The organism is Streptomyces sp. NPDC043853 (assembly GCF_056436025.1).
Genome location: NZ_JBWKDJ010000005.1, coordinates 455874 through 511938 on the forward strand (window position 1 = coordinate 455874; position 56065 = coordinate 511938).

The window sequence follows — 56065 nt, forward strand, 5'->3', positions numbered from 1 at the left end:
GGTACAGGCCGGACTGCTCCATCAGCGCCGCGGTGTCCACCGCCAGCACGATCACCGGGCTGTCCGCCAGCGCCTGCCGGACCTGCCCGCCCACCGGGTCCCCGTCCCGCCGCCGCAGCAGCCCGCCCGCGTAGTCGGTGAACCGCAGGGTGAACCGGGGCTTGCGGCCCTTGCGGCCCACCGCGATCAGATAGCGGTGCAGACCGGCCGCCGCGGTGCCGTCCACACCCTCCCGCACCTGCACCGAACGGGACAGCGACTTCAGCCGGGCCACCGCGTCCGACAGCCGCACCGCGGTGTCCCCGACCGGCGTCAGCTCCAGGTCCGTGGCCCCGATCAGCCCGGCGTACTGCACGTACATCGACGCCAGCAGCGAGGTCTTCCCGGCGCCCGACGGCCCCAGCATGCTCACCTCGACCGTGTACTTCTCCGGAGTGGTCACCTCGTTCACCATGCCTCCACCAGCGAGCCCAGCGCCCGCACCGCCTCGGACCAGCGCCGCAGGTCGGCGGCGTCCTCCGCGAGAGCGGCGAACCGGCCCGGCCAGATCTCCGCCCGCGCGTCCTGGTAGAACACCAGCCATTCGTCGGCGGCCCCCGCCGCCGTCACCACCCGGTCGTAGAACTCCTCGACGATCGCGAACACCGCCGCGCTCGGCTCGGCCAGCGCCTTGTGCAGCTCGGCCCGGCAGGCGTACAGCGATTCGTCGTAGCAGACCTCGAGCATCTCCCGCACCTGCCCGGCCGTGGGCACCGGCCCCTCCGGGAAGCGCATCGCGGGCGTGTCCGCGTGCAGCCCGTCCAGACAGGCCCGCACCCGGTGCTGCAGCATCCCCCGGTACGACAGCTCGAACCCGGCCAGCAGCCCCAGCGCGTACCGGATCTCGCTCTCGCCGCGCTCCCGCACCTTCGGGATCCGCCCGGCCAGCGCCTCCAGGAACTCCGCGCCCTCCGCCTGCGACAGCGGGCCGAGACCGCCCGGCCCCTTCAGGATGTCCGCGATCCGCCGCTGCATCCCCTCCGTCGTGGAATGCAGCGCCACGTCGCACTCCAGGAAACGGCGCGAGAGCCGGGCCCGCGACTCGTTGAGGTACTTCCCGTACGCGACGCTCAGCCCGTCCTCCGCGTCGGAGCGCACCACGATCTGCTCCACCGACGGGTGCCCCGGATCCTGCTGCGCCGCCTCCAGGACCGCGTCCACGGCATCGGCCAGCGCCGTGTCCGCGAACTCGCGTTCCTCCCGCAACTCCCGTACGTACGCGGCCAGCGCCGTCGCCAGACCGGCCGACGCCTCCTTGAACAGGGTGGTGAAGGGGAGGAACCACACCTCGCTCGGCTGCGCCAGATCCGCCAGCCGGGCCGCCTGGCCCACCAGGGCGGCCACCCGCTCGCGGAGTTCGGCGAGCCGTTCGGTGCGGGCCGCCAGGTACTGCCCGTCGAGGTCGTCGATGTGCGCCAGCAGGTGGTCCAGGACCCGGTCCATCACCCCGGCCACCTCCTCGGGCTGCGAGCAGTCCGCGACGTACGCCCCGGCCACCGCGAACCGGGAGGCCGGGAGCCACTGCTCCAGCATCCGCCGCGCATTGGCCGTGTTGTCGCCCTGCGGCCCGGTGCACCGGTTGACGACCAGGAAGGAGCACTGCTCCAGCGCCACGTCCGGCAGCCCCTCCCGGACGTGGTCGTACAGGCCGTGGTCGTACTCGCCGATGCCGTCGCCCAGCGCGTCCGGCCGCCGTACGAACACCACCACGTCGATCTCGTCCTTCAGGGCCGCGACGATGCGCTGCGCGTCCTGGAGGTTGGTGTCGCCGATGCCGGGCAGGTCCACCAGCGCCAGCCCGGTCCAGTCCTGGTGCGTGAAGTGCGTGGTGATCCGTACGTGCCGCACGGCGCGGAAGGCGTGGTAGCGCTCCGAGTCGTCCTCGCTCGCCTGCGCCACGAACCTGCGGATCCCGCCGGCCGGGACGGGATGCGGCGAGGGCGTGCGGAGCAGCTCCCGGTACTCCGGGAGCGCGGAGTGGAACGCGGCCAGGTGCCCGTACCGGCTGCCGTCGGTGGCGCCGGCGCCGGCCGGCTCGGCGGGCAGCGGCCCGGCGAACCGGTCCAGACCGGCGGGCGGTGCGCCCAGCCCGAGTTCCGCGTAGTAGGGCGCGATCACCTCGTGCAGGAAGGAGCGTTCGCTGTGCAGGAACACCTGTGCCTGTGTGCCGACCCCGTCCTCGTGGCGGATCACGCTGGTCACGCCCGTGCAGAACGCGCCGTCCCCGGTCGGGATCACCTCCTCCGGCAGCCCCGTCAGGCTCCTGATCATCCGGCTCTTGCCCTGCCGGGCCCGGCCGATCACCCCGACGTTGAGCGTCGGCCGGCGGAACCGGGCCGCCACCGCCTCGATCTCCGCGAGCTCCGTCGGGAGCTGCTCCAGCAGCGCCCCCAGCTCCACGCCCAGGGCCGCCAGCCGGCCCTGGGCCTCCTCCGGGACCCGGCCGAGGAGGCCGATCCGGAGTCCTTCCAACTGCCGCAGGTCCTCCAGGAGTTCCGACACCCGGCCACGGGCCGTGTCCAGTTCCCGAGCCTGCAGTTCCCGTCGCCTCCGGATCTCCCCGATCCTGGTCACACGCGACATGGCCCCCCTCTCGCTGTTCCTGCGCGCCCTGGCCGGAAACCGTCCGGGGCACGCGGATACACACGATGGCAGCAAAGCCGGGCGGGCGGAGCGGAATCACTCGGTTCGGGACTCCGGGCCGAGGTGCCGCCACAGGAAGGTGTGGGTGAGCGCCTCGTTGAACGCGGCCTGCGCGTGGTCCCCGGCCGCGGCGTGGCCGCCGCCGGTGTGCTCGTGGAAGTAGACCGGGTGTCCGAGGTCCCGCAGCCGTGCGGCCATCTTCCGCGCGTGCCCGGGGTGCACGCGGTCGTCCCGGGTGGAGGTGAGCAGCAGCAGCGGGGGATAGGGCCGGCCCGCCCGCGCCTGGTGGTACGGGGAGAGGGCGGTCAGGTGCGGCCGGTCGGCCGGGTCGTCGGGATCCCCGTACTCGGCCGTCCAGGAGGCCCCGGCGAGGAGGGTGTGGAAGCGCAGCAGGTCCAGTACGGGCACGGTCGCCACGGCCGCGCCGAACAGCTCCGGGTGGCGGACCAGCATCGCGCCGACGAGCAGCCCGCCGTTGCTGCCGCCCTCGATCCCGAGCAGCCCGGGCGTGGTGAGGCCGCGCGCCACCAGGTCCCGGGCGACCGCCGCGAAGTCCTGGAAGGAGCGCGCCCGGCCGGCGCCGCGCGCCGCCCGGTGCCAGGCGGGTCCGTACTCGCCGCCGCCGCGGATGTTGGCGACCACGTGGGTGCCGCCCCGGGCGAGCCAGGCCCGTCCGGTGACCGGCTGGTAGGCGGGGGTCAGCGAGTACTCGAAGCCGCCGTACCCGTAGAGCAGCGCGGGGCCGGGGCCGTCCCGGTGCTCCGGGCCGACCACGGAGTACGGCACCCGGGTGCCGTCCTCGGACTCGGCGAAGTACTGCCGCACCGACAGCCCGGCGGGGTCGAAGTGGGCGGGGGCCCGCTTGACCACCCGCAGCCCGCGGCCGCGCCCTGCCGGCCGCGGTGGCCCGTCGTCCGCTGCGCCGTCGTCCGCTGCGCCGTCGCCGTCGCCGTCGTCGGCGTTGATCTCGCCCGCGTAGAGGGTGGCCGGCTGGAGGGGGCCGGTGACGTCCAGGAAGTACGCGTCGTCGGCGAACGGGTCGGTGCCGGTGAGGGTGGCGGTGGACAGCGGAGGGACCCCGGCCAGCGGGCGCCGGGTCCAGCCGTCCGGGCCGGGCGTGAGCACCTCCAGCCGTGTGGAGACGTCGGCCAGGGTCTCCAGCACCAGGTGGCCGCGGGTCACGCCGTAGCCGGTCAGGAAGGTGCGCTCGTCCGGGGCGAACAGCACCGCGGCCCGGCGTCCGCCGGCGAGGAACTCCTCGAAGCGGAAGGCCAGCAGGGTGCCCGCGGGGTGTCCGAGCCAAGGCTCCCTGGGGGTCACCAGCAGCCACTCCCGGTGCACGTACGTGTCGGCGTGGCCGGGCACGGCCAGCCGCACCGGCGGGCCCGACGCGCCCAGCAGGTAGGACTCGCTGTTCCAGAAGTCGAGATGGCGGGTCACGAAGTCCCGCTCGAAGCCGGGCGTCGGGTCGTGCCGGCCGGCCGTGGACACGTCCCGGGCCGCGCCCTCGAACACCGTGACGGCCTCCTCCAGGGGGGTCCCGCGGCGCCAGCGGCGTACGGTGCGCGGGTACCCGGAGGCCGTGAGGCTGCCCTCGCCGAAGTCGGTGCCGACGAACACGGTGTCCGCGTCGATCCATCCGATGCTCGTGCGGGCCTCCGGCACCCGGAAGCCGTCCGCCACGAAGCACCGGCCGGGCAGGTCGAACTCGCGCACCGTGACCGCGTCCGCGCCGCCCCGGGACAGTTTCACCAGTGCGCGCTCGTACCCGGGGAAGAGCACGTCCGCCCCGGCCCACACCCAGTCCTCGCCCTCCTCGGCGGCCAGCGCGTCGAGGTCGAGCAGCACCTCCCAGTCCGGGGCCTCCTCGTCGTACTGCGCGAGGGAGGTACGGCGCCACAGGCCCCGCACGTGAGCGCGGTCCTGCCAGTACGAGTACACGTGCGCGCCCCGCCGGCGGACGTACGGGATCCGGCCGGGGTCGTCCAGCACCTCCCGCACCTCGGCGGCCAGGCGGGTGAACCCCGGGCCGGCGGGCCCGGAGGTGAACGCCGCCGAGGTCTCGGCGTTGCGCTCCCGGACCCAGGCGAGCGCGGCCTCGCCGGTCACGTCCTCGAGCCAGAGGTAGGGGTCGGTCCACGGGCGGGGATCGGTGTCGGTCACCCCCCGATTGTGCCGTCCCGCCCGCCCGCCCGGCCGGTCCGGCCGGTCCGGCGCGGTCGCGGCGCTGCCGTCACGGGCCCGCTTCCGTACCCTGAGGTTAGGCCCCATGCGTCCGGGTACCCGCGCTGTACCCCCGAACGAGGAGTAACCGCAGCTCACAGGGGAGGCGGTACGCCGATGAGCACGTCCCTGTCCGCGCTGTCCGCCGCGGACGGCCGGCTCCTGATCCCGGCGGAGGAGGTCACCGGCCTGCTCCGGCGGCTCGGCACGGCGTGGATCAGTTCCGCGGAAGAGGGCGAGGGGGACCTCGAGCCCGAGACCGTCCTCGCCCTGGCCGGCGCGCTCTACCAGGTCGCGGACCAGATCGACACGGAGTGCATCGGCTGGCTGCCGGTCCGTGCCGCCGGGGAGTGACGGCGCGGCCCCGGGGTCTGCCCCGGGGGCGGGTCCCGGTCCCGCCTCAGGTCTTGTCGGCCGCCTGCCACACCGTGGTGATGTTGCAGAACTCGCGGATGCCGTGTCCGGACAGTTCCCGCCCGTACCCGGAGCGCTTGACCCCGCCGAAGGGCAGCGCCGGGTGCGAGGCCGTCATCCCGTTGACGAAGATGCCGCCCGCCTGCAGGTCCCGGACGAACCGGGCCACGTCCTCCTCACGCCGCGTCCACACGTTCGAACTCAGGCCGAACGGCGTGTGGTTGGCGCGTTCCACCGCCTCGTCCAGACCGGCCACCCGGTACAGGGTGGCCACCGGCCCGAAGGTCTCCTCCTGGTCCACCCGCATCGCTTCGGTGATGTCGGCGAGCACCGTGGGCTCGTAGAACCAGCCGTGTTCCGGCCGCTCCGGCCGTCGGCCCCCGCACAGCACGGTGGCGCCGTGCTCCACCGCGTCGTCGACCAGCTCCTCCAGGTCGGAACGGCCCTTCTCGGTGGACAGCGGGCCGACCTGGGTGGACTCCTCCATCGGGTCGCCGACCGTGAGCGCCGCCATGCCGGCCGTGAACCGCTCGGCGAACTCGTCGTACACGTCCTCGTGCACGATGAACCGCTTCGCCGCGATGCAGGACTGGCCGTTGTTCTGCACCCGGGCCGTGACCGCCGTCCGGGCCGCGGCGGCCACGTCCGCCGAGGGCATCACGACGTACGGATCGCTGCCGCCCAGCTCCAGCACCGTCTTCTTGACCTCGTCGCCCGCGACGGAGGCCACCGCCCGCCCGGCCGGCTCACTGCCGGTGAGGGTCGCCGCGGCCACCCGGGGGTCCCGGAGCACCGCCTCCACGGCTCCGGACCCGATCAGCAGGGTCTGGAAGCAGCCGCGCGGATAGCCGGCCCGGTGGAAGAGCTCGCCCAGGTACAGGGCCGTCTGCGGGACGTTGGAGGCGTGCTTGAGCAGCCCCACGTTCCCGGCCATCAACGCGGGCGCGGCGAACCGCACGACCTGCCAGAGCGGGAAGTTCCACGGCATGACGGCGAGCACCGGCCCCAGCGGCCGGTAGTGGGCGCGGACCGCCGACGCCCCCGAGTCGCGTACGTCGGATTCGGCGGGCAGCTCGTCGCGCAGCAGCTCCTCGGCGTGGGCGGCGTACCAGCGCATCGCCTTGACGCACTTGGCCGCTTCGGCGCGGGCGGCCCCGATCGGCTTGCCCATCTCCAGGGTCATCGTCCGGGCGATGTCCTCGTTGTCCTCCTCCAGCAGGGCGGCGGCGCGGTCGAGCAGCTCGGCGCGCTCCGCGAAGGAGGTGGTGCGCCACGAGGTGAAGGCGGTCGCGGCGTCGCCGAGGCAGCGCTCGACCACCTCCGGGGCGAAGGGCTCGAAGGTGCGCAGCGTCTGGCCGGTCGCGGGGTTCACGGTGGCGATGGGCATGGCGGGTCCTCCTCCGGGCGGGGCCCTCCCGACCCTCCCCCGGGGACTGCCGCGGCGCAACGCGGGGAGACCGGACGGCCCATCGGGGCTCCATCGGCGATCCCACAGCCGCGGACCCATCAGTAACCTTGCATCTGCAAGGATTTAACCGAAATCTGTTCACCGTGCCGGACGGGGTCACCGCCGTCACCGTCTCCCTCTACGGCGCCGAGGGCGGCAGCGCGGCCGGTTTCGTCACCCCCAACCCGCCGAACGACGGCGCCCCGGGCGGCCTCGGCGGCGAGACCCGCGGCACCCTCACCGTCACCCCCGGCCAGACCCTCCAGCTCACCGTGGGTGCCGCCGGCATACCGGGCTCCTCCCGGCGCGGCGAGTACGCGCGTCCCGGCGGCTACGGCCACGGCTCGGGCGGCGGCGGGGCGCACGGCGGCGGCGGCTCCGGCGGCGGTGCCACCGACCTCCGTTCCGGCGCCTTCGGCCCGTACGACCGGGTGATGGTCGCGGGCGCCGGCGGGGGAGCGGGCAATGGTGGTCCGCTGCTGCGCGGCGGCGACGGCGGCGGCCCGGCCGGCGAGCCGGGCGGCCAGGGCGGCGGGGCCGAGGGCTCCGGCGTCGCGGGCGGCGGCGGTACCCAGACCACGCCCGGCACCGGCAGCCCCAACTCCCGCCTCGGCGGCCCCGGAGGCCCCGGCGGCGACATCGACAACTGGTACGGAACCGTCAACCCCGGCAGCGGGGGCGCGGGCGGCAACGGCGCGCGCGGCGGCAACGGCGGCGGAGGCGGGGGCGGCTGGCATGGCGGCGGTGGCGGTTCCGGCGGCGGCAACCCCGACAACCTGTACGGGGCGGGCGGTGGCGGAGGCAGCGGCCACGCGGAGCCCTCCGTTCGCGGGGCCTCCCTGCGCGCGGGCGTGCACCACGGCGACGGCAAGGCCGTGATCGCCTTCCGCTACGGCAGCACCGTGCGGCTCGCCGCCGACGAGACCGCCCCGCTGTTCGGGCGCCCCGTCACCCTCACGGCCACCGTCGCCCCGGCGAACCCGGCCGCGGGCACCCCGTCCGGCACCGTTGAGTTCCGGGACGGCGAGTGGGTGCTCGGCACCGCGACGCTGGGGAACGGCCGGGCCCGGTTGCGTACCGGAACGCTCCAGCCCGGTGCGCACTCCTTCGGTGCCCGGTTCTCCGGCAGCCCGGCCATCGAGCCCGCCGCCACCGTCGACCCCGCGGGGGTCACGGTCGGCTTCAGCGGTCCGTGCCTGACCGGCCGGCACGAGGGGGCGCTCACCGTGGGCGCGGGGGAGGCGCTGTGCATCGGTCCCGGCGCCACCCGGACCGGAGCGGTCCGGGTCCGGGCGGGCGGGGCCCTGGCGGTCACCGGTGCGACGCTCACCGGCCCCTTCACGGCCGACGGCGCCCTCGCCCTGACGGTGTGCGGGACCTCGGTCACCGGCCCGGTGACCGTCAGGGGCACGACCGGAGCGGTGTTCGCCGGAGCCGGCGCCGACGGAGGCGCGCCCTGCGCCCGGAACACCGTCGCGGGCCCGGTGGCCGTGGAGCGCAACACCGGCGGTGTGGAGTTGTCCGGGCTGGACGTGACCGGCCCGCTGCGCTGCGCCGGGAACGACCCGGCGCCGCGGCTGGACGGGGTCACGGTCAGCGGGCAGCGTTCCGGCCAGTGCCGGGACTGAGCCAGGGCGGGTTCCGGCCGAGGTGGCGACCGTGCCGGGACCGGACCGGGCAGCCGGGCCGGTCCCGGCACCCGGCCCCGGAGGCCGGACCCGAGCCGGTCCCTGGGGCCGGCCGCCCAGGTCGAACCCCGCTCCCGTGCCGGGCCGTTGCCCCGCGCAGGACCCTTCGGGGCTTTTGGATCACGGGTTCACCGGGCGGCAACGAAGAGTTTGCTACCGACCAGTAGACACATGGCTGGATCATGCCCAACCTTGGATGTGTCCATGCCATTCGCATGCTGATCGAGGAGCCCCCCATGCGCCACCCCGGCATCCGCACGCCCCGTACCCCCCGCCCGTCGCGTGCAGCCGCCACCACGGCCGCCGCGACGGCGGCCGCCGCCGTCCTCGCGCTGGTCCCGGCGACCACGGCCGAGGCCGCCCCCGCCCCGCAGCGCGCCGCCGCACCCGCCGCCTCCACGGCCTGGGCCCCCGGCGGCAACGCCGCCATCCTGGGCATCGACTACGGCACCTGGCAGCGCGACGTCGCCACCGTGATCGACGGCGCCCGCCCCTACGTCGAGCAGCGCCTGGCCGCAGCGCCGGCCGGGGAGAAGCCCGCGATCGTCCTCGACATCGACAACTCCTCGCTGGAGACGGACTTCCACTACTTCTGGACCTTCCCCACGCCGGCCATCGCCAAGGTCCGCGACCTGGTCCAGTACGCGCACGCCCACGGCGCGGCGATCTTCTTCGTGACGGCCCGCCCCGGCATCATCCAGTCGCTCACCCAGTACAACCTCAAGGCGGTCGGCTACCCGGTCACCGGTCTCTACGTCCGTGACCTGCCCGACCTGTTCGACGAGGTGAGCGCGTACAAGACGGGCAAGCGCGCCGAGATCGAGGCCCGCGGATACACGATCATCGCCAACATCGGCAACAAGCAGAGCGACCTGGTCGGCGGGCATGCCGAGCGCACCTTCAAGCTCCCGGACTACGACGGCAAGCTCTCGTAACCGGAGCGGAGGCGAGGCCGCGAGGTCCGGCGTCCGGCCGGGTCACAGGTTCACGGCCGTGAGCAGCAGCGCCGTGTCCGTGACCCCGACCACCGAGTGCCGCCCGTCCGGCAGCAGGAACAGGGCGCCCGCCGGCAGCTCGACCACCACGTCCTCGGTGGTCACCTGCGCCGTGCCCCGCAGCACCTGCAGCGATGCCGCCGGCGGGCCGCTGTGCTCCCCCAGCCGGGTGCCGGCGGTCAGTGCGATGACCGCCTGCCGCAGCGGGGCGTCCCGCAGCACCAGCAGGGCGCTGCGGCCGTGCTCGTCGGCCCGGGCCGAAGCGAGGTGCTCCTCGGCCAGCCGGTCGAGATCGACCTTCCGCTCGGTGAGCGGAGTCTCGGCGGCGGCCTCGGCGGGCGCCCCGACGGGCGGCCGCCGGTGGTCGGACCGGTCGTCCGCGGGCGCGCTCAGGGCACCGCCCTGGGGGAAGTCGTTCATGTCGCGCGGGTGCCCGTGATCTCCCGCTCCAAACCTTTCCAAGGCCGGTGGGTCCGGACCGGGCCGGTCGCAGCGTCCGCCCGAATTCGTGCACATGTTCGGGCAGGGGGGGTAGCGTGGACGCATGCACGCGCCGCTCCAGGGATCGCTCTTCGACCAGACCGACGAGATCGGGCTCGCCCCGCTGGACGGGCTGCGCCGGCGTGAACTCGGCAGCGGTGCCTGGGTGGACGTCCTTCCGGGCTGGCTGACCGGCTCCGACGCCCTGTTCGAGGAGCTGGCCGCCACCGTGCCCTGGCACGCCGAGCGCCGCCGGATGTACGAGCAGGACGTCGACGTGCCCCGGCTGCTCTCCTTCTACGGCGACGGGGGACCCGCTGCCCCACCCCGCCCTGGCGGAGGCCCGCGAGGCCCTGTCCCGCCACTACGCCGCCGAGCTGGGGGAGCCCTTCACCACCGCGGGACTGTGCTTCTACCGCGACGGGCGCGACAGCGTGGCCTGGCACGGCGACCGCACCGGACGCTCCTCCCGCGAGGACACCATGGTGGCGATCCTCTCCGTGGGCGACCCTCGCGATCTGGCCCTGCGCCCCCGCGGCGGCGGCGCGGCCGCCCTGCGGCTCCCGCTCGGCCACGGCGACCTCGCGGTGATGGGCGGCTCCTGCCAGCGCACCTGGGAACACGCCGTCCTCAAGTCCGCCCGCGCCGTCGGCCCCCGCATCAGCGTCCAGTTCCGCCCCCGTGGCGTCCGCTGACGGCAGCGGCCCCCGCCGCACACCCGACTCAGTCGGGCGGCTCCTGGGCCGGGGCGTTGCCCGGGCCGGCCGGTTCACCGTGGGCCCCGCCGGCGTCCTTCTTGCTGCCGCCCTCCCGGTCGTCCGCTTCCTCGTCCGGCCCGGGAGGCGCCGGGTCCGGGACCACCGGACCGGTCGAGGGCAGGTCGGGGGTCGCCGCGTCCGGATCCTCCGGCACGGGCGGCGGGTTCTCGAACTCCGACTCACTGGTCATCACGCACGCGTCTCCTCTCGTCCTCGGGGCTTCCCGTCGTCCCGCGTCTGCCCCTCCCCGGCCCGGTCAACGCACCGGGGGCACCAGCGACCGGACCTCCCCGGCCAGCAGACGGGCCGTCGTGTCCGCCGCACCACCCACCAGACGGGTCCTGGTCAGCGCGAAGGACATCCCGCGGGCCCGGTCGGCGAAGGCGATGCTGCCGCCGCTGCCGTGGTGCCCGAAGCAGGACCGGTCGCCGCCCATCACCGGCAGTCCCAGGAACCAGCCCAGCCCCTTGGCGTACCGCCCCAGCAGCATCCGGTCCTTCCCCTCGACCGCCACCGCCACCGCCGACGCCCGCGCCACCCGCTCCGCGGGCAGCAGCCGTACGCCGTCCACCTCGCCCAGCAGCGCCGCGTACAGCCGGGCGGCCGCGCGGGCCGTCGTCGTACCGCAGGCGGGGAGGTCGGCGCGCAGGTAGTCCGGGCGGTTGGCGAGCTCGGCCGTGGTCCACAGCCCGCGGTTCGGCACCACGTACCGGCGGAACGGCGCCGACTCCGGCAGGTCCGCCAGCCAGGCCGCCCAGTTCCCCTCCACCAGGGGCGCGGCGCGCCCCACCGCCTCCTCGGGCAGCCCGAAGAACAGCTCGTCGGCCACCCCGATCGGCCCGGACACGTACTCCCGCAGCGCCGCGCCCGGGGTGAGGCCGGTGGCCCTGCGCACGGTCTCGCCCAGGATCCAGCCGAACGTCCATCCGTGGTAACCGCCGGCCGTGCCCGGCTCCCACAGCGGCTCCAGGTCCGCCACCACCCCGCACATGGTGTCCCAGTCGCACAGCTCGGCCGGGGTCAGCCCGGCCGGCAGCTGCGGTACGCCGAGGGTGTGCGTCAGCGCGTGCCGCACGGTGGCCCGCTCCTTGCCGCGGGCCGCGAACTCCGGCCAGTACCGGGCGACCGGGGCGTCGTACTCGATCAGCCCGCGCTCGGCGAGTACGTGGACCAGCGTCGCGGTGAACCCCTTCCCGGTGGAGAAGCTGTGGATCGGCGTGTCCGGCCCGACGGGGTGCGGCGGAACCCCGTCCACCCGGCCGCCGGTGCCCGCGTGCACGGCCGCGGCGGGCTCGCCGTCCACGTACACGGCCACCTGGAGTCCGGTCTCCGCACCCGATTCCACGAGCCGCCGGACGATGCCCTCGACCCGGTCCTGCACCCGCCCGTCCCACCGTCGTGCCATGCCCGCATCATGACAGTCCGTCATCCGCGGCGGTCCGACGCCGGGCCCGGGGCCGGGCCGGAAATCCGTTGGCCCGGTGCGGCGGCGCCCGCATAGGGTCCTGCGGGCCGCGCACGCGGCGCCACGACACCCGGGAGGACCGTGAGCACCGCACAGACGACCCCGCAGCCGCACGGGACGAGGATGCACGCCGACGAGGTCGACATCGACGCCGCCCTCGTCCGCGGGCTCATCGCCCGGCAGTTCCCGCGCTGGGCGCACCTGCCCGTCACCGGCGTCCGGTCCGCCGGCACCGACAACGCCATGTACCGGCTGGGCGGGGAACTGGTCGTGCGCCTCCCGCGCGTCCCCGGGGCCGTCGGACAGGTCGAGAAGGAGCACCGGCTGCTGCCGCGGCTGGCCGGACGGCTGCCGCTGGCCGTGCCGGTCCCCGTGGAACGGGGAGCCCCCGGCGAGGGCTACCCCTTCCCGTGGTCGGTCTACCGCTGGCTGGAGGGCGAGAACCTCTTCGACGCGCCGGTCGGGGACACGTACGGGACCGCGGTCGCGCTCGGCGGTTTCGTGGCGGCGCTCCGGCAGGCCGACGCCTCCGGCGTCCCCCGCTCCTTCCGCGGCGGGCCGGTGGCCGACCGGGACGGGCAGGTCCGGGAGGCCATCGCCGACCTGGGCGCCGACGGCACCGTGGACGGGGCCGCCGCGACCGCCGTGTGGGAGGAAACCCTGGCCCGGCCCCAGTGGGCGGGCGATCCGGTGTGGGTGCACGCCGACCTCCTGCCGGGCAACCTGCTCGCCCGCCGCGGCCGGCTCAGCGCCGTCATCGACTTCGGCGGGGCCGGTTCCGGTGACCCCGCCTGCGATCTGATGCCGGCCTGGACCCTGCTGTCCGCCGGTACCCGGCAGGCGTTCCGGGAGGCCGCCGGCGCGGACGGGGAGACCTGGCTGCGCGGGCGGGGCTGGGCCCTGTGCTTCGGCCTGACCGCCGTCCACTACTACCGGGGCGGCAGGAACCCGGTGCTTGCCGAGGTCGCCCGGCGCACACTGGCCGAGGTGCTGGGCCCGGCACCGGCATGAACCGGGGTCCGGCCCGACCCCGACCCCGGCCCCGCTCCCGCTCCCGTGAAGGCCGGTCAGCGCACGTCCGGCGCCTCCGGCCGGTCCCGTACGCCGTCGACCAGGGTGGCCAGCACGGCCACGGCGCTGCCGTCGTGGTCACTGCCCGCCGTGCCGCTGCCGCTCTGCAGGTTGGCTGACCGGTCGATCTCCACCACCGAGTCCGCGTGCGAGTTGTCGATCACCGTGATCAGGCTGTCCGCGGCGGCGGCCGCCGGAGGTGCGGCCGCGCCCCCGGCCAGCACGGCCGCGAGTACCCCCGCGGCCGCCCCGGCAGCCCTCACGCGCGCACCCTCTCCCGCACCGGGCGGTGCCGCGCGATGTTCCGCGCCAGCAGCCGGGTGGACTCGCCCACCCCGACGTCGCCCCCGGCACCGGGGGCCGGCAGCCGCCCGTCCGAGCCCTTCAGCTCGCTGAGGGCCGCGTCCATCGCGTGGTGCGCCGCGAACAGGCAGGGCGTGCTGTAGATGGCGACGTCCACACCGAGCCCGGCCAGCTCGCCGAGGGACAGGCGCGGCGACTTTCCGCCCGCGATCTGGTTGAAGAGCAGCGGCTTGGGGCCGACGACCTCCTTGATCCGGCGGATCCACTCCACGCTCCGCACCCCGTCCACCAGCACCACGTCCGCGTCGGTGGCCGCCAGCCGCTCCGCCCGGTGCAGGATGTCCGCCTCGTCGGTGGCGTCGGTCCGGGCCACCACCACCAGGTCCCGTCGGGTGGCGAGCACCATCTCCAGCTTCTCCAGGTACTCGGTGAGCGGCAGGACCTGCTTGCCGTCGGCGTGCCCGCAGCGGCGCGGCCGCTTCTGGTCCTCGAGGATGACCCCGGACGCGCCGATCCGCTCCAGGCCCTCGACCACGTGGCAGGCCACCTCCGGGTCGACGTACCCGTCGTCGATGTCCACGAGCAGGTGGTGCCCGGGGAACGCGCCGCGCAGCCGCTGCACGAAGGCCACCATGTCGGGCCAGGCGATGAAGCCGATGTCCGGCAGCCCGTAGTAGGACGCGGCGAAGCCGAAGCCGGAGACGAACATCCCGTCGTAGTGCTCGGCGGCGATGGACGCCGAGTACATGTCGTACACCCCGATCAGGGGGGTGGTGCCCGGTCCGGCGATCTGCGCCCGCAGTTTGTTCCCGTACGTCAAAGCCTGACTCCTCGAATGGTCGGTCCGGAGGTCGGTTCCGCATGCACACGGGCAGAGGACGGCTGTTCCGACACAGCATTCCTTTACCGAAAACAGATGCTTTCCTGACCCTGGACAGAACTTCTGCATACGCGCCCTTTACTCACCCGGACGGCGTATCGCGTTCACCACAGAAACGTCACTGAACCCCCGGACGGGTCGAGCTGCCGCACCGCGTGCGGGGGTTTAGCCGGGGCGGGCCGGGACAGGTGCCGGGCAGCCGGAGGTGACACCATGCGCACGCTGCTCAACAGGCGGGCGGCCGGAAGGCGGCTGGCCGAGGAGATCAGGAAGACCGGCGGCCCGATGGTGAACCCCATCGTGCTCGCCCTGCCCCGCGGCGGAGTGCCGGTGGGACACGAGGTGGCCCGGGAGACCGGGGCGCCGCTCGACGTGCTCGTCGTACGGAAGATCGGCATGCCCGGCAACCCCGAGGTCGGCATCGGGGCGCTCGTCGGGGACGCCCCGCCGCTCTTCGACGACGGAGTCATGGAGATGCTCGGCCTGACCGAGGACGAACTCGCCGCCGACGTCGCCCGGGAGCGTGCCGAGGCGCACCGCCGCGAGGTGATCTACCGGCGCCACCGGCCGGAGCCACGACTGGCGGGCAGGACGGTGATCATCGTCGACGACGGCCTGGCCACCGGCGTCACCGCCCGGGCCGCCGTCCGTGCGGTCCGTGCCCGCGGGCCGGCCCGGGTGGTGCTGGCCGTCCCGGTGGGGGCCCGGCAGGCCGTGGCCGACCTCGAGCGCGAGGCCGACCTGGTGGTCTGTCCGTACCGGCCCTACCCCTTCCGGGCGGTGGGCCAGTGGTACGACCACTTCGACCAGGTCCCGGACGAGGAAGTGATCGACGTCTTGGACCACCAGTGGGCCGTCCACGAGACGGCGGCGGGCGCGGGCCTCTGACCCCTGACACCCGCCGTGTCCCGCGCCACCCCGGGTCCGGCGTTAAGGCCGGATGTCGTAGAGCGCGTTGAAGGGGTCCTCCTTCGTCGACCGGACGACCTCGCCGAACCCGGTAGCGGTGCACAGCTCGCGCACCGTGGACTCCGGCAGCCCGCAGGTCCCGAGCGCCGCACCGTCGACCGCGAGCGAGGTGGTCATGCAGTAGAAGACGCTGAACCCGTACATCACCGAGGCCACCGGCCCGGTGTTCTCCTCCGGCCGGTCCCGGGAGTTGATCTCCAGCATCAGGTAGTCGCCGTCGTCCCGGAGCGCGCCGCGGACGGCGGAGAGGATCCGCTCCGGCTCCGCCGCGTCGTGGATCACGTCGAAGGTGGTGATCAGGTCGTACCGGCCGGGCAGCCCCAGGCCCGCGTCCGCCGTCTCGAAGGACACCCGGTCCGTCACGCCCGCCCGCTCCGCGTTGGCGCGGGCCCGTTCGATCTGCGCGGGGAAATGGTCGAACCCGGTGAACCGGGAGCGGGGGAACGCCCGCGCGAGCACGATCAGCGCCCGCCCGGCCCCGCAGCCGACGTCCGCGACCTCGATGCCCCGCTCCAGCCGCTCGACCACGTGGGGGAACGTGGCGAGCCACTCGTCGATCATCACCGTCTCGAACCAGCTGCCGGTGAACCGGCTCATGCCGTCCCACAGCGACGGCGGGTACTCCTCCTGCCGGACCCCGCCGCCCGCCCGGAACGCCTCCGCCAGCCGCTCGTACGGTGCCCACAGCCCCGGCAGCATCTGGTAGACGCCGCCCAGGAACAGCGGCCCCGAGTCGTCGGCCAGCACGGGGACGTGCTCGGCCGGCAGGAAGAACCTCCCGCCCTCCACCTCCACCAGGTAGCCGGAAGCGGTCAGGCCGCGCAGCCACTCCCGTACGTAGCGCTCCTCCAGGCCCAGCCGGCCGGCCAGCTCCGCACTGGTGGCCGGGCCGTCGCCGGCCAGGCTGCGGAACAGCCCGAGCCGGTCGCCGAGGGCGCAGAGACCGGCGGCCATGGTCCCGCTGAGGTCTCCGAGGGCCTTCTCCATGAAGGCTTCGACCTTCGCCTCGTCCGGTTTCGGCGGCGTTGCCATCCTGGACCTCCCCATCTGATCTCGAACCGGCTCGGAGCGGCCGTGGAGACCGGGCCGGAGCCCCAACCAACCACCCGGGCACCGCCCCGCCCGCCCGCCACCACGGCAGCCGCGCGAAGTCCACCCCCGGGGGCGACCTCGCGGGACACGCCGCGCGGGACACGCCGCGCGGGGGGACGGGGAGACGCCACGCAACAGCACGGAACTGCACGGAACCGCACGGAACCGCACGGAACCGCACGGAACCGCACGGAACCGCACGGAACCGCACTGGACACCACGGGACACCGGGCGTCGGCTGCCGCCCGCCCGCCGGGGGAACGGGCAAGCTGGGCACATGAAGGCCACCCTCGTTCTGACCGACGGATTCCAGCGCGTCCACGACGTGGTGCACGAGGCCGTGGAGGGCCTCGCCGCGGAACAGCTCCACGCCCGCGTCGGCGCGCGGGCCAACTCCATCGGCTGGCTGGTCTGGCACCTGACCCGGATTCAGGACGACCACGTCTCCGAACTCGCCGGACGCCAGCAGGCATGGCTCGCCGAGGGCTTCGCCACCGGCTTCGACCTGCCGTTCCCTCCGGAGGCCACCGGCTACGGGCACACCGCCCGCCAGGTGGCGGCGGTCAAGGTCTCCGCCGAGCAGTTGCTCGGCTACCTCGACGCGGTGCACGCGCACACGACCGCCTACCTGGGCGGCCTGCCCGCCACCGACCTCGACCGGGTCATCGACACCCGCTGGGACCCGCCGGTCACCGTCGCGGTCCGTCTGGTCAGCGTCCTTTCCGACGACCTCCAGCACGCCGGCCAGGCCGCGTTCGTCCGGGGCCTGCTCGCATCCGCGTGACCCGCACGCGGGCACCGGGGGGAGCGGGGCGGCGGGACGCCGGGGCGGCGGGACGCCGGGGGGCGGGACGACGGGGCGGCGGGACGACGGTCGGCGTATCGGCCACGTGGCCGCGGTATTTCGAGCCAATGCCCGGACTCTCCTTCGGCCGACGCGGTCGGCGCGTCCATCCTGGGACCGGAAATCCGCCGGGCCCAGAAAACCGAAGGAGTCCCGCATGGCACACATCGAGGTGAAACCGGCCGCCGGCCACATCGGCGCCGAGATCTCCGGAGTCGACCTCGCCGCACCCCTGGCCGACGACACCGTCGAGGCGGTCCGGACCGCACTGCACCGCTGGAAGGTGCTCTTCTTCCGGGACCAGTACCTGGACCACGCCGCGCACATCGCCCTGGCCCGCCGGTTCGGCGAACCCATCGCCCCCGGCTCCCGCGGCAGCGCCTCACCGCCCGGATTCCCCGAGGTGGAGACCACCGCCGACCGGCTGGAACTCGGAGGCCGCTTCGGCATGGACCACGCCGAATGGCTGGCCCGCCGCCGCCACACCCTCCGCCGGGGCTGGCACTGCGACCACGGGGCCCGTATCGACCCGCCGGCCGCCACCATCCTGCGCGCCGAGACCGTCCCGCCGTACGGCGGCGACACGACCTGGGCCAACCTGGCCGCCGCCTACGCCGGGCTCTCCGCACCGCTGCGCGCCTTCGTCGACACCCTCCGCGCCGAACACCGCCTGGGCGTCGGCTACCAGCCCCGGCCCGGTGAGGACGCCTACGTACGCCACCTCCTGGCCCACCAGACCGCCACCGTGCACCCGCTGGTCCGGGTGCACCCCGAGACCGGCGAACGGCTGCTGTTCGTCAACGGCTACTACGTGGAGCAGATCCAGGACCTCAGCCGCACCGAGAGCGGCCCGCTCCTGGAGCTGCTGCTCGACCACGCCACCCGCCCCGAGTACACCGTCCGGTTCCGCTGGGAACCGGGCAGCGTGGCCTTCTGGGACAACCGCGCCACCATCCACCTCGCCCCGGGCGACACCGCCCACCTGGACCATCCCCGGATCATGCACCGGGTGATGCTCGCCGGGGAGGTCCCGATCGGCGTGGACGGCAAACCCTCCGAGCCGGTCACCGGCCCGGAGCCACGCCACTGGTAGCCGCCGCAGCCTCCCTCTCCCGTGCCCGAGTCCCGGCGCGTCAGCGGCCGTCCGCGCCCGCGCCTGTGCCACGCTCGGACCGCAGAACCGGATGTACCGGAAGAACAAGGCGCAACCGGTTGTAACCGGGTGTACGGCAAGGGAGACACCATGGCCACCCAGCCCGACGGAGCCCCCGGCGCGGTCGGCGAACCCCGCGCCTCCCTGCGCGTGCTGGTGCTCTCCGCCTCCTCCCGCGGCGGCTCCGTCAACGGCATGCTCGCCGCGCTCGTCGCCGGACTGGTCGAGCGGGCGGGAGCCACTGCGGACCTGGCCACCCTCGGCGAGTTCGCCATGCCCCCCTACGACGGGGACTTCGAGGCGGAGAGCGGACAGCCGCCCGGCGCCGTCGCCCTGCGCGACCGGCTGGAGGCGGCCCAGGCCGTGGTCATCGCCTCACCCGAGTACAACGCCTCCGTCCCCGGCGTCCTGAAGAACGCCGTCGACTGGGTGTCCCGGTTCCGCCCCCAGCCCTTCAAGGACAAGCAAGCCCTGCTCGTCTCGGCGTCCCCGTCCATGGTGGGCGGCAACCGGGGCCTGTGGGCGCTGCGCGTCCCGCTGGAACACCTCGGCGCCCGCGTCTACCCGGACATGTTCAGCCTGGCCATGGCCCACCAGGCGTTCGCCGAGGACGGCACGTTGACCGACGAGGGCCTGGGCGAACGCCTGGCCGCCACCATCGAGTCCTTCCTCGACCTGGTCGAGGCCGACACCCGTTACCTCTGCCTGCGGCACCGCTGGTACGAGTTCCTGGGCGACCGCACGGACGCCCCCGTCACCGCACGCGCCCAGGACTGACGCCGCCCCTCGCCGGTGCACGTCACCCGCCCGGCCGCGCCCACGGGGCACGCCACCCCCGGGCGCGGCTTGCTGGAGGCATGAGCCAGAGCGCACCGGGGACGACCCCCGGAGACGACTTCCTGACCACCCCACGGGCCGCGGGCGTGGCCGGCATCGTCTTCTCCCTGCTGATGGCCGCCGCGATCGTGCTCTCCCGGATCGCCCTGCCGCACGGCGTCACCGGCGAGGTCCCGCTCGACGGGGGCCAACGGCAGACCCTGAGCTGGTCGCTGCAGATCATCCCGTTCGCCGGCATCGCCTTCCTGTGGTTCATCGGTGCCGTCCGCATGCACACGGGCGAGGCCGAGGACCGGTTCGTCGCCACGGTCTTCCTGGGCAGCGGACTGCTGTTCGCCGCCATGCTCTTCGCCTCCGCGGCGGCCGTCGGCACCGTCCTGAACTCCGACGTCAGCTCGGAGTTCGGCCGTGGCTACGCACACGCCCTGCTCAGCACCTACGCCCTGCGGATGGCCGCCGTCTTCGTCCTCTCCGCGTCCGCCACCGGCCGCCGGCTCCGGGTGATGCCGCGCCCGCTCATCGCCCTCGGCTACCTGGTGTCCCTGGTGCTGCTGGTGGCGGGTTCCTCCGTGCCCTGGCTGGAGCTCGTCTTCCCCGGCTGGGCGCTGATCGTCAGCCTGAACATCCTCGGGACCGCCCGGCGGCGGACCGCCTGACCCGCCCATCACGCCGACCCGCCCATCACGCCGACCCGCCCATCACGTCGACCCGCCCATCACGTCGACCCGCACATCACTCCGACGGGCCACCCGCCGCGCCCCGGCCGCCCCGGGGGACCACGCTGGTCGGGGGAAGCCCGGGGCCACGAAAGGACCGAACCTTGCTGAGGCTTGTCGTCGATCTCAACCGCTGCCAGGGCTACGCGCAGTGCGCGTTCCTCGCACCCGACGTCTTCGCGATGCACGGCGACGAGGGACTGCTCTACGACCCCCAGGCCGAGGAAGCACAGCGGGCCCGCGTGAAGCAGGCCGCGGCAGCCTGTCCGGTCCAGGCCATCCTCGTGGACGAACTGGACCTGGCGGCGGACCCGTCCGCCACGGACCGGCCGGCCGCCGAGGAGGCGTCCGATGGCTGACACCGCCCTGGACCAGCTCAAGCGCGACGGCCGGATCGTGATCGTCGGCGCTTCGCTGGCCGGACTGCGCGCCGCGGAGACCCTCCGCGAGAAGGGCTTCAAGGGCACGCTCACCATGATCGGCGACGAGCCCTACGAGCCCTACGACCGCCCGCCGCTGTCCAAGCAGGTCCTGCTCGGCCGCAGTGCCGCCGAGCACACCGCACTGCCCCGCCGCCGCGCCGTCGACGCACGATGGCGGCTCGGCGAAGCTGCCACCCGCCTGGACATGGCGGCCCGTACGGTCCGACTGGCCGGCGGCGACGAAGTCCCGTACGACCGGCTGCTGATCACCACCGGCGTCCACGCCCGGCCCTGGCCGAACCCGGCGGAGGCCGCCCTCGACGGCGTGTTCACCCTGCGCGGCCGCGACGAGGCCGCCGTCCTCGCCCGCAGGTTCGCCGAAGGACCCCGCCGGGTCCTGGTGATCGGAGCCGGGTTCACCGGCTCCGAGATCGCCTCGGCCTGCCGCGAGCGCGGCATCGAGGTCACCGTCGCCGAACGCGCCTCCGCCCCGCTGGTCGGCGCCCTCGGCGGGGTGATCGGCGAGGTCGCGGCCGCCCTCCAGCGGGAGAACGGCGTCGACCTGCGCACCGGGGTGATGGTCACCGGACTGGAGGGCGACAGCACCGGCCGGGTCCGGACCGCCCACCTGTCCGACAACACCACGGTCGAGGCCGACGTGGTCGTCGTCTCGCTCGGCGCCGTCCGGAACACCGCCTGGCTGGACGGCTCCGGCCTCGGCGCGGGCCCCCGCGGCATCGCCTGCGACGCCGGCTGCCGGGCCTTCGACTTCCGCGGCATCGTCACCGACGACATCTACGTCGCCGGCGACGTGGCCCGGTCCCCGCACCCCTTGTTCGGCTACCAGTTCCTCTCCCTGGAACACTGGGGCAACGCCGTCTCCCAGGCGGAGATCGCCGCCCACAACATGCTCAGCGAGAGCGCCGACCGGCGCCCCCACATCTGGGTGCCGGCCTTCTGGTCCACCCAGTTCGGGGTGAACATCAAGTCCGTGGGAGTGCCCCCCATGGGCACCGAGATCATGATCACCCAGGGTTCGCTGGACGAGCGCCGCTTCACCGGCGTCTACGGGTACCAGGGCCGGATCATCGCCGCCGTCACCTTCGACAACGCCCGCTGGCTGCCCTTCTACGAGAAGCAGATCGAGGCCACGGCGCCCTTCCCGCCTCCGTTCGACACCGTGGACCGGCGCGCCGACGGCCGGCACCCGGTGCCCGCCGACTTCCCCGACCCCTCGGTGCCCACGCACGGCCCGACCGTCACCGTCAGCGGGTACTCCCCGGCCGACAAACGCATCCACTTCCGTCCCGGCCGCTGACCTGCCAGGCCTCCGGAGGAGCCGTCCATGACCGAGCAAGACATCCTGCGCCGCATCCTCGATCCGGCGAGCCGCCCCAACCCGTACCCGCTGTACGAGGAACTGCGGAAGACGCCCGTCCACCACATGGACGGCGGGCCGTACGCGATCAGCCACTACCACGACATCATCGGCCTCCTGCACGACCCGCGGATCAGCTCCGACTCCCGCAACCTGGCCGCCCTCGCGGGCGACCCGCTGGCCGGCGAGGAGGAGGAGCCCACCACCCTGCCGCCCAGCTTCCTCAAGCTGGACCCGCCCGAACACGACCGGCTGCGCCGGATGACCAACCGGCCGTTCGGGCCGCCGCACTCCCCCAAGCGCGTCGAGGAGATGCGCGGCGAACTCGACGCGATCTTCAAGGGCTTGGTGGACGGCGTCGAGGACCCGGGCAACTTCGACCTCGTCGAGCAGGTCTCCTATCCTTTCCCGGTATCGGTGATCTGCCGGCTGCTGGGGGTGCCCAAGGAGGACGAACCGCGCTTCCACGTGTGGGCCGACACCCTCGCGGCCAGCCTGGACCCCGACCCGGACGCCACGCCCGAGGAGAGGGCCAAGGTCGGGCAGGACGCCCGGATGGAACTCGGGATGTATCTCGCCGGGCTGATCGAGGAACGCCGCAAGGACCCCGGCCCCGACATGCTCTCGCAACTCGCCGTCGGACACAGCGAGGACGGGAGCATGACCACGATCGAGCTGCTCAGCACCGCCGCCCTGCTGCTCATCGCCGGGCACGAGACCACCGTCAACCTGATCACCAACGGCATGCTCACCCTGCTGCGCCACCCCGAGGTGCTGCGCGACCTGCGGGAGAACCCGGGCCTGGCGGTCAACCTGGTGGAGGAGATGCTGCGGTACGAGCCGCCGGTCCAGCTGCTCCCGCAGCGCACCACCCTGACCGACATCGAGGTCCGGGGGGTGACCATCCCCAAGGGCGCCTCCATGTGGCTGATGCTGGCCGCCGGGAACCGGGACCCGGCCCGCTTCGAGAATCCCGAGCGGTTCGACCCGTACCGGAAGGACATCGAGCACCTCGGCCTGGGCAGCGGCATCCACAGTTGCTTCGGCGCCCCGCTGGCCCGCCTGGAGGCGCAGCTGGCCCTGAGCGAGCTGGCCCGCCGCCTGGAGAAGCCCCGCCTGATGGAGGACCCGCCGCCGTACCGCCAGAACGCGGTGCTGCGCGGGCCGCGCCACCTGCGCATCGCGTGCGACGGGATCCGGCCGTAGCACATCCGGGTCCCCGACGAGCCCATTCGGGTGCCGGGGAGGGGGCGGCGAGGGCCGCCCACGCCCCCGGCACACGGTCGGAGCTACCCTCGTACGGGGGCGGGGAAGGGAAGGCCCGTCATGTGTCGCTGGCTCGCCTACTCGGGATCGCCGATCCTGCTGGACTCGGTCCTGTACCGTCCGGAACACTCGCTGATCAACCAGAGCCATCGTGCCCGCATGGGCGTGGAGACGGTCAACGGCGACGGCTTCGGCATCGGCTGGTACAGCGCCGAGGGCGACGGCACCCCGGCGGTCTTCCGGGACATCGGCCCGGCCTGGAACAACCGCAACCTGGTGGAACTCTCCGCGCACGTCCGCTCCCGGCTGTTCTTCGCGCACGTCCGGGCCTCCACCGGCACCGCCATCCAGCAGAGCAACTGCCATCCGTTCCGGCACGGCCGCTGGATGTGGATGCACAACGGCGCCATCACGGACTTCCACCGGCTGCGCCGGGACCTGTGCATGGCCGTGGACCCGGTGATCTTCCCGGCGATGGAGGGTTCCACGGACTCCGAGGTGATGTTCTACCTGGCGGTCACCTACGGGCTGGACCAGGACGTGCCCGGCGCGGTGGCCCGGATGGCGGGGCTGGTGGAGCGGCTCGGCAAGGAACACGGCGTCCCCCACCCGCTGCAGATGACGGTGGCGGTCTCCGACGGTGCACGCGTGTGGGCGTTCCGCTACTCCAGCATCCGGAAGTCGCGGTCGCTCTTCTACAGCAGCAAGGCCGAAACCGTTCGGCAGCTCCACCCCGAGCTGGAATACCTCCAGGGGGTGTCCGACGAGACCCGCCTGATCGTCTCCGAGCCGCTCGGTGACCTGCCGGGCGTCTGGAACGAGCTGCCGGAGGCCAGCTACGCGGTCATCCCCTCCGGGCCGGAGGACTACCTGCCGTTCGTGCCCGAGCCGGTCTAGCCGGGCCTGGCCGGGTTCTGGCCGGGTCTGACCGGGTCTGGCCCGGCCGGGTCTGACCGGCCGGGCCGAAGGAGTGGGGGGCGGGGCCGGGGGAGGCGGCCCCGCCCGGTCTCGTGGCCGGACCGTGCGGTCAGGCGCTGCGCCGCGAGCGGGTGCGGCGTACGACGGCCCACACGCCGGCGCCGGTCACCGCGAGCGCGGCGGCCGCGGCGGCGGTGACGGGCAGACGGGAGGTTCCCCTGGAGTTCCCGGCGGGTTCGGCGGCGACCGCCGACGGGGCGGCCTGGGACGCCGGGGGCGAGGCGGGCGGCGGAGGCGACGCGGGCGCGGCGGGCGGGGCGGATGCCGCTGCGGTCGGGCCGGCGACGGGGCCCGCGGGATTCACGGTGAGTTCGCGCTCCGCGCGTCCGAGCTCGGGGAAGCCCACCTCCACGGTCACCTTCCAGGTGCCGGAGGGCAGCGCTTCGGCCGTGGTCCAGTTCTTCGGCCCGCTGGGGTCGCGGACCAGCTTCCACGGGCCCGCGGTGTGGCTTCCGTCGGGGCTGACCGCGTTGACCGTGGCGGCGACCTGCTCGTCCACCGGGTCACCGTCGTTCTCCCAGGTCACCTCGGTGACGACATGGCCCTCGCGGTGCCCGGTGAGCACCACGTTGAGGCCATCGCCGTGGGCGGCGGCGGGCAGCGGGGTCCCGAGGACCGTGGCGCCGGCCAGCGCGAGGAGGAGGACGCCCGTGCGGGTGCGTCCGTACGGAACTGCCCTGTGCATGCCAGTGCTCCGATGCATGTGCGGGGGATGTACGGGGGGAGTGGAGGTGTGGGGGAAGTGAAGGGAAGCAAGGGGGAGGTGAGGCGTGTGGGGGGGTGAGGGGAAGCGAGGGGAAGTGCGGGGAAGCAGGGGGAGGTGTACGGGCGGGCCGTCCCGTGGACGGCCCGCCCGCCGGTTCTCACCGTGTGGCCGGGGGAATCAGCCGGCCTTGCGGACCGCCCAGAGCTGGGCGGTGCGTCCGTCGGCACGCTGCAGGTCCAGCAGCCGGGCCCCGTAGTACGGGCGGCCGCTGACGGTCAGCGCCCAGGCGCCGCTGCGGTCGGTGATGCTCATCGAGCCGTCCTTGGCGGTCATCTTCCACTGCTGGGCCGTGGCTCCGTTCGAGCAGGGCTGCTGGGCCACCCACATGCCCGCGCCGGGGGTGCCGCCGGGCTGGAGGCACTTGCCGGAGGCGGCATTGCGGATGCGGACCAGGCCGTTGCCGGCGTTGTCGAAGAACCACTGCTGGGGGGCGTACCCGTCGGCCTGCGAGCCGACCAGGACCGTGCCGTCGGCGCTGCGGCCGCCCCAGACGGCGGCGTTGAGCCCGGTGCTGCCGTTGGCCAGGGTGTACTTGGCGTTCGGAGCGGTGGTGGTGCCCGCGCCCGCGGTCTTGAAGGAGGCCGCCTTGCCCGGACCGCTGTCACGGCCCTGCGCGTCCCGTACCGAGACCGCCACCGTGTACGAGGTGCCCGGTCGCAGGTTGTAGATCCGCAGCGCGGTGCCCTGCAGCCAGGTCAGGTGCTTCCCGTTGAACATCACCTGGTACCAGGAGGCCCCGTTCACCCGCGGCCAGCTGACCACGACCGAGTCCGACTGGATCTGGCTGACGGTCACGTCCGGTCCGCTGCCGGGCTTCGGCGCGGTCGGGGACGGCGTGGGCTTCGGCGTCGGCTTGGGGCTGGGGTTCGGGTTCGGATTCGGGTCGGTGCCGCCCTTGCCCTTCATCAGGAACTGGTTGTTCGCGATGTTCCAGTGGGTGTCGAGGTAGCTGCCCGCTTTGGGATTGGTGTGGAAGTAGTCGTCGTGGTTGCAGTCGAGGATGTTCTCGTTCGCCCGGTCGGTGCAGACGTTCCGCATCTTCGGGTAGTACGGGGTGTCCGAGTAGCACATCACGTCCCACTCGTCCGTGCAGTGCGCGCCCCGGCTGGTGTTGGGCGCGCTGTTGTTGACCGCGCCGAGGTTGTGGCCGAGTTCGTGCGCGGCGGTGTGTCCGCCCCAGCAGCCGGTGTCCGTACGTCCGTAGGAGGGGCCGAAGTTGCTGAGGTTGTTCTGGCCGGGCCGCTCGTCCCCGTTGAAGGTGCCGATGCCGCAGTAGACCTGCGTGTCCGCGAAGATCATGTACTTGCGGTCGCGGCGGTCCAGACCCTTGCCGGCCAGCGCCCGGTTGGTGGCGCTGAACTCGGAGAGCGCCGAGTCCGGGAGCTCGATGTTGAGGACGGTCGGGGTGCAGTCCGCCGCCGTCACGTAGCGGATGTGGCGGACGCCGCCGGTCTGCTGGGCGCTGGCCGAGTAGATCAGGTCGGCGTCGGCGGCCCACTTGCGGAACGATGCGGCGTACTCGGAGTACCGGTCGCGGCCGGGGCCGTGCACGTACACGACCTGCACGCGGTTGCCGGTGCTGCCGTCACCGTCGCACTGGACGGTCTGCCCGGCGGGTCCGGCGGCCGCGCTCTGCCCGGCGGAGGGGGTGCGGGGCGGAGCGGAGGCGTCGCCGGGGGCCTTGGCGTCGGCGGCGGGCGTGTCCTGAGTACGCCCGTCGGCCTGGCCGGCGGCCGGGTCCTTGTCGGCCGGACCGGCCGGGTTGGCCGCCGCGGCCACGGCCTTCACGGCCGGCGCGGTGTCCTTCTTGATGTCGACGCCCTTGGGGGGCTCGTCGGGGCCGTGCGTGCAGTGGCCGACGTCCGTGCGGTAGACGCCCACGCACCTGTCGCCCTTGGGGGCGGTCTTCAGGCCGTCGTAGACCATGCCCTTGGCCGAGTCGTTGGCCGGCTTCTTGTCCAGCGGCTTCGGGTCCTTGTCCCGGGCCGGCGCGGAGGCCGGCTCGGTGGCTATTTCCGCAGAGTGCGCCCCGAGCTGGGCGAGCGTCGTCTCGTCCTTGGAGTTCGCCAGGCCGGCCTGGTAGGCGAAGCCTCCGGCGACCACGGCGGCCACGGCCACGGCGGCCGTGATGCCCTTGAACCTGCCGCGTCGCGGCTGGTCCTGATGCTCCCTCAGTTTTCGATGTCTCGACATGCGCACCTCAATTCTTTGGTCAGAAGACTGGGTGCGCCGCAGCCTGCCAGACCTTTAGGCCGGAGAATTCGGACAAACCGGAGTCCGGTGTCGAGAATCCATTCCGTTACCTACCGAAGCGTTTCTGATGAATCATCAGTTCCCTTTGTTTTCAAGGGAACTACGCGCGTGGAACGTCATTGGTCCAGGCTTTTGAGGTTGCCGTCGTTATCGAATCGAAATCATCCGGAAGTCATTGGTGTGCGGTTGTTGACGCCAATTCAGTACGAGATTCACCCTTGTCTCACCTCATGAATTCTCCCGGTCACCGCTGGTGATTGACGCCGTGTCGTACCACCCCCGGACGGGTCGGGCGGGCGGATAGTGGGGGTGTGAGCGACTGGTCGGGACAGGAAGGCGCACGCGCCTTCGCGGCGGTGGAGGCGGCCACGGACTGGCTGCTGGGGTACCCGTTCGTCTTCCGGGCCCTGTCCCGGCGGATCCGACCGGGCGACGTCCTGATCGACTACGGGTGCGGTCCGGGCAAGGTGGCCGGCCGCGCGGCCGGACAGCTCGGCGTACGCGTCCTGGGCGTGGACACCTCCCCCGAAATGCTGGAGCTGGCCCGTACGTCGGCCCCCGCGGTCGCGGAATACCACCTGGTCGAGCACGGCAGGGTCCCCGGCCTCCCCGACGCCTGCGCGGACGCGGTGATGTGCAACCACGTCCTCGCCTCCCTCCCCACGGAGGAGGCGGTCCTCGCCGTGTTCGCCGAGATCCGGCGGCTGCTGCGGCCCGGTGCGCCGCTGGTCCTGCTGACCACCGACCCCGAATGCACCCGCCGGGAGTACGCCTCCACCCGCATCGGCGAACCGGGCGCGACCTACGGCCCGGGCGACCCGCTGACCGTCCGCCTCCGGCGCACCGACGGCACCTGGCAGGAGGTCGCCAACCACGCCTGGCCGGTCGGCGCCCTCCCGCCCCTCCTGACCCGCGCCGGTTTCCGGGCCGTGGACCAGCACCGCCCCACGGTCGAGGAGGCCCTGGCCCTGGCCGCGGACCCGGCCCTGGCGGTGAGTCCGGACCCGGCCCTGACCGTGACTTCGGACCAGACCCTGCTCCGCGACCACACCTGGCAGGCGGAACGCGCCGATCCGCCGCTGGTGGTCACCATCGCCCTGCGGGGCGACGCCTGAGCGGTCCCGACCGGTCACCGGGCGGGTGGACGCGATCCGGACGCGAACCGGACGCGATGTGGACGTGATCCGGACGGGAAACCGGACACGATGTGGAGGTGGCCCGGACGGGATGTCGACGCGACCCGGGCGCGACCTGGACGAGCCCCGGACGAGCCCTGGACGAGCCCTGGACGAGCCCCGGACGCGATGTGGACGGGACCTCCGTCCGCCTCGTAGGTTGACCGCTTGCCGACGGGGGAGGCGGATGGCCGTGCAGGGTGAGGTCGACATGGCGCGCAGTCGGGTGTTCGGCGAGGTGGCGGAGCTCTACGACGCCGCTCGCCCGGGATATGCGGACGCTCTGGTCGCGGATGTGCTTGCGTACGCGGCCTTGGGCGACCGTGCGGCGGTCGAGGTCGGCGCGGGGACCGGCAAGGCCACGGTGCCGTTCGCGGCCGCGGGCACGCCGCTGGTGTGCATCGAGCCGGACCCGCGCATGGCGGAGGTGCTGCGTCGCAACACCGTGAACCGTCCGGGAGTGCGGGTCCATGCGGGCGCTTTCGAGGACTGGCAGCCGGACGGCCCCGCCTTCGGCCTGGTCTTCGCCGCCACGTCCTGGCACTGGACCGATCCGGAGAGGCGCTGGGATCTGGCGCACGCCGCCCTCGGGCCCGGCGGCGCGGTGGCCTTGTTCTGGAACCCCCACGGCGTACGCGGCGGCGAGCTGCACGCCGCCCTGGCCGGGGTCGACCGCCGCCACGGCATCGCCGGCACACCGCATGGGGAGTTGGCCTCCTCCTACGGCGAGGTGCCCGGCAACTGGGTCGGCCGGCCGGGCTGGCCCGAGGACGAGTGCCGTCGCGACGGCCGCTTCACGGATCTGCGTGCCGTCCGGTACCGACAGGACCGGCACTACGAAACCGACGAGTACACGGGGTATCTGGCCTCGCTCTCGCGCTATCGCGTCCTCCCCGCCGACCGGCGCGAACAGGTGCTAGCCGAGACGCTCAGGTCCTGAACGCCCACGGCGGCGGTATCGACATGGTCCGGTTCAGCGACCTGTTCCTCGCCCGGGTGCGGTAACCGGTATCCGGATCGAGCGCGGGCGGAAGGGCCCCGGCCGGCGAGCCGCCCGGCCATGCCCTCGGACGCTCCCGGGGCGGACTGACTACCAAGATTCACCTCGCGGCCGACGGCAGCTGCCGACCGCTCGCCTTCGTCCTCACGCCAGGCCAGGCCGGTGACGCACCCGCATTCGCACAGGTCATGGCCGCTTGAGGGTGCCCCGGCGGATTGAGCGCCCAAGGGTCACGCCGGATGCGGTGCTGGCCGACAAGGCATACTCGTCCAGGGCGATCCGTCGCCACCTGCGGCGGCGGGGGATCCGGGCAGTTATCCCACAGCCCGCGGACCAGGCCGCCAACCGCAAGCGTCTGGGCAGCCGCGGCGGCTGCCCGCCGAACTGCGACCGCGCAGCCTACAAGCAGCGGAACACCGTTGAGCGGTGCATCAACAAGCTCAAGCAGTGGCGCGACCTGGCCACTCGCTACGACAAGATCGCCACCATCTACCTCGCCGGACTTCACATCGCCGCCATCTAAATCCGGTCAGCGAGTTGATCCGAAGGAAACAGCCTAGGCGCCGGGGTGGCAGCAGCCGTCGCGGAGCATCTGGTCGAGGACCGGGCGCCAGTGTTCCGCCGGGTCCGGATGGTGCCGTGGGGTGCTCCGGGAGGTGGAGTCGGAGGCGGGCTGCGCGGTGGGGTGGGGAGCGAAGGCGGACTGGACGGCGGTGCGCTCGTGGAGCGTGCCGGCGCGCAGGACGGCGCGGGTGCGGATCAGGGCGGCGAAGTCCGAGAAGGGGTCGCCGTCGACGATCGTCAGATCGGCCAGTTTGCCCTGTTCCACCGTGCCGAGGTGGTCCTCGACGCCGAAGATCCGTGCCGGGGTGCGGGTGACGGTGGTCAGGGCCTCCGCCGGGCTCAGGCCGAAGCGGTGGAGGGCGCGCAGGCCCAGGTGGAGGTGGAGGCCGACCGGGACCAGCGGGGCGTCGGTGCCCAGGGCCACCAGTCCGCCCGCGCGCAGGACGCGCCGGTACGTGGCCACCTCCCGTTCCAGCAGTGCCAGCTGCTCCGCGCTCGGCGGCCGCGCCGCGGCCGTCTGGACGGCCGTCACGTCCCAGGGCGGCATCAGGTCCATGACCCGCCGGTCCGCCGCGGCCTCCGGGTCGGCACCCAGCAGGGGCAATGCCGTGAACGGAGTGGCGACCAGGTGGAAACCGCCCCGGGTGTAGAGCTCCACGGTGTCCTGATGGGTGTGGTTCTCCGGGGTGCAGCCGTGCCCGTACTCGGCGCGCTCGGTGGCCACCAGATGGGTGGTCAGGTCCTGCCCGGACTGGATCCCCGCCGCGCACAGGTGCGAGCCCGCCGTGACCCCCAGCCGCTCGTGCGCGAACGCCGCAGCCTCCTCCATCAGCCAGTAGGGGGCCCGTACGTACGTCTTGACCAGGTCCCAGTCCAGCTCCGCGGCCCGGACCAGCGTCCGGGCGAAGCCCTCGCGGGTACGGTGCGCGCGGCCCATCGTGTACGCCACCCGGGACCCGTCGAGCAGCTCCCCGCCCGCCAGCAGCCGCGGAGCCGTGAGCCGCCCGGCCCGGATGTCCTCGCGGAGCCGGGCCTGCTCGTGCGCGGACCCGCCGAACGAGACGGTGTTGGTCACCCCGTAGGCCAGCTGCAGCGCGCCGAGCCGGGCTCCGTAGGTGTACGGGTACGAGTGCACGTGCGCGTCCCACAGGCCCGGGAGCACGGTGGCGCCGGAGGCGTCCACGGTGCGTGCCGCCCGCCGGGTGCGTGATGACTTCCGGTGCGGTTCCACGGCGGTGATCCGGCCGTCCCGGACCAGTACGTCGACGTCGGCGCGCGGCGCCGATCCGGTGCCGTCCCAGAGCAGCCCGGCCCGCACCACCGTGTCCACGGCCGCCGGCCGCCGGTAGCCGAAGGACACCGGTACGGTGCGCGCCGGCCCGGCGGGGGCGGCGTCCGCGGCGAGCGGGAGGAGCCGCAGCCGTGCGCCCGACTGGTAGAGCAGGGTCCGGGAGTCCCCGGACCAGGAGGGGTGGTCGGCCGGTTCGTCGGTCAGCCGGCGGGCCGGCCCGTTCGGGGTGCCGTCCGGGTCCACCGGCAGCAGCCACAGCGCGGACTCGCTGACGCAGGCCAGGTGTCGGCCGTCCGGCGACCAGACCGGCCCGGCGGCGTACCGGTCGGAGAGCGAAGCGTGCGGGGCGAGGGCGTGGAGGCGGTCGGCGCCCGTGCGCGTGTCCACGATCCGGATCAGGTTGTACCCCTCGCGGAAGCGCCGGCTGAGCCGGTTCCGGTCGCACAGCGCGACGTACCGCCCGTCCGGGGACCAGCTGGGCTGCCCGGGCAGGCCCCCGCCGCCGAGCGCGGAGACGAGCGGGGTGTCGGTGCCGGCCGCGAGATCGCGTACGAGGAGCCGCCCGGCCAGGTCGAGAGCGGCCAGCCGGCTGCCGTCCGGCGAGAGCACTCCGTACACCCTGCCGCCGTCGGCCAGGACACGGTCCTGGGTCCCCGTCGTGACGCCGGGGCCTCCGGCGAGGTCGTGGCGGCGTACGGCGTTGAGCCCGTCCCGGTCGTCGGTGTAGACCAGGCCCCGGCCGTCGGGGGTCCATACCGGGCCTTGTACGTATGCGGACTCCGGGCAGCGCAGGATCCGGTGCGGGGGTCCGCCGGAGACGGGGACGGTCCAGAGCGAGTTGAGCGCGGCGAAGGCAACCCGGCGGCCGTCGGGCGAGAGGCGGGGCTGGTGGATGCCGTGGACCGGGAGCGTGCGGTCCGCCTCCAGGACGTAGTCCTTGACCCGGGGGCGGGGGCGGCGGAGCTTCAGGGTGGCGTTGAGGGCGATCTCCGCTTGGGCGGGGGTGGTGGTGATGGTGGTGATGGTGGTGATGGTTCCGTTGGTGTTGGTGTTGGTGTTGGTGTTGGTGTTGGTGTTGGTGCTGGTGCTGGTGCTGGTGCCCGCGCCGGTGCTGGTGCCGGTGCCGGTGCCCTCACGGTGCGGGTGGATCTCCCGGAAACGGCCGTCGAGCGTCACCAGCAGCCGGTCCTCGCCGATCCAGCGCGGGGGAGCGGGGGCGAGTTCACCGTCGAGGGCGACCCGCCGGCCGTCCACCACGAGGGTCGTGGTCTCGGCGCGGCGCGGGCCGGGGAGCGCGCACAGCCAGGCCGTACGGCCGGCCGGAGAGAGGACCGGGGCCATCAGCCGGCCCTCGGGGGAGGTGTGTTCGACGCGTACGGGTGTCGCGGTCGCGGTCGCGGTCGCGGTGGCGGTGGTCGCGGGGGCGGTGGGAGCGTTAGTGGAGGGGGCGGCGACCGAGGCCAGGGTCCGCGCGGTGAGGGTGTCGCCGTCGGCGGTGCCCCGGACGAACAGCACGCGGGAGCCGTCCGCGGACCAGGCCGGGTCGTAGTCCTCCCAGTCGCCGTCCTGCCCGGGACCCTCCTGCCCCGGCAGGCCGGTCAGCCGGCGCAGTCGGCCGTCGCGCACGTCCACGGTCCAGATCCGGTACGGCGCGCCCTCCACGGGGTCGCCGCCGCGCTCCGAACAGAAGGCGAGGGTGCGGCCGTCGGGCGACCAGGCGGGGGCCCGGTCGTCGAAGGGGCCGTCGGTCAGCCTGCGCAGCCCCGATCCGTCCGGCCGCATGAGCCAGATGTGGAAGCCGCCGCCCCGGTAGGCGCTCATCGCCACCCAGCGGCTGTCCGGGGAGAACACCGGGCGACACGGCTCCAGGTCCGGCGGGGTGAGGGCGGTCGCGGCCGTACCGTCCCGGGGGACCGACCAGAGGATGTTCTGCACCTCGGCGATCACCCGGTCGCCGGAGGCCGTGGTGGTGGCCGTGCCGTTCGTCGCGGCGGTGAGGCGGAGCCGGACGGTCCCATCGGCGGCCGGGACGCTCGCCTCGCCCGCCGCCTCCGGGGCGCTTCCGGTGGCCCGGCCGCCGTCGGCCGCCGCCCGGCCGGAGAGGCTCAGCGCCGCCAGTGCGCCGCCCGACGCCGCCTTCAGTACAGTCCTGCGCCCCATCCGCACCACGACCACCCGCTGCCCGTCCCGCACCGTCGTCCGTCAGCCCCTGAACGATCAGGGGGCAGGGCGGGCAACGGGCGGCCGGCCGTCGGTCACCCGAGTGACGCGAATGGGTCGCGTAGGTCGAATGAGTCGAATGAGTCGAATCACTCGAATCGTGTGGTGTCTCCGGCCCCGCGCCGTACGATCTCCGCGCCGCCGCCGGAGAAGTCGATGACGGTGGTCGGCCGGGTGCCGCAGTCGCCGGAGTCGAGGACGGCGTCCACCACGTGGTCGAGCCGCTCCTTGATTTCCCAGCCCTGCGTCATCGGCTCTTCCTCGCCCGGCAGCAGCAGCGTGCTGGACAGCAGCGGCTCCCCGAGCTCCGCCAGCAGCGCCTGGGTCACCACATGGTCCGGGATCCGGACCCCGACCGTCTTCTTCTTCGGGTGCATCAGCCGGCGGGGCACCTCCGAGGTCGCCCGCAGGATGAAGGTGTACGGACCCGGAGTGGAGGCCTTGACGGCGCGGAACACGTCGTTGTCGATGTGCACGAAACGTCCCAGCTGTGCGAAGTTCTCGCACATCAGGGTGAAGTGGTGGCGGTCGTCGAGGTCCCGGATCGACCGGATGCGGTCGATCCCGTCACGGTTGCCCAGCTGGCAGCCCAGCGCGAAACAGGAGTCCGTCGGATACGCGATGAGCGCGCCGTCCCGGAGGCTGTCCGCCACGTTCCCGATGGCGCGTCGCTGGGGGTTGTCCGGGTGCAGGTCGAAGTACTTGGCCATTCGCCGAGCCTACGCCCCGGCCCTTCACCCGGTCAGCTCACAGTGTCGGCGTGCCGGTGGGCCACCCGCCACGCGCCGCCCTCGCGGCGGTACACCTGGGTCGCCCGCAGGGTGTAGCGGCGCGGCCGTCCGTCCACGGAGGCGGAGGTGTGTTCAAAGCCGACGGTGTAGGCCATGTCGCCCACCACGTCGCAGGCCAGCAGCTCGAACGCGTACGACGTGCAGTCGGAGAAGGTCTGCCCGAGGGTGGTGAAGAGCTCGTCGAGCTCCGCCTGGCCGGTGGCGTTGCGCCACGCCCCCAGCACGCTCACGGGCTCGCTGCGGGACCAGAGCTCCCGGCGCGGGGCGGGGTCGCCGTTGTGGAGCGCGACCTCCGCCTCGTACAGCGTGGCCCTGACCCATGCCAGGAATTCGTCCCGATCGGTCATGGCGCCATCCTGCCCGGTGGGAGCGGGCCGCGCGCCGCGGCGCACCCGACGCCTGCCGGGCGGCCGCGTCGCCCGTCCCGTGGCCCGGCCCGTCGTCCCTTGCCTGCACCCGTTGCCTGCCGCCCGCCGTCGGTGGTCAGGCACTGCCGAGCAGGGAGCGGAAGCGTTCCGGCAGGTCCCTCAGCCACCGGGCGCGTTCGACGGCGATCTCCTTGAGGCGGACGTCCCCGCTGCGGGCGACCAGATGGCCCATGTAGCGCTCGTTGAAGAGGGCGTACTCCCGGTGCAGGGTCCGCAGGGCCTGGGCCACCGCCCGCTCGTCGGCCCGGACCAGGCCGGCGAGTGGTGGCACGTACGTCTTCCAGCGGCCCTCGACCGCCTCGTGGAGCAGTGAGACCAGCTCGGCGGCTTGGTCGACGATGTCCAGGAGGTCGTCCACGCGGAGCCCGAGCGCGTCCGCCAGCAGCAGGGTCTGGCGGTCGTTGCCGGGCCACTGGTGTTCGGCCTCGGCGCGGGCGTAGGCGTACGGGTCCATGCCGATGCGCTGCGCGAGCCGCTCGGCGGTGAACTGCCGGGCCAGCCGGTGTTCGCGAAGGGTGCTCGGTACCCGGGCCATGAGTGCTTGGACCGGGCACCACAGCGCGTCCGCGAGGGCGAAGAGTTCGGTCTCGGACGGCGGCACGGTGCCCGACTCCCAGGCGTGGATCGCCTCGGGCGGCCGGTCCATGCCCAGCTGTGCCATGGACGCCACGACCTGATCGGGCGTCATGCCGACGCGAAGGCGGGCGGCCCTGGCCTCGGCGGGGGAGAACGGGGGTCTGGACATGGGCGGATCACCTCGGTGGGGGCTCCGCGGAGCGGTGCGGTGCGCTGCGCGGCAGAGCGGGCGGGGACGGGTCAGCGGGCGGGGGGCGAGCCCTCCCAGCCGCCGTCCCGGCTGTCGCGGCCGCCGCCACGGCCTCCGTAACCGGTGTCGCCTGGGTGTCCGGCTTCACCGTCGTATCCGGCTTCGCCGCCGTATCGGGCTTCATCGCCGTATCGGGCTTCACCGCTGTATCGGGATTCACTGCTGTATCGGGCTTCACCGTGGGGCCCGGCTTCACCGTCGTGTACGGCTTCGCCGCTGTGACCGCCGGCGTCGGCGTACCCGCCGTTGGTGCCTCCTGCGTACCCGCCGAGACGGCCTGCCCATCCGGCCCGTTCCGGGTCGTTCCGGGGGCCGCCGTGGCCCCAGCGCGTGTGGCTGCCGTGGGTGTCCTGGCCGTCCGGTGTGGACCAGGAGTGGCTGCCGGTTTCCCCGGCCCCCTTCGTTCCGCCCGGTTGGGCGGCGCGCGGGGCCCAGGCGTTCCAGCCGTCGGCGTCGTCCTGGTGGCCGCCGCGGGTCGGGGAGGGGGAGTCGGCGTCCGGGTCGGCGAGTCCGGCCCAGTCGATGTCCTCCCGGGTCCGTCGGTCGGCGAACGCGTGGAAGAACAGGTTCAGGAGGATCGCGGTGAGGCTGCCGAGCGTGATGCCGCTGCCCAGTACCGCCCGCACCTCGGTGGGCATCCGCTCGAAGAGCGGTTCCACCGTGGTCGGGAGCATGGCCGCGCCGAGACTGACCGCCAGGATGAGTGCGTTGCGTTCCTCCCGGAGGTCGACCTTGGAGAGGATCTGGATGCCGACCGTCGCGACCATGCCGAACATCGCGATGGCCGCGCCGCCGAGCACGGGGTGGGGGACGGAGGCCACCACGGCACCGGCCTTCGGGATCAGGCCCAGGAGGATCATGAAAACACCCGCAGCGACCACGACGAACCGGCTGGTGATCCGGGATATCCGCACCAGGCCGATGTTCTCTGCGAAGGCCACGTAGGGGAAGGAGTTGAAGACGCCGCCGAGCACGGTGGCGAGGCCGTCCGCGCGTAGGGCCCGGCCGACCGTCTCGCCGTCCACCTCGCGCCCGGTGATCTCACCCATGGCGTACACGTCACCGGTGGTTTCCACCATCGTGATCATCATGACCACGACCATGGCCAGCATGGGGAAGATGGAGAATTCCGGCACGCCGTAGTGGAAGGGGGTACTGATGCCGAGCCAATCCGCCTGCGCGACCGCGCCCAGGCTGGCGTCCCCGAGCAGCCAGGCGACCGCGGTGCCGCCGATCAGGCCGATCAGTACCGCGACGCTGCGCAGGAAGGGTCCGCCGAACCGGGTCACCAGCAGGATCAGGCCCAGGGTGCCGGCCGCGTAAGTCACGTGGGCGGGGTCGCCGTAAGCCGGTTTGCCGACCAGGTCGGGGCCACCGCCCACGTCCTGCAGGCCGACCGGGATCAGGACGATGCCGATGACGGTGAGGAGGGTGCCGGTGACGATCGGGGGGAAGTAGGCGGACAGCCGCCCGACGAACGGGGCGAAGAGGTAGGTGGCGATGCCGCCCGTGATCACCGCGCCGTAGACGACGAGCAGGCCGGCCGTGCCGCCGCCCGCGCCCTGGCCGATGGCGATCATCGGGGAGACGGCGGTGAAGGTGGCGCCCTGGACGAGCGGCAGCCGGGCGCCGATCCGCCAGAACCCCCAGGCCTGGATGATGGTGGCGATGCCGGCGGTGACGAGGTCGGCGTTGATCAGGTAGACGAGCTCCTGGGGGGAGAGCCCGAGACTGTTGCCGAGGATGATCGGTACCAGGACTGCGCCGGCGTAGAACGCCAGGACGTGCTGGAAGCCGTAGAGCGAGAGCCGGGAAAGGGGGAGCACCTCGTCCACGGGGTGCTGGGCGGCCGGAGTTTTCCGGCGCGCGGCCAGTGGTGCCATCTCTGCCTTGCCTTCGAGGTAGGTGAATGAGAGGGGGCGCGCGCGAGGGGGACTGGCTTGAGGGTCGCGCGGCGGGGGAAAGCCTCGAAAGAAGGCGCAAGCGGCCGGCCGCGCGGATCAGGCGGCTCGGCAGGAGGCAGCTCGGCAGGATGACGGCACGGGATTACCGGTACGCGTCCGGGCGTCGAGGCGGAACGCGGCCGATACTGTCGAAGGAACCCGGGGTTCCGCAAGTGCTGAACTGTGATTTGGTTAGCGCAACCCGCCGGTAACTCTGGAATCGATGGCCGGGCGGGCTGTTGGCTGCGGATTTCGTTGCCAATGGGGGTCGCGGCTACGCAGTGCCTCGCACTGCTCACTCTTGTTGCGGGGCAGGATCTTTGAGCCGGGCCGGGCTGGGCTGCGGGAGCTCGGCTGAGGTGGGGTGGGGCGAAGCCCGGATTCGCGTTCGGGCGGAGCCCTGGAGGGGGCGGGGGTGGAGCCCTCCTGAGGTGGAGCCTTCCTGAGGTGGAGCCGCATATCGACGCTGTCGGGAAGGGGTGGGGAGGGGAGATGGGGGATCGCCCCGTGGGACCCCGGGCCGGGCCCAACGCAGCCGGCTTCGGTTGGACGGTATCTGGGAGGTGCCCGGGGGCTGCCCGTCAGTCCCAGTGTCATTACGTGCCGGCCGCCGGCGTCAAGGGCGCTCCTTCGTCGCGTCGGCAAGCCGATGGCCCTTCGGGCCACCCTTGACGCCGACGACCGTCACGCAACGACAAGGACTGTCGGGCGGCCCCCGGGGGATGGCATGGAGGGACGGAGGCCGCCTGGGTTTGGCGTTGGCGGGCATCAGCTGCGGCTCCGCTCGGCCAGCCGCCCTCCGGGCGGGACGCGGGATGGAAGTGGATCAGATGTACGTAATTCGGGTCGGTCCAGGGGCCCCAAATCGCTACGCGCTCCTGCCCGACGGCGGATTCAGGCCGTCGGTGGCCGGACATAGACCGCCAATGATCGCTACGCGCTTCCGACGCAGTGGCGGCTGCCGCGCGGAGATGTGAAGCCGGTCCGCCGTCAGCGCCCGAAGGTGGCGGCCACGCCCACAGCGGCGACGAGCTGCAAGGGGAATTCCGGGTCGGCCTGACCGATCGCCAGCGCGAGCCACCGGTCGGAATTCGGCAGCTGCCACACCTGCATGCTGTCGGCGACGTTGGCCAGGGAGAGGAGCGGCTCGGGAGCCGCGTACTGCGGATCCGGGGCGTCGAAGCCGAGGTACGGCCACAGGTCGACCGTCTCCGGGCGGCCCCATCGGGAGGTCAGGGTTCGCGCCAGCGCGGAGAGATCGGCTTCCAGCTCCCGCTGGGCCGTCTCGATGAGCTGCTCGCTCCGGTCGTCCCAGAAGTCATGGCTCTCCCGGAGTACGGCCAAGTGGTGTTCCGGCCCGCCCCATGTGCCGTCCGGGCCGGGCCGGACCGTTTGTTCCGGGAACGGCCGCGCGATCAGATCGTCGATGGCTGACGCGTGGGCGTGGGTAGTGCCGGAAGGCAGGGAGTCACTGATCACGGCCGGAGCTTACGACTTGGTGTGCGATTGAAGTCGGGCGTGCTGGCCTGGCGGGTGGTGGTTGAACAGTAGGCGGCCGCCCACTGAGCGGGCAGCTCCTCGCCGACGGGCTTTTCCGCGTCCGCACGCCGGTACGGCACCGGGGTGTAGAACGTGTCTATCTAGGGCCTGTCCGGCGGAACATGGGTTGAGCCAGGCCCGGACTGAGGTGAGGGGCCGGCCAGTGCCCTCATCATGTTGACCGCTCCCGGCAGGCAGTGCTGGAGTCGGCATGTGGACAGCATCCCCGCCAACCGGCGGCTCTGGAACCAGATCAGCAGCGCCTATCAGCGCGAGCACGACCCGCAAATCGGCGCAGCACCCCGGCTGTGGGGCATGTACTCCATCCCCGACGCGCACCTGCACGCCCTGGGCGACGTCACCGGCAAGCGCGTCCTCGAACTCGGCTGCGGCGCCGGCCAGTGGTCCAGGGCGCTCGCCGCCGAAGGCGCCACCGTAGTCGGGCTCGACCTGTCCGAAGCCCAACTCGCCGCAGCGGCCCGCGCGATGGGAGCGGCCCGCTACCCGCTGGTGCAAGGCGCCGCCGAACAACTCCCCTTCGCCGCCGAGAGCTTCGACCTGGTGTTCTGCGACTTCGGTGGCCTCAGCTGGGCGCCCCCGCACCTGGCCGTCCCGCAGGCCGCACGCGTCTTGGGCCGAGGTGGGCGCCTGGTGTTCAACGTCGCCAGCCCATGGTTCGAAGCTTGCTACGACGAAGCCGCCGGCCGCGTGACCACGACGCTGCAGCAGGACTACTTCGGGCTGAACACCATTGCCGAGGGCGCCGGCGCGACCAGCTATCAGCTCACCTACGGCGACTGGGTCAGGGTCCTGCGCGGCGCGGGTCTCATCATCGACGACCTTATCGAGCCGCGGCCCGAACTCGGAACACCCAACGGCTACAACGAAACCGACCCACCCGACTGGGCACACCGCTGGCCGGCGGAACTGCTATGGGTAACCCACAAACCATAAGTTCCGCCGTGCCGAGACGTGAAGGCATCCCCTCGCCGGACACGCCTTAAAGGGGCGGCGCATGCGGCGCCCGTTGTGTCAACGATGAGGCGTCAGCTCTCGTCGAAGCCGCGGAAGGTTCCTGATCCATCAGCGGCGTCGGCGAACTCGGCAAAGTCCATGTTGGCGATGCTGAGGTTGGCTGAGATGTCAGGAAACCACCGAGCGGGGACCCTGAACGTCCGACCGGGCTCGTCCGAGAGGTCCACGGCCAGGAGCGGGTGATCCGGGTTCTTCATCGTGTCCGCGTCGGCCAGGAAGATGTGGATGATCCGGTCGTCTTCATCTGCAGCGGCCTCTGCATCCATCAATGTCCGGACCTCCACGTCGGCGAAGCGAAGCTCGCTGACATACGTGGCATGGGGGTACTCGCCGACCGCGTCGAGCGCGGCTCGAACTGCGTCCCAGGCTCCGTCGTCACCGAAGTCGGTACGCAGCACCAGCGAGGTCAGATCATCAGGCTGAGGCAGAGGCATCCTGTGATCCTCTCATCTGACGCTGACATCGGCCGTCACACCCACCGCACCTGCAGAACTCCCGGAAGACTCAGCAGCTCGCGGGGAAGACGGCCCTGGTCACCGGCGGTTCTCGAGGGATCGGAGCGGCGATCGTCCGTCAGCTGGCGGCAGACGGTGCTGCCGTCGCCTTCACCTACAACTCCTCGAAGGAGAAGGCGGAGGAGCTCGCCGGTGAGCTCGGCCCGCGGGGTGTCGCGTTACCGGCCGACAGCTCCGATGCCACCGCCCTGCAAGCGGTCGTGACGGCCACCGTCGAGACCTTCGGCTCTCTCGACATCCTCGTCAACAACGCCGGGGTCGGCCGCTTTGCGCCGCTGTCCGATCTGACCCTCGACGACTTCGACGAGATGTTCTCGGTGAACGTCCGGGCGATCTTCGCCGCCGTCAAGGCCGCCGAGCCCCACTTCACCAGGGGCTCCCGGGTCATCAACATCGGCAGCGTCAACGGTGGTGTATCGCCCTTCCCGGGTCTTTCGCTCTACTCGGCCTCCAAGGCCGCCGTGTCCGGGCTCACCCGCGGCCTGGCCCGGGACCTCGGCCCGCCCGGCATCACCGTTCACAACGTCCTGCCCGGCCCCGTCGATACCGACTTGAACCCCGCCGACGGCGAAGTCGCCGGCCTCATCACCCCTCGAACCGCCCTCGGCTATTACGCGACCCTCGTTCCTGGCCTCGCCGGCCGCCCATTACGTCACCGGCAGCGACTGGACGGTCGACGGGGGCCTGACCGCCTGACCCGTGCCCAGAGATTCACGAACCGCCCTCTCGAGGGATGATCTGACCATTCTCCCCGGCCGGGCGAAGCGCCCGCGGATTCCAGTGGCGCAGAGCTGTCAGGAGTTCGTGTTCGCGGGCCGGGGTCAGGCCGGCGCGGCGGGGGCGGGTGAGGCCTTCCGCGCGTTCCCATTCGAGGAGGTCCGTCAGGAGCTCCTGGCGGGGGCGGTGGCGTAGGCCGGCTTCGGATGCTGCGGTGCCGGGGCGGGCGCTGAAGCCGGACCAGTCCGGGTCGGCCAGCCACATGGCCAGGGATTCCTCGCCCATGTACTCGGGCACGTTCCGGGACAGCAGCCATTGGGGGTCCGCCTTCACCACCGGTCCGGTGTGGCCGCCGATCTGTCGGGACAGGGCCACCCAGTCGTGGAACGGGACGATCGGGCCCACCGCGTCGTAGGTGCCGGTGGTGCCCCGCTCGGCGCAGTCGAGCAGCCACGCGGAGAGGTCCCGTACGTCCACCACCTGGGTCAGGGTGTCCGGGGACTCCGGTACCAGGAGGGGTCCCAGCGGGTCGCGGGCCGCGCGGGCCACCCAGTAGCCGGTGCGGCCGCTGCTGTCGCCCGGTCCGCCGATCAGTCCCGCCCGGGCCACCAGGAGGCGGTCCTTGACGGCCTTCGCCGAGGCTTCCTCGCAGGCCGACTTGGCCTCGCCGTACGCGTCGCGGCCGGGTTCGTCCAAGTCGGTGGCGGGCAGGAGTTCGGCTGATTCGTCCGCGCCCGGCTGGGCCTGTGAGGCGTACGCGCTGATCGAGGAGACGTACGTCCAGTGGGCCGCGCGGTCCGCGAGGGCCGCCAGGGCGCCGCGGACGAAGCGGGGCTGCCACGAGACCTCGAACACGGCGTCCCAGTCCCGGTCGGCCACCCGTTCGTACGCCGATGCCTCACGCCGGTCCGCGGGGAGCAGCACGGCGCCCTCGGCCACCGTGCCGCTCTCGCCGCGGGCCAGGCAGGTCACGCCGTGCCCGCGGGACAGTGCTTGTTGTGAGAGCTCGCGACCCAGCCATGCCGTTCCACCCAGTACCAGGATCTCCATCGGTCCACTCCATCACGGGCGTTCGGCTTGTGCCCGGTCGGTTCGCCGACAGCTGAGCCGAGTGCGGGGCGTTCCCGTCACCGGGCCTCAGACCGTGGCCAGTTGGGGGATCAGGTGGAGGGCGTTGTCGTGGTAGATGCCGCGCAGGTGCTCGGGGGTGAGGGACGGGTCCGAGTCCAGGGCGGGGAGGGCCAGGTCGAGGACCGTGTCGGCCGGGGCGGCCGGGTAGTCGGTGCCGAACAGGATGTGCTCGGCCGGGGCGTGGGTGAGCAGGGTGGCCGCGGGGGCCATCGGGCCGGCCGTGTCGTAGTAGAAGCGGCCCAGGTACTCGCGGACGGCGCCGGGGTCGACCGGCGGCTCGCAGAAGCGGCCGAGGGCCTGGAGCCGGTTCGCGATGTACGGCAGGAAGCCGCCGGCGTGCGGCAGGACGACGGTGATGTTCGGGAAGCGGTCCAGCGTCCGCTTGCTGATCATGTTGATCGCGGCGCGCGTGGTGTCGAGCAGGAAGTCGCACATGAAGTTGGGGATACCGGGCACCGCCGCCGCACCGGGCGGGCAGCCGGGCAGGTTGTGCGGATGGGTGTCCACCACCGCGGAGGCCTCGTCCAGCTCGTGGAACACCCGGTCGTAGGACGGGTCTCCGAGGTAGACGCCGCCGTGGTTGGCCGTCACGTTCACGCCGACCGCGCCGAGCTGTCCCAGCCCGTGGCGCACCGCCCAGGAGGACGCCTCCTGGTCGTCGAGGAAGAGCGGGACGTAGAAGGAGAACCGGCCGGGGTGCGAGGCGGCCGCCTCGATCATCGACTGGAGCGTGATGGTGATCGCCTTGCGCAGCTGCGCCGACGAGTGGTAGCGCGCGGGCAGCATCGGCTTCAGGACCGCGGTGGTGATGCCCGCGCGGTCCATGAAGCGGATCGCGTCCGCCATGTCCAGCTTCGCCCACGGCGGCAGTTGGGCCGCCTGGATGAGTCCCTGGCGCACCGCCCACTCCCGCCACTCCGGGGCGCAGTAGTGGTGGTGCATGTCGATCCGTGCAAGGCCCGAACGCGTCTCGGGCCCGCCCGGGATGGCCTCGTCCTGGGCCGGGGAGGCGAGTTCGGCGGTGCCCACCGCCGAAATCTGCAGCTCGTCCGCCGGCATGCCGAGGAGGGGCAGTCCGGAGGTACTGGGGGTGTCCGCCATGCCGATGCACCGTCCGTCGGGTAGGGGTGGGGGGAGGGGTACGTACCGTCAGTTGCCGGAGGGCACGGAAGCCGGGGGAGGGGGGACCGAGGCGATGACGGAGGCGATCGTGTCCGCCGTGTGCTCCCCGTGCGGGCGTGAGGGGTCCAGGACCAGCCGGAGGCGTTCCAGGCCGCGGAAGGCGGCCATCCGGCCCTTGACCCAGGCTCCCTTGGCGTCTTCGGCGTCCTCCAGGCGCATCTCCGGGAACTCCCGGAGGAGGGAGGAGAGGGCGACCTCGAGCTCCAGTCGTGCCAGGGGTGCGCCGAGGCAGTAGTGCGTGCCGTGGCCGAAGCCGAGGTGGGTGCTCTGCAGGCCCTCCCGGGTGACGTCCAGGACGTCCGGCTCCTCGAACTTCGAGGGGTCGCGATTGGCCGAGGTGATGGCGATCTGGACGAGCGAACCCTTCGGGATCAGCGTGCCCCGGATCTCGGCGTCCTCGGCGGCGTACCGGAAGGTCGAGGTCTCCACCGATCCCTCGTAGCGCACCATCTCCTCCACGGCGGCCGGGATCAGCCGCGGGTCCGCCTTGAGCCGCGCCAGCTGCTCGGGGTGGAGCAGCAGGTCCAGCACGCAGTTCCCGATCTGGTACGCGGTGGTCTTGTGGCCGGCGAAGAAGATCACCCAGAGGGAGGAGAGCAGCTCCGCGTCGTCCAGTCCCTCCTCCGCCCGGACCAGGTCGCCGAGGAAGGAGTCGGTCCGGTGTTGCCGGGTGTGGGCGATGAGCTGGGCCAGCCGGTCCTGCAGCCATTCCTCGGCAGCCTTCAGTTCGTTCCGCAGCCCCGGGTCGAACCGGGCCCGCGTGACGATCGAGAAGTGCTCCAGGATCTCCGGACGGTCGGCCTCCGGGATGCCGATCAGCTCGCACAGGACGGCGATCGGAAGCGGGAAGGCGAGCTGTGACATCAGGTCGACGGCGTTCCGCTTCCGGCATTCCGCGAGGAGGTGCTCGGTGATCTCGGTGACCCGCGGCCGCATCTCCTCGACCCGGCGCGGGCTGAATGCGCTGCGCAGGGAGCGGCGCAGCCGGGTGTGACGCGGCGGGTCGGAGTTGAGCACGTTGTCGTCGAGGTCGTCGAAGAAGCTGCCGTACACGGCGTGGTAGACGTCCGCGCCGGCCCGCAGGTCCTTGCTGAACCTCGGGTCGGACAGGGCGTCCCGGGCGTCCTCGTAACGGGTGATCAGGTACGTGTCGACCCCGTGCGGAGGGGTCAGCCGGCACACCGGTGCCTGCTCGCGGAGGGTCGCGTAGGCGGTGTGGGGGCAGGTCCGGTACTCCGGCGCGCCTCTGGACACGGCCGCCACGAGGTCGTCCAGCGAACCGCCGCACGGGTTGCCGGCCGTCGCGTGCGGTGTGTGCTGGGTCTGCTGCGTGTGCTGCGTGTGCTGCGTGTGCTGCTGGTGTTCCTGCGCCATGGTCCGCGCCCTCCGGGTACTCGGGTTCTCGCGGACACAGCGGTTCCCCGCGCCCCGGGACGGCGAAACGGTCCGTGGGGCGTCCGGGTGACGCCGGGTCCGGCAGGCCCGTTCGGCGGTCCGCCATCCGGGGGCGACCGGGTGGTGACCCCCGCCGGAACGGGGAACAGCTGCCCGTGCTGCCGGCCGTCTCCTCCGCCATCCCCTGCTCGTCGTCCGTTGCCCGTCGCTCGCCGTCCGCTCAGTCCGGCCGGCCGCCCCCAAGGAGTCCGCGCATGGTCCGTCATCTCGCCCTGACCCTCAGCACCGCCGCCGCGATCGCCGTGACGGCCGCGGCCGCTCCCGCCGCGGCGTCCGCCGGCGCAGGCCGCGCCGGCACCGACCAGGTGAACGCCGCCCTGCAGCTCACCGCCGTCTACCGGGCAACCGCCCCGTACCTGCTGCACGCCAACGCGGTGAAGGCCGGGTACGTCCCGGACAAGTACTGCGTCACCGACCGGGTGGCGGGCACCGGCTCGCTCGGCTACCCGCACTTCAACCACTCGCTGGACAACTCCCTCGACCCGGCCAAGCCCGCAGCCCTGTACTACGAGGACGACGGGCGCGGCGGCAAGCGCCTCACCGGGGTTCAGTGGGTGGTCTTCGACCGCGACCAGAACCCTGCGACGGACGACGACCGGCCGTCGATGTTCGGCATTCCCTTCAAGGGTCCGCTGCGCGGGAACTTCCCCGGCCAGCCGGTCCACTACGGGCTGCACCTGTGGCTCTGGAAGAAGAACCCCAAGGGGATCCACGAGACCTTCAACTCGGCGGTCACCTGTCTTCCCGGTACGACGCGGCCGCTCAAGCCGGCGGCCTGACCGCAGGTCCGACCCGCGCGGTCGGTGTCGGAGGTCAGGGGCCCTCCAGCAGAGCCAGGCCCTGCCGGGTCAGTGCGTGCCGCACCGTGTTGCGGTGCCGCACGCTGGAGACCAGGCCGGCCTCGCGCAGCACACCGGTGTGCTGGCTCGCCGAGGACGGCGAGATGGCGAGCCGGCGCGCGAGTTCCGTGGTCGTGCAGCCCCGGTGCCCCAGTACGGCCAGGACTGCGGCCCGGGTGCCGCCCAGCAGTGCCGCCAGTGCCTTGTGCGTACCGGCGGCGGACCGGGGCGGTGACCAGATGGCGCGCAACTCGGCCGGGTTCCGGGGCGGACTGAAGACCAGCAGCGCGGGCCCGTCGTCGGGCGGAGCGAACAACTGCGGCACCGGCCCGCAGAACAGCGAGGGTGCCAGTACGAGCCCGCGGCCGCCCAGCCGGAACTCCTCGTGGGGCAGGCCGCGCCAGGACACGTACCCGGGCACTTCCAGGGCGGGTGGCTCCCAGCGCAGCGCGGGTGCCAGGCTGCGCAGCGCCGCGCTGATCCCGTCGGTGACGATCAGCCGGCCCAGGAGGCCGGTCTGATCGGCCAGGTACTGCTCCGCCCGATCCCAGTACGGGGCCAGGGTCGCCCGGTGATGGTCCGCCAGTGCCCGCGCCAGCCTGGCGACCGAGGCGCCGTCCGCAGCGGCGGCGTCCAGCCAGCGGGGGCGTACCCCGTCCAGTGCGGGGGACGGCGTCAGCTCCGACCGCAGCAGCCGCCGGGGGGCGGCGCGGAGCCGGTCCACGCCGTGCTCGATCGACTCCGCCGGCCCGACCGGCGTGAACAGATCGATGATCCAGCGGCGCGGGTCCGCCAGGAACGGCGCGAGCTCGCGTGCGTCCGCCGGGACCAGGGGTCCCACCCGCCGCCGCCACGCGTCGAACAGGGCGCCTTCGTCCCGCCGCCGCAGGGCCCGCAGGCTGAGCTGGCTCTCGGCCAGCGGGCCGAGCACGGTCACCCGGGTGCGGGCCAGGTCCTCCAGGGTGAACAAGACGCGCAGCATCCAGCCCCCCGTTCCCCGTCCAATGGACCGGCCACCCCTGACCAGGGACATTCAGCTACGCCTGCACGTCGTTGTCGAGGCTGTTCCCGGACAGGGATGCTCGTGCCCGAAGCCGAACGGAGCCGACGAGGAGGAACGGCAATGAACGGATGGAAACCGGCAGGAATACGAGCAGTGATGGCGGCCACCGGCATGGCCGCGGCGATGCTCACCGTCACCGCGGCGCCCGCTGCGTTCGCGGCCCCGGCGCCGCTGGACGACTGCAGCCAGGCGGCCCCGACCCGGGCGGACAACCCCGGGACCAGCACCCACTCGGCGCTGGCCGCAGCGCCGTTGCGGATGGGCCCGTACGGCACCTGCCACAAGCTCCAGACCTATGCCAAGGGCAGCAGCATCACCGTCCGCTGCTACATCACCAACTCCTACGGCAACACCTGGTCCTACGAGCCCGGCGCGGGCTGGATCTGGGACGGGCACCTTTCCGGCGGCGGCTCGCCGTACCCCTGCGTGTTCTGAGCGCGCGGGCGGGACGGGGGAGCGGGGGACACGGGGGAGCGGGGGGAGCGGGGGGAACGGGGGTACGGGGGAACGGGGAACGGGGGATACGGGGGTACGGGGGTACGGGGAAGGCGGACCGGGTCCTTCTCAGGGGGCGAGTGCCTGAGGAGGACCCGGTCGCCGGTAGGGGCTGACCGGCGCGTCCGGGTCGGCTCGGGCCGAAGACGTCGAGGTCCTCGTCCACCCGGGCGAGCAGGGTCAGCGGCGCCGCGCCGCTGATCTTCTCGACGGCGCCGCGGATCCGCCGGGCCCGGGCGGTCGACCGGCGCCGGCGGGAAGCAGCCGGACCTCGTGGCCGTCCGGGAGCTGCGGCGGCTTGCTCCACCAGTGGTCGTACCGGCTGTACACCAGGGGCTCGCGGTCGGCCAGGAAGGCGGTCAGCGCCGCCGCCTCCTCGGCCAGCCCCTCCCAGACACCGTCCGGCAGGCGGTGGAAGGCGGTCGCCTCGATCCCGCCTTCGACCGGCCGCCACACCCCGGCCACGTACCCGTCGACCAGCAGGGCCGGCAGTACGTCCCCGTTGCGGCGGATGACCAGCGGGCGGTAGTCGGCCGGGAGGACCCGGCCGCGGTCCGCGTGCGCCAGGAACACGCTGTCCCACATCGCCATCAGCCGGGGCGGCGCCGGCACTTCTGCGTCGGGCCGCGGCGCGCCCGGGACGTCGAACAGCTCCTCCCCGTCCGGGCCTGCCAGCCGCTCCAGCCCGCCGGACAGCGCGGCCAGGGCCTTCCTGGCCCGGCCCCGGCCGACCAGCGCGAACTGCGCCACGTCCGCAACCGAGGCCGGCCCGAACCCTTCGAGGTAGCGCAGCACCAGCGTCCGCAGTGAGGCGTCGGACACCTCCGCGTCCGCCACCGTCGGCGCCACCGGGGGAGCGACGTAGGCCGGGCGCTCCCCGAAGGACCACGGCGCGCCGGTGGGTGCGTGCAGCAGTGGTGTCAGGTGCCGCAGCCCCCACCAGGCCCCCGGGCCCGGCGGCCGCCCCAGCCGGGGTTCCACGCGCTGGTGCAGCCACTGTTCGTACTCGGCGTTGGTGCGCGGACGGTCGGCGAAGGCGAGCACCTCGGGGACGAGCGCGTCGCCGTCCTGCGCGGTCAGGCCGGAGGCGGTGAAGCGGTCCCCCAGCCGCGCCGCCCGCACGGTCGGCTGTACGGCCTCGCGGAACGCCCGGTAGTCGTCGGCGTGGACGGCGTGCAGCGTGATGCGCATCAGCGTGGACTTGACGACGCTGCGCCCGGCGAAGGCGGCGTCGAGCTCGGCCGGGTCGAATCCGGCGAGGCGGTTCCACAGCGCCACGTAGGGCGAGGCCGGCTGCTGGGCCTGGAGCGCTACCACGCGCCGGACCGCCTCGGCGGCCCCGAGCGGCTCCCGCCGCAGCAGCAACTGCCGTGCGAGTGTGGCGCGGTTGAGCGCGCGACTGGTGACCCTCATGCCTCGGCCCGCTTCGTCTTCGTGTCGGAGTTTCCGCTGACTGGTCCGGTCACCCTAAGGGGCGGGTCTGACAGCGGTGCTCGTGGTCCCGGATCCACCGCGCCGGAGAGAGGCCTCTGTGGGGTGGGTCGGCAGGGCGGCCGGGAAGAGTACCGGCGCGGGCGCAGCACGAGGCAGGGGCGGCGGTGTCAGTGACGCGTCGTACCGTTCCGGTCATGGGGATGTATCTCACGAGCGTGGCCGGGGCGGACTGGACCGATCCCGAGGAGGGCGGCTGGGCGGAGGTGGCCTGCGCGCTGGACGCTGAGCTGGCCCGGCGTGGGCTTCCGCCGTTCCGGGCGGCGCGTGAACCGGTCCGGTTCGAGGAGAAGTTCGTCGGGCGGGCGGACGGGTTCGGCGAGCTCTGCCGTAGGGTCCTGGGCGAGGAGGCGGAGCAGTTCGGGGACTGGACGGTGCTCGTGCCGGTCGCCCTGCCCGGGCGGCTGCGGGTGCCGTTCGAGACCTCGTACGACGACGAGGCCGTGCTCGCCGGCGCACCCGAAGTGCTGCGCTCGGCCGAGCGGTTGGCGGCGGCGATCGGCCTGCCGCCGGAGCTCGCCGACGCGGGGGAGGCGCAGGCGGTTCGCGCGGAAGCCGGTGCCCTCCGGCTGGCCGGGTGGTTCCTGGACGGCGGCGCGGAGCGGCCGGCGGCCGGCGGCCCCGGGCCCTGGAGCGCGGACCTGGACACCGCCTTCCTCGTGGCGCTGTACCTGCGCGCCGCGCGTCACGCCATCCGCCACGGCTGCCCCCTGGCCTACACCTGAGGCACCCTCACCCCGGTCCGCAACGCTGCCGCCGATCTCGAGCTCTGGCGCGAGGAGGACATGGCGGAGTTCCTGCCCGGTCCGGTGGGGGCGAACCCGGGGGAACTGATTCCGGTGGCCTCGGCCACGACGGGCGAGGCGACCTTCCTCCGCATTCCCGACGGCCCCTCGTCGCGCTGGCGGGTGATGGTGCAGGAGTTCGACAGTCCGTCCTGGACCCTCTACGAGATGACGTTCAGTGAGTGGCTGCTGGCTTATCTCAAGGGCAGGAACGTGATGTTGTGCTCTCGCGACCGCGCGCCCGACGGCGCCTTCTACGCGATCCTGCCCTGAGACGACCGCAGCGGTACCTGCTGTCCCGGTGGTGGCAGGAGGTGCCGGTGGGGCTCCCCCTATGCGAGGGCGTGCGGGGTGCCCGCGACGAGGAGCGTCACCAGGTGGTCGAGGGCCTCCTGTGCGCCCTCGGCGTCGACCACCGTCTCCGGCGCGGCCCGGGGGGCGGCCCGGCGCAGTTCGATCCAGCCGAGATAGGCGGCGTACGCTGCCACGGCCCGGCGGCGGGCGTCCGCGCCGGGCAGACCCAGGTCGGCGAACACGCGCGTGAGGTAGTCGAGCCGGGTCCGGGTCACCCGGTCCAGGACCTCGGCGACGGCCGGATGGTCCACCTGCGCCACGATCGCTGGCTCCAGACCGGCGATCTCCTCGTCCCCGAGCGCCACCGCGAACAGCGCCCTGGCCCGCTTCAGCGGGTCCGGTTCCGCGCTGACCTCTTCGATGACCTGGCCGGTCGCCAGCCGCTCCCAGGTCTCCAGGGCGGCCACCAGCAGGGCGTCCCGGTTCTTGAAGTGCCAGTAGAAGCTGCCCCTGGTCACGGCCAGCTCCTTGGCCAGCACGTCCACCGCGACGGCTGCGACCCCGCCCCGGGCCAGCGCCGTGAGCGCCGCCATCGTCCAGTCCTCGCTGGTCACTCTCCCCTTGGCCATGTTCCGTACGCTACTGTATGGAACATCCATACAGCACTGTATGGATTCTGGGGGAAGGGGATCGCCATGCACGTCAGCACATCCGGCACCTCGAAGAGGGCCGACAAGCGGGACGGCAGTGGGAACGCTGGGAGCGGTGGGAGCGGTGACGGTGTCACCCGTGGTGCCGCCGGGGCGGCTGCCGCCGGGATGTTCGCGGCGGGGGTTCTACACGCCGCGTGGGTGTTCACTCCGTGGCCGCTCGGCACCCACGCCGAACTCGCCGAGGTCGTCGTGGGAGTGACGGAGGATCAGCTCCCGTCTGTCCCGCTGACCCTCGGCGTCGCCGGGCTGCTGGCCGCGGCCGGATACCTGGTCCTGAGCGGCGGCCGGGCGGCCCCCGTGGTCGGGCCCGAGAAGCTGAACCGGATCGGTCTGTGGACGGTGACCGGAGTGCTCGCCGCGCGCGGGGCCGGGGGGCTCTTCCAATCCGGCCTGGGGCTGGGGCAGGCCCCGGACTCGTACCGGTTCTGGGACCTCGCGCTGTACTCACCCCTCTGCCTGGGCCTGGCGGGTCTGACCGGCTTCGTTGCCCGCCGCACCCGTACGCGCACCAGGGCCCGCGCGCGTACGGCGGGCTGACCGGCGGACAGGGTGGACTGGGTGGACTGGGTGGACTGGGTGGACTGGGTGGACTGGGTGGACTGGGTGGACAGGGTGGACTGGGTGGACTGGGTGGACAGGCCCGTTCCGTTCCTGTTCCGTTCCCGTCCCGTCTGATCGGGCCGGAGAGGGACGGGCTGTGCCATGGCCCGCGGCGCGCCGACCGGTGGTTGACGCGGAGCCTGCGCTGCACGGGCCGGTTCAGGGGCCGCCGGCCGGCGCGGGGCGGCCGTCGCCGCCGGTGCCGGCCGTGATCCGGTCCAGGTCGGCCTGCAGTTCGACCAGCCAGGACACCGCCGCGTAGTAGCGGCGCGGAGCGTTGGCGGGTTCCGGCGTGCCGTCCGCGTCGGTCGTGCCGTCCGCTTCCTGTCGGATCCGCTTGCCCGGCGGCAGGAGTGCGTCCAGTTCGTCAGGGGTGTCGGGGGCGTCCCCGAGGGGGTCCAGTACCGCCGACATCAGCAGCATGCGCCCGGCGACCCGGTCGCCGAGGGCCGTCAGGGCGGCAGCCACCTCCGGTTCCAGCGGCGGTGTCGGAGGCGGTGTCGCGGGCGGTGTCGGAGGTGGTGCGGGCGGGTCTCCGGGGCCGCCCGGTGCGGCGGTCCCGACCCGGCCGGCCGCCCCGAGGGTGTCGGCGGTCCCGGTCGGGCCGGGCGCCTCGGGCATGTCGGAGGTCCCGACCGGGCCGGCCGCCCCGAGCGTGTCGGCGGTCGCCCCCACCGGTGCGGTCGCCGGGACGCCGCTCGGTGGGACCTCGTCCGGCGGGGGCGGCAACAGCAGCCGGTTCGCACCCCACAGCGCGTGGTGCCCGGTCATCAGCGCGGCCTGCCAGTCCAGCCGGCGCAGCCCACCGTCCGGCCCCGACGCGCCCGGCCAGGGATGGACCAGCCTCGGTTCGCTCTGGAACTGCGCGAACGCCGAGTCGGCCAGGACCACCAGGTGCCGCAGCGCCCGCAGACCGGGCGGATCCCGCCGCTGCTTCATCGACCCGGTGACGATCGCCGCCGTAGTGATCACCACCACGGCAGCGGCGCACCGCATCAGCTCCGCGTTCGACCGCCCCACCTCGTCCTGAGCGCCCCGCGGCCAGGCCAGCAGTGCGAACACCGACCCGATCGCGCTGCCGATCAGGACGTCCAGCAGCCGGAACTCGGCCAGCTGCCAGGTCACCGGCGACAGCTGCGCGAAGACCATGGAGATCAGCACGGTGAACAGGCCCTGCGCCCAGCCGACCCCCTTCACCGGCCCCACCGTGAACGCGCCCATCATCAGCACCGGCAGCGCGACGGCGTACACGTCGACGTGCGACCCGAACAGGGTGAGCAGCCCCGCCGCGACGACCGCTCCGGCGAAGGTCCCGACCAGCGCCTGCCGGACGGTGGTGCGCGTCGCGCCCACGGTGGTACGGGTCAGGGTCAGCGTGGCGAGCATCGCCCAGAAGCCGTGCGGCAGCGTGTCCACGCCCGCCACCACCCGGGCTGCCGCCAGGGCCAGGCTGATCCGTACCGCGTTCTGGAAGAAGACCGACCTGCGTCCGGCATGCCCGGCCACCCGCCGCCACCACAGCTGGGGAGCCCGCATGCCCGCGTACCAGAACCGGCCGACGGACGGGTCGGGCGCCGCGGCCCGTCCCCCTACGCCGATGAGGGCCGCGGTCGACAGCACCAGCGCGGAGTCCGCCACTTCCAGCAGGGCCGCGTGCCGGCGCAGTGTGGCGGGGGCGCCCGGCCCGGCCGTGTCCGCCGCCAGCACCGCGCGCACCCGTACGAGCTCCGCCCGCGCCGACCGGGACGCGGATCCGCGCCGCAGAACGCCGGCGGTCTCCGCGGCCGACGCCTCGACGGCGCGCAGGACCTGTAGGTCGATCCCGGGATGTGCCACGACCGCTGTCGTGCCCCCTGCTACGACCGCCGCCGTGCCCGCTGCCGCGCTCGCTCCCGGCCCGATGGCCGTGGCCGCCCCGTCGGAGGGTCGGGCGGAGGGTCGGCCGGAGGGTCCGTCGGAGGGTCCGTCGGAGACTGCGCGCGACCGGGGAGGCAGCCGCATCAGCCTGTGCAGCAGGGTCCGGGCCGCCAGCCCGGTGTGGGACAGGCCCCTGGCGCGTACCCCCGGGCCGGCCGGGCGATCGGCTTCCGGCACGTGCGAGGGGCGCAGTGCCTCGCCGGCTGCCGTCGCGGCCGCCGCCGTACCGCCCGTCAGGGCGTACGGCATCCCGGCCAGGTCGGCGGCGCAGCGGGCGGCAGTGTCCGCCGCGCGGGCCGCCAGTTCCCGGTACGGGACGGTCGGCGGATCGGGGAACAGGAAGGCTTCGGCAGCGATCAGCAGGACGAGGCCCACGGTCGTGCCGGCCAGCCGGTCCCCGAGGGTGTCCGGGGCGTACGGAGGGAAGGACGGCAGGATGTAGAGCAGTTGCAGGCCCGGTGCCGCTCCGGCGGGGCGGGGGCCGCCGACGGCTACGAAGGCCAGGACGAAGCCGATGACCAGCATGCCGGCCACGGCGGTCCAGGTGCGGACGGCGAGGAAGGTGCCCGCGGTCACCAGCAGCAACGACGCCGGCAGCAGCTGGGCCACCACCACCGCGCGTTGCCGCCCGCTCCCGGGGATGCGGGACAGGCCGGCGAGGGCCACCGAGCCGAACAGCGCGTACGTGGCGCCGACCGGCCGGTCCAGGCCGTACAGGAACAGGTAGAAACCGACCCCGGCGGCCAGCGTGACCCGCGCCGCGCGGCGCGCCGCGGCGGCGTAGGCGGGGGGCAGCCGCAGGCGGCCCCGCGCCCGGTCGGCACCCGTGCCAGCCATGACTCCAGGATCGGCCATCAGCCACGGACGGGCATCCCGTCCTTGACTGGTGCCCGACGCTCGGCGAACGTGGCGCCTGACCGTGCCCACCGGACCGGTGGGCACGAGGGCGAAGCCCTGGACCGGGAGGACACCCTTGGGCGAGAACAAGCGCCGCATGCTGGCCGGTGACTGGTACCTCCCGGATGACCCCGAACTCGCAGCCGAAAGCGAGCGCCGCGCCGAACTGTGCGCCCGGTACAACGGGCCACGGCCGTTGCCGTCCGAGCAACGTGACGCCATCCTCCGGGAACTGTTCGGCTCGGTGGGCGACGGAGTCCGGATCCGGCCCCCGTTCCACTGCGACTTCGGGTACCACATCCGGATCGGCGCACGCACGTTCGTCAACTTCGGTGCGGTCTTCCTCGACACCGCCCCCGTGACCGTCGGCGCCGACGTCCAGATCGGTCCGAACGTCCAACTGCTGACCCCTGCGCACGCCCTGGACCCGGACCTCAGGCGGGCCGGCTGGGAACGCGGCTTGCCCGTGACCATCGGCGACAACGTCTGGCTGGGCGGCGGTGTAATCGTCTGCCCGGGCGTCACCATCGGCGAGGACACCGTCGTCGGAGCCGGCTCCGTGGTCGTCCGGGACCTCCCGCCGCGCGTGCTGGCCGTCGGCAATCCGGCCCGAGTCGTCCGCGCCCTCGGCCCGGCGGAGTCGGGCCCCGGCCGCCCGTCGCCGGAGGCGCCGTCCACGAAGCCTTAGGGCCCGGCCGGCCGACCACTGCGCATTCGGGTCCGGGCCGGCCACCACCGGGTCCGGGCCGGCCACCACGCATTCGGGTCTGGCCCCAGCTCCACCCCACGTGGATCATGGGCTCGGAGATCGACCGACCGACCAGGAGGTACGTCGTGCCCACCGCCCCGAGTTACGCCTCAGGCCCGTCCACGGTCCCGCTGCTGGGCGACACCATCGGCGGCAATCTCGACCGCACCGCGGCGGCCTTCCCCGACCGCGACGCGCTCGTCGAGACGGCCACCGGACGGCGCTGGACCTACGCCGAGTTCACCGCGGACGTCGACGCCCTCGCCCTCGGCCTGCTGGACCTCGGCATCGCCAAGGGCGACCGGGTCGGCATCTGGGCACCCAACCGCGCCGAGTGGACCCTGGTCCAGTACGCCACGGCGAAGATCGGCGCGATCCTGGTCACCGTCAACCCCGCGTACCGGTCACACGAGCTCGCGTACGTACTGAACCAGGCCGCCGTCCGCCTGCTGGTGGCCGCGGACCGCTTCAAGACCTCCGACTACGCCGCGATGATCGAGGAAGTGCGGCCGGGCTGTCCGGAGCTGGAGTTCACGGTGCTGCTCGACGGGCCGCGGTGGACGGACCTCCTGGAGCGCGGCCGCGCCGCCGACCCGGCGGCCCTGGCGCGCGCCGCGGCGCAGACCGGACCGGACGATCCGATCAACATCCAGTACACGAGCGGCACCACGGGATTCCCGAAGGGCGCGACGCTCTCGCACCACAACATCCTGAACAACGGCTACTTCGTCGGCGAGCTCCTCGACTACACCGAGCAGGACCGGGTGTGCATCCCGGTGCCGTTCTACCACTGCTTCGGCATGGTGATGGCAAACCTCGCCTGTACCAGTCACGGTGCCGCGATGGTGATCCCGGCGCCGTCCTTCGAACCGGCCGCCACCCTGGCCGCCGTGGAGGCGGAGGCCTGCACCTCGCTCTACGGCGTCCCCACGATGTTCATCGCGGAACTGGCCGAGCCCGGCTTCGAGGGCTACGACCTGAGCAGCCTCCGCACCGGCATCATGGCCGGCTCGCCCTGCCCGGTCGAGGTGATGCGCCAGGTCATCGACCGCATGGGCATGGCCGAAGTGGCAATCTGCTACGGCATGACCGAGACCTCACCCGTCTCCACGCAGACCCGCGCGGACGACTCCCTCGAACGCCGCGTCTCCACGGTCGGCCGGGTCGGCCCGCACCTGGAGGTCAAGGTGATCGACCCGGCCACCGGGCGCACGGTGCCCCGCGGCGAGCCCGGCGAACTCTGCACCCGCGGCTACTCGGTGATGCTCGGCTACTGGGAGGAGCCCGAACGCACCGCGGAAGCGGTCGACGCCGCACGCTGGATGCACACC

General features: G+C 73.2%; 50 protein-coding genes and 2 pseudogenes (2 of these 52 only partly in view). 26 read left to right on the forward strand and 26 right to left on the reverse strand.

The genetic code is table 11. The features are described 5' to 3' along the window. The 3 genes from AC067U_RS17005 to AC067U_RS17015 all read right to left on the reverse strand — a co-directional run. Positions 1-454, reverse strand: partial view of a hypothetical protein gene (locus AC067U_RS17005; protein ID WP_478830473.1) — the beginning only. Its footprint begins 560 nt before the window's first position; only the first 454 of its 1014 coding nucleotides appear in the window; the start codon lies at positions 452-454; its stop codon lies off the left edge, out of view. Then, complete coding sequence (locus tag AC067U_RS17010) at positions 448-2622, reverse strand: hypothetical protein (protein ID WP_478830474.1); 2175 nt, start codon at positions 2620-2622, stop codon at positions 448-450. The genes AC067U_RS17005 and AC067U_RS17010 overlap by 7 nt, the downstream gene beginning before the upstream one ends. Positions 2623-2718: 96 nt before the next feature. Then, entirely contained in the window at positions 2719-4845 is a 2127-nt protein-coding gene (locus AC067U_RS17015) for a prolyl oligopeptidase family serine peptidase (protein WP_478830475.1), read from the reverse strand. A gap of 177 nt (positions 4846-5022) precedes the next feature. On the opposite strand from AC067U_RS17015, the gene AC067U_RS17020 reads away from it, so the two are divergent. Continuing rightward, positions 5023-5259, forward strand: a complete 237-nt coding sequence (locus tag AC067U_RS17020) for a DUF6213 family protein (protein ID WP_478830476.1) — start codon at positions 5023-5025, stop codon at positions 5257-5259. Between the two features lie 46 nt (positions 5260-5305). Here AC067U_RS17020 and AC067U_RS17025 read toward each other — a convergent pair whose 3' ends face one another. Continuing rightward, a complete protein-coding gene (locus AC067U_RS17025) occupies positions 5306-6706 on the reverse strand; it encodes an NADP-dependent succinic semialdehyde dehydrogenase (RefSeq protein ID WP_478830477.1) in 1401 nt (466 codons plus the stop codon). 164 nt (positions 6707-6870) lie between these two features. Between AC067U_RS17025 and AC067U_RS17030 the strand changes: the two genes are divergently transcribed. Further along, positions 6871-8394, forward strand: a complete 1524-nt coding sequence (locus AC067U_RS17030) for an Ig-like domain-containing protein (RefSeq protein ID WP_478830478.1) — start codon at positions 6871-6873, stop codon at positions 8392-8394. Between the two features lie 296 nt (positions 8395-8690). Next, positions 8691-9389: an HAD family acid phosphatase gene (locus AC067U_RS17035; RefSeq protein ID WP_478830479.1), complete on the forward strand. Its 699-nt coding sequence runs from the start codon at positions 8691-8693 to the stop codon at positions 9387-9389. A 42-nt stretch (positions 9390-9431) separates the two neighbouring features. On the opposite strand, the gene AC067U_RS17040 is transcribed toward AC067U_RS17035, so the two are convergent. Beyond that, positions 9432-9731, reverse strand: coding sequence for a cupin domain-containing protein (locus tag AC067U_RS17040; RefSeq protein WP_478830607.1), 300 nt, complete (start codon positions 9729-9731; stop codon positions 9432-9434). A 262-nt stretch (positions 9732-9993) separates the two neighbouring features. Here AC067U_RS17040 and AC067U_RS17045 point away from each other — a divergent pair. Continuing rightward, positions 9994-10624 (forward strand): annotated as a pseudogene (locus AC067U_RS17045) (alpha-ketoglutarate-dependent dioxygenase AlkB). 28 nt (positions 10625-10652) lie between these two features. Here the strand turns inward: AC067U_RS17045 and AC067U_RS17050 are convergent. Both AC067U_RS17050 and AC067U_RS17055 read right to left on the reverse strand, forming a co-directional pair. Further along, positions 10653-10877 (reverse strand): hypothetical protein, encoded by a 225-nt coding sequence (locus AC067U_RS17050; RefSeq protein ID WP_478830480.1) that lies wholly within the window; start codon positions 10875-10877, stop codon positions 10653-10655. Between the two features lie 66 nt (positions 10878-10943). Then, positions 10944-12092: a serine hydrolase domain-containing protein gene (locus AC067U_RS17055; RefSeq protein ID WP_478830481.1), complete on the reverse strand. Its 1149-nt coding sequence runs from the start codon at positions 12090-12092 to the stop codon at positions 10944-10946. Positions 12093-12275: 183 nt separating this feature from the next. Between AC067U_RS17055 and AC067U_RS17060 the strand changes: the two genes are divergently transcribed. Next, complete coding sequence (locus AC067U_RS17060) at positions 12276-13163, forward strand: aminoglycoside phosphotransferase family protein (RefSeq protein WP_478830608.1); 888 nt, start codon at positions 12276-12278, stop codon at positions 13161-13163. 56 nt (positions 13164-13219) lie between these two features. On the opposite strand, the gene AC067U_RS17065 is transcribed toward AC067U_RS17060, so the two are convergent. Next, entirely contained in the window at positions 13220-13486 is a 267-nt protein-coding gene (locus AC067U_RS17065; protein ID WP_478830482.1) for a hypothetical protein, read from the reverse strand. Further along, positions 13483-14346 carry an isocitrate lyase/PEP mutase family protein gene (locus tag AC067U_RS17070; protein ID WP_478830483.1) on the reverse strand — a complete coding sequence of 288 codons (864 nt, stop codon included), beginning with the start codon at positions 14344-14346 and terminating at the stop codon, positions 13483-13485. Before AC067U_RS17070 ends, AC067U_RS17065 begins: the two co-directional genes overlap by 4 nt. A gap of 273 nt (positions 14347-14619) precedes the next feature. Between AC067U_RS17070 and AC067U_RS17075 the strand changes: the two genes are divergently transcribed. Continuing rightward, on the forward strand, positions 14620-15294 hold the full coding sequence (locus tag AC067U_RS17075; RefSeq protein ID WP_478830484.1) for a phosphoribosyltransferase: 675 nt from the start codon (positions 14620-14622) through the stop codon (positions 15292-15294). A gap of 42 nt (positions 15295-15336) precedes the next feature. Here AC067U_RS17075 and AC067U_RS17080 read toward each other — a convergent pair whose 3' ends face one another. Then, entirely contained in the window at positions 15337-16407 is a 1071-nt protein-coding gene (locus AC067U_RS17080) for a class I SAM-dependent methyltransferase (RefSeq protein WP_478830485.1), read from the reverse strand. A gap of 337 nt (positions 16408-16744) precedes the next feature. On the opposite strand from AC067U_RS17080, the gene AC067U_RS17085 reads away from it, so the two are divergent. From AC067U_RS17085 to AC067U_RS17120, 8 genes are all read left to right on the forward strand, one after another. Continuing rightward, complete coding sequence (locus tag AC067U_RS17085; protein ID WP_478830486.1) at positions 16745-17251, forward strand: mycothiol transferase; 507 nt, start codon at positions 16745-16747, stop codon at positions 17249-17251. A gap of 217 nt (positions 17252-17468) precedes the next feature. Next, positions 17469-18404 carry a TauD/TfdA dioxygenase family protein gene (locus AC067U_RS17090; RefSeq protein ID WP_478830487.1) on the forward strand — a complete coding sequence of 312 codons (936 nt, stop codon included), beginning with the start codon at positions 17469-17471 and terminating at the stop codon, positions 18402-18404. 150 nt (positions 18405-18554) lie between these two features. Further along, complete coding sequence (locus AC067U_RS17095; protein WP_478830488.1) at positions 18555-19241, forward strand: NADPH-dependent FMN reductase; 687 nt, start codon at positions 18555-18557, stop codon at positions 19239-19241. 80 nt (positions 19242-19321) lie between these two features. After that, a complete protein-coding gene (locus tag AC067U_RS17100) occupies positions 19322-19957 on the forward strand; it encodes a hypothetical protein (protein ID WP_478830489.1) in 636 nt (211 codons plus the stop codon). A gap of 167 nt (positions 19958-20124) precedes the next feature. Continuing rightward, positions 20125-20376, forward strand: coding sequence for a ferredoxin (locus tag AC067U_RS17105; protein WP_478830609.1), 252 nt, complete (start codon positions 20125-20127; stop codon positions 20374-20376). Further along, the gene (locus AC067U_RS17110; RefSeq protein WP_478830490.1) at positions 20369-21757 is read left to right on the forward strand and encodes an NAD(P)/FAD-dependent oxidoreductase; all 1389 of its coding nucleotides are present in this window, start codon (positions 20369-20371) and stop codon (positions 21755-21757) included. The genes AC067U_RS17105 and AC067U_RS17110 overlap by 8 nt, the downstream gene beginning before the upstream one ends. A gap of 27 nt (positions 21758-21784) precedes the next feature. Beyond that, a complete protein-coding gene (locus AC067U_RS17115; RefSeq protein WP_478830491.1) occupies positions 21785-23023 on the forward strand; it encodes a cytochrome P450 in 1239 nt (412 codons plus the stop codon). Positions 23024-23143: 120 nt separating this feature from the next. Beyond that, complete coding sequence (locus AC067U_RS17120; RefSeq protein ID WP_478830492.1) at positions 23144-23980, forward strand: class II glutamine amidotransferase; 837 nt, start codon at positions 23144-23146, stop codon at positions 23978-23980. Positions 23981-24110: 130 nt separating this feature from the next. Here AC067U_RS17120 and AC067U_RS17125 read toward each other — a convergent pair whose 3' ends face one another. Continuing rightward, positions 24111-24746: a hypothetical protein gene (locus AC067U_RS17125; protein WP_478830493.1), complete on the reverse strand. Its 636-nt coding sequence runs from the start codon at positions 24744-24746 to the stop codon at positions 24111-24113. A 198-nt stretch (positions 24747-24944) separates the two neighbouring features. Continuing rightward, positions 24945-27020 (reverse strand): RICIN domain-containing protein, encoded by a 2076-nt coding sequence (locus AC067U_RS17130; protein WP_478830494.1) that lies wholly within the window; start codon positions 27018-27020, stop codon positions 24945-24947. A 371-nt stretch (positions 27021-27391) separates the two neighbouring features. Here AC067U_RS17130 and AC067U_RS17135 point away from each other — a divergent pair, with 371 nt between their 5' ends. The 3 genes and pseudogenes from AC067U_RS17135 to AC067U_RS17145 form a co-directional block, all read left to right on the forward strand. Further along, a complete protein-coding gene (locus tag AC067U_RS17135; protein WP_478830495.1) occupies positions 27392-28195 on the forward strand; it encodes a class I SAM-dependent methyltransferase in 804 nt (267 codons plus the stop codon). A 247-nt stretch (positions 28196-28442) separates the two neighbouring features. After that, the gene (locus tag AC067U_RS17140) at positions 28443-29195 is read left to right on the forward strand and encodes a class I SAM-dependent methyltransferase (RefSeq protein WP_478830496.1); all 753 of its coding nucleotides are present in this window, start codon (positions 28443-28445) and stop codon (positions 29193-29195) included. Between the two features lie 125 nt (positions 29196-29320). Continuing rightward, positions 29321-29778: pseudogene (locus AC067U_RS17145) on the forward strand (IS5 family transposase); the annotation flags it as partial. Between the two features lie 33 nt (positions 29779-29811). Here AC067U_RS17145 and AC067U_RS17150 read toward each other — a convergent pair. From AC067U_RS17150 to AC067U_RS17175, 6 genes are all read right to left on the reverse strand, one after another. Next, positions 29812-33270, reverse strand: a complete 3459-nt coding sequence (locus AC067U_RS17150) for an amidohydrolase family protein (RefSeq protein ID WP_478830497.1) — start codon at positions 33268-33270, stop codon at positions 29812-29814. Positions 33271-33419: 149 nt separating this feature from the next. Further along, complete coding sequence (locus AC067U_RS17155) at positions 33420-34040, reverse strand: L-threonylcarbamoyladenylate synthase (RefSeq protein WP_478830498.1); 621 nt, start codon at positions 34038-34040, stop codon at positions 33420-33422. Positions 34041-34072: 32 nt separating this feature from the next. Next, a complete protein-coding gene (locus tag AC067U_RS17160) occupies positions 34073-34468 on the reverse strand; it encodes a nuclear transport factor 2 family protein (RefSeq protein ID WP_478830499.1) in 396 nt (131 codons plus the stop codon). Positions 34469-34604: 136 nt separating this feature from the next. Beyond that, positions 34605-35294, reverse strand: coding sequence for a helix-turn-helix domain-containing protein (locus AC067U_RS17165; RefSeq protein ID WP_478830500.1), 690 nt, complete (start codon positions 35292-35294; stop codon positions 34605-34607). A gap of 71 nt (positions 35295-35365) precedes the next feature. After that, a complete protein-coding gene (locus tag AC067U_RS17170) occupies positions 35366-37258 on the reverse strand; it encodes a nucleobase:cation symporter-2 family protein (protein WP_478830501.1) in 1893 nt (630 codons plus the stop codon). A 1050-nt stretch (positions 37259-38308) separates the two neighbouring features. Beyond that, the gene (locus AC067U_RS17175; protein ID WP_478830502.1) at positions 38309-38797 is read right to left on the reverse strand and encodes a hypothetical protein; all 489 of its coding nucleotides are present in this window, start codon (positions 38795-38797) and stop codon (positions 38309-38311) included. A 273-nt stretch (positions 38798-39070) separates the two neighbouring features. Here AC067U_RS17175 and AC067U_RS17180 point away from each other — a divergent pair, with 273 nt between their 5' ends. Then, entirely contained in the window at positions 39071-39811 is a 741-nt protein-coding gene (locus AC067U_RS17180) for a class I SAM-dependent methyltransferase (RefSeq protein WP_478830503.1), read from the forward strand. Positions 39812-39903: 92 nt separating this feature from the next. Here the strand turns inward: AC067U_RS17180 and AC067U_RS17185 are convergent, their stop codons facing one another. Further along, positions 39904-40326, reverse strand: a complete 423-nt coding sequence (locus AC067U_RS17185; protein ID WP_478830504.1) for a DUF6924 domain-containing protein — start codon at positions 40324-40326, stop codon at positions 39904-39906. 143 nt (positions 40327-40469) lie between these two features. Between AC067U_RS17185 and AC067U_RS17190 the strand changes: the two genes are divergently transcribed. Then, positions 40470-41144: an SDR family NAD(P)-dependent oxidoreductase gene (locus AC067U_RS17190; protein WP_478830610.1), complete on the forward strand. Its 675-nt coding sequence runs from the start codon at positions 40470-40472 to the stop codon at positions 41142-41144. Here AC067U_RS17190 and AC067U_RS17195 read toward each other — a convergent pair. The 3 genes from AC067U_RS17195 to AC067U_RS17205 all read right to left on the reverse strand — a co-directional run bounded on the left by AC067U_RS17195 (position 41119) and on the right by AC067U_RS17205 (position 44811). After that, complete coding sequence (locus AC067U_RS17195) at positions 41119-42174, reverse strand: NAD-dependent epimerase/dehydratase family protein (RefSeq protein WP_478830505.1); 1056 nt, start codon at positions 42172-42174, stop codon at positions 41119-41121. The two genes, AC067U_RS17190 and AC067U_RS17195, sit on opposite strands and share 26 nt — an antisense overlap. Before the next feature lie 87 nt (positions 42175-42261). Continuing rightward, positions 42262-43356 (reverse strand): amidohydrolase family protein, encoded by a 1095-nt coding sequence (locus AC067U_RS17200; protein WP_478830506.1) that lies wholly within the window; start codon positions 43354-43356, stop codon positions 42262-42264. A 48-nt stretch (positions 43357-43404) separates the two neighbouring features. Continuing rightward, positions 43405-44811, reverse strand: coding sequence for a cytochrome P450 family protein (locus tag AC067U_RS17205; RefSeq protein WP_478830507.1), 1407 nt, complete (start codon positions 44809-44811; stop codon positions 43405-43407). 275 nt (positions 44812-45086) lie between these two features. Here AC067U_RS17205 and AC067U_RS17210 point away from each other — a divergent pair, with 275 nt between their 5' ends. After that, positions 45087-45671, forward strand: coding sequence for a hypothetical protein (locus AC067U_RS17210; RefSeq protein WP_478830508.1), 585 nt, complete (start codon positions 45087-45089; stop codon positions 45669-45671). Positions 45672-45705: 34 nt separating this feature from the next. Here the strand turns inward: AC067U_RS17210 and AC067U_RS17215 are convergent, their stop codons facing one another. Next, complete coding sequence (locus AC067U_RS17215) at positions 45706-46713, reverse strand: ArsR/SmtB family transcription factor (RefSeq protein ID WP_478830509.1); 1008 nt, start codon at positions 46711-46713, stop codon at positions 45706-45708. Positions 46714-46854: 141 nt separating this feature from the next. Here AC067U_RS17215 and AC067U_RS17220 point away from each other — a divergent pair, with 141 nt between their 5' ends. Then, a complete protein-coding gene (locus tag AC067U_RS17220) occupies positions 46855-47229 on the forward strand; it encodes a hypothetical protein (RefSeq protein WP_478830510.1) in 375 nt (124 codons plus the stop codon). A gap of 240 nt (positions 47230-47469) precedes the next feature. Here AC067U_RS17220 and AC067U_RS17225 read toward each other — a convergent pair whose 3' ends face one another. After that, on the reverse strand, positions 47470-48702 hold the full coding sequence (locus AC067U_RS17225; protein WP_478830511.1) for a winged helix DNA-binding domain-containing protein: 1233 nt from the start codon (positions 48700-48702) through the stop codon (positions 47470-47472). Positions 48703-48917: 215 nt separating this feature from the next. Between AC067U_RS17225 and AC067U_RS17230 the strand changes: the two genes are divergently transcribed. Together AC067U_RS17230 and AC067U_RS17235 are read left to right on the forward strand one after the other, a co-directional pair. Then, positions 48918-49505, forward strand: a complete 588-nt coding sequence (locus tag AC067U_RS17230; RefSeq protein WP_478830512.1) for a hypothetical protein — start codon at positions 48918-48920, stop codon at positions 49503-49505. Between the two features lie 60 nt (positions 49506-49565). Next, positions 49566-49838, forward strand: a complete 273-nt coding sequence (locus tag AC067U_RS17235; RefSeq protein WP_478830513.1) for a hypothetical protein — start codon at positions 49566-49568, stop codon at positions 49836-49838. Between the two features lie 59 nt (positions 49839-49897). On the opposite strand, the gene AC067U_RS17240 is transcribed toward AC067U_RS17235, so the two are convergent. Further along, positions 49898-50488, reverse strand: a complete 591-nt coding sequence (locus AC067U_RS17240) for a TetR/AcrR family transcriptional regulator (RefSeq protein WP_478830514.1) — start codon at positions 50486-50488, stop codon at positions 49898-49900. Positions 50489-50554: 66 nt separating this feature from the next. Here AC067U_RS17240 and AC067U_RS17245 point away from each other — a divergent pair, with 66 nt between their 5' ends. Then, positions 50555-51109: a DUF3995 domain-containing protein gene (locus AC067U_RS17245; RefSeq protein ID WP_478830515.1), complete on the forward strand. Its 555-nt coding sequence runs from the start codon at positions 50555-50557 to the stop codon at positions 51107-51109. A gap of 222 nt (positions 51110-51331) precedes the next feature. Here AC067U_RS17245 and AC067U_RS17250 read toward each other — a convergent pair whose 3' ends face one another. Further along, positions 51332-53926 carry an FUSC family protein gene (locus AC067U_RS17250; protein WP_478830516.1) on the reverse strand — a complete coding sequence of 865 codons (2595 nt, stop codon included), beginning with the start codon at positions 53924-53926 and terminating at the stop codon, positions 51332-51334. Between the two features lie 136 nt (positions 53927-54062). Here AC067U_RS17250 and AC067U_RS17255 point away from each other — a divergent pair, with 136 nt between their 5' ends. Together AC067U_RS17255 and AC067U_RS17260 are read left to right on the forward strand one after the other, a co-directional pair. Further along, positions 54063-54674: a sugar O-acetyltransferase gene (locus AC067U_RS17255; RefSeq protein WP_478830517.1), complete on the forward strand. Its 612-nt coding sequence runs from the start codon at positions 54063-54065 to the stop codon at positions 54672-54674. 146 nt (positions 54675-54820) lie between these two features. Next, a protein-coding gene (locus AC067U_RS17260; protein WP_478830518.1) for an AMP-binding protein crosses the window boundary here: on the forward strand, positions 54821-56065 show its 5' portion. The gene runs 384 nt beyond the window's last position; only the first 1245 of its 1629 coding nucleotides appear in the window; the start codon lies at positions 54821-54823; its stop codon lies beyond the right edge, outside the window.

What these genes read in the sequence shown, in the direction of transcription:
- AC067U_RS17010 (WP_478830474.1), bottom strand. Translation starts at nt 2,622, where the DNA reads ATGTCGCGTGTGACCAGGATCGGGGAGATCCGGAGGCGACGGGAACTG.
- AC067U_RS17020 (WP_478830476.1), top strand. Translation starts at nt 5,023, where the DNA reads ATGAGCACGTCCCTGTCCGCGCTGTCCGCCGCGGACGGCCGGCTCCTG.
- AC067U_RS17025 (WP_478830477.1), bottom strand. Translation starts at nt 6,706, where the DNA reads ATGCCCATCGCCACCGTGAACCCCGCGACCGGCCAGACGCTGCGCACC.
- AC067U_RS17035 (WP_478830479.1), top strand. Translation starts at nt 8,691, where the DNA reads ATGCGCCACCCCGGCATCCGCACGCCCCGTACCCCCCGCCCGTCGCGT.
- AC067U_RS17050 (WP_478830480.1), bottom strand. Translation starts at nt 10,877, where the DNA reads ATGACCAGTGAGTCGGAGTTCGAGAACCCGCCGCCCGTGCCGGAGGAT.
- AC067U_RS17055 (WP_478830481.1), bottom strand. Translation starts at nt 12,092, where the DNA reads ATGGCACGACGGTGGGACGGGCGGGTGCAGGACCGGGTCGAGGGCATC.
- AC067U_RS17060 (WP_478830608.1), top strand. Translation starts at nt 12,276, where the DNA reads ATGCACGCCGACGAGGTCGACATCGACGCCGCCCTCGTCCGCGGGCTC.
- AC067U_RS17075 (WP_478830484.1), top strand. Translation starts at nt 14,620, where the DNA reads ATGCGCACGCTGCTCAACAGGCGGGCGGCCGGAAGGCGGCTGGCCGAG.
- AC067U_RS17080 (WP_478830485.1), bottom strand. Translation starts at nt 16,407, where the DNA reads ATGGCAACGCCGCCGAAACCGGACGAGGCGAAGGTCGAAGCCTTCATG.
- AC067U_RS17085 (WP_478830486.1), top strand. Translation starts at nt 16,745, where the DNA reads ATGAAGGCCACCCTCGTTCTGACCGACGGATTCCAGCGCGTCCACGAC.
- AC067U_RS17090 (WP_478830487.1), top strand. Translation starts at nt 17,469, where the DNA reads ATGGCACACATCGAGGTGAAACCGGCCGCCGGCCACATCGGCGCCGAG.
- AC067U_RS17095 (WP_478830488.1), top strand. Translation starts at nt 18,555, where the DNA reads ATGGCCACCCAGCCCGACGGAGCCCCCGGCGCGGTCGGCGAACCCCGC.
- AC067U_RS17100 (WP_478830489.1), top strand. Translation starts at nt 19,322, where the DNA reads ATGAGCCAGAGCGCACCGGGGACGACCCCCGGAGACGACTTCCTGACC.
- AC067U_RS17110 (WP_478830490.1), top strand. Translation starts at nt 20,369, where the DNA reads ATGGCTGACACCGCCCTGGACCAGCTCAAGCGCGACGGCCGGATCGTG.
- AC067U_RS17115 (WP_478830491.1), top strand. Translation starts at nt 21,785, where the DNA reads ATGACCGAGCAAGACATCCTGCGCCGCATCCTCGATCCGGCGAGCCGC.
- AC067U_RS17120 (WP_478830492.1), top strand. Translation starts at nt 23,144, where the DNA reads ATGTGTCGCTGGCTCGCCTACTCGGGATCGCCGATCCTGCTGGACTCG.
- AC067U_RS17125 (WP_478830493.1), bottom strand. Translation starts at nt 24,746, where the DNA reads ATGCACAGGGCAGTTCCGTACGGACGCACCCGCACGGGCGTCCTCCTC.
- AC067U_RS17130 (WP_478830494.1), bottom strand. Translation starts at nt 27,020, where the DNA reads ATGTCGAGACATCGAAAACTGAGGGAGCATCAGGACCAGCCGCGACGC.
- AC067U_RS17140 (WP_478830496.1), top strand. Translation starts at nt 28,443, where the DNA reads ATGGCCGTGCAGGGTGAGGTCGACATGGCGCGCAGTCGGGTGTTCGGC.
- AC067U_RS17150 (WP_478830497.1), bottom strand. Translation starts at nt 33,270, where the DNA reads ATGGGGCGCAGGACTGTACTGAAGGCGGCGTCGGGCGGCGCACTGGCG.
- AC067U_RS17155 (WP_478830498.1), bottom strand. Translation starts at nt 34,040, where the DNA reads ATGGCCAAGTACTTCGACCTGCACCCGGACAACCCCCAGCGACGCGCC.
- AC067U_RS17160 (WP_478830499.1), bottom strand. Translation starts at nt 34,468, where the DNA reads ATGACCGATCGGGACGAATTCCTGGCATGGGTCAGGGCCACGCTGTAC.
- AC067U_RS17165 (WP_478830500.1), bottom strand. Translation starts at nt 35,294, where the DNA reads ATGTCCAGACCCCCGTTCTCCCCCGCCGAGGCCAGGGCCGCCCGCCTT.
- AC067U_RS17170 (WP_478830501.1), bottom strand. Translation starts at nt 37,258, where the DNA reads ATGGCACCACTGGCCGCGCGCCGGAAAACTCCGGCCGCCCAGCACCCC.
- AC067U_RS17185 (WP_478830504.1), bottom strand. Translation starts at nt 40,326, where the DNA reads ATGCCTCTGCCTCAGCCTGATGATCTGACCTCGCTGGTGCTGCGTACC.
- AC067U_RS17195 (WP_478830505.1), bottom strand. Translation starts at nt 42,174, where the DNA reads ATGGAGATCCTGGTACTGGGTGGAACGGCATGGCTGGGTCGCGAGCTC.
- AC067U_RS17200 (WP_478830506.1), bottom strand. Translation starts at nt 43,356, where the DNA reads ATGGCGGACACCCCCAGTACCTCCGGACTGCCCCTCCTCGGCATGCCG.
- AC067U_RS17205 (WP_478830507.1), bottom strand. Translation starts at nt 44,811, where the DNA reads ATGGCGCAGGAACACCAGCAGCACACGCAGCACACGCAGCACACGCAG.
- AC067U_RS17210 (WP_478830508.1), top strand. Translation starts at nt 45,087, where the DNA reads ATGGTCCGTCATCTCGCCCTGACCCTCAGCACCGCCGCCGCGATCGCC.
- AC067U_RS17215 (WP_478830509.1), bottom strand. Translation starts at nt 46,713, where the DNA reads ATGCTGCGCGTCTTGTTCACCCTGGAGGACCTGGCCCGCACCCGGGTG.
- AC067U_RS17220 (WP_478830510.1), top strand. Translation starts at nt 46,855, where the DNA reads ATGAACGGATGGAAACCGGCAGGAATACGAGCAGTGATGGCGGCCACC.
- AC067U_RS17225 (WP_478830511.1), bottom strand. Translation starts at nt 48,702, where the DNA reads ATGAGGGTCACCAGTCGCGCGCTCAACCGCGCCACACTCGCACGGCAG.
- AC067U_RS17230 (WP_478830512.1), top strand. Translation starts at nt 48,918, where the DNA reads ATGGGGATGTATCTCACGAGCGTGGCCGGGGCGGACTGGACCGATCCC.
- AC067U_RS17235 (WP_478830513.1), top strand. Translation starts at nt 49,566, where the DNA reads ATGGCGGAGTTCCTGCCCGGTCCGGTGGGGGCGAACCCGGGGGAACTG.
- AC067U_RS17240 (WP_478830514.1), bottom strand. Translation starts at nt 50,488, where the DNA reads ATGGCCAAGGGGAGAGTGACCAGCGAGGACTGGACGATGGCGGCGCTC.
- AC067U_RS17245 (WP_478830515.1), top strand. Translation starts at nt 50,555, where the DNA reads ATGCACGTCAGCACATCCGGCACCTCGAAGAGGGCCGACAAGCGGGAC.
- AC067U_RS17250 (WP_478830516.1), bottom strand. Translation starts at nt 53,926, where the DNA reads ATGGCTGGCACGGGTGCCGACCGGGCGCGGGGCCGCCTGCGGCTGCCC.